Source organism: Pedobacter westerhofensis (assembly GCF_900182595.1).
In the GTDB taxonomy this organism is placed as follows: Bacteria; Bacteroidota; Bacteroidia; order Sphingobacteriales; family Sphingobacteriaceae; genus Pedobacter; species Pedobacter westerhofensis.
Map to the genome: position 1 here is coordinate 346,030 of NZ_FXTN01000001.1, position 57,671 is coordinate 403,700.

The following is a 57,671-nucleotide window of genomic DNA, read 5'->3' on the forward strand; positions in this document are numbered from 1 at the left end:
AATTGCAAACAGCATGGGCATCATATGGAGCAATCGTACTACTTTTCTCATGGCTCTTCAGATTTACCTTCTTTAATTACCGGCGCAGTATATCCTTTTAATGCAGGCCATTCTCCGTTCTCAATTCTTTTCAGCTTTAAACGTTTGGGATCAACCACCACATGCCTGATCTTTTCCCTGCGCCAGGTAAATACAAAATGAAGCAATCCATCGGCTGTCTGGATTACCGAGGGATAGGAGTACTGGCTGATGGGCGAGTCTTCGAGGATCAGCGCGGCATCCCAGATTTTTCCGTCTTTTGAAACAGCCACGTTTAATGGTGTCCTTGCTCCTTTTGCCAGAGTGCCCGGGGGCAGCACATGGTTATACACCAAAATGTCCCTGCCATCCTTCATGGTCATGGCATCCGTGCCGGAATTGTTGTTGGGAAGCGGCATTTTGGTTAAGGGCGACCAGCTTTCGCCATAATCTGCAGAATATGAAGTGATCAATGCCCTGTTCCTGCTCCTGGCAATCAGCTGCAGATTCCCATCGCCGTGATCCAGAATGCTGGGCTGAATAGCCCCAATCTCTTTCCCTGCATCCGGAAGAAAAACTTTCCTCCATGTTTTGCCCTGATCGCCTGTAATTTCGAAATGCAGCTTCCATCCCCCCTCACCTTCGGTACTGGAAGGACAGATAAAATTCCCGTTGCTCAGCAAGACTGGTTTATTCTTTACCGGGCCAATATACCCCTCGGGTAAACGAATGGCCTCTGACCATGTTTTTCCATCATCTGAAGATCTGCGCGCCATGCCCCACCACTCCGCAGGTTTGGGACCAATTTTATAAAACAAAATCAGATCACCACCCGGGATCTGAAAAAGCACGGGGTTCCAGGTTGGGAGCCTCGTACCATCTGGCTGAATGCCATTGGCTACACTGTATGGCGCAGACCACTGCCCTCCAACCTGCCTGCTCACATAAATCTCCACATCAGGATTACGCTCTTTGGTGCCTCCAAAAAACGAGACCACCAGACCGGCCGGTGTTTCGGCGATGGTAGCAGAATGACAGGAAGGAAAACTGGCTTTATCATAGATAAATTCCTCTTTCAACACACCTTCCTGCCATTTTTTCAACTGCGCACTGCTATTAAAAGCGCAGAGGAACAACACAAACACACCAACAATTTTTATCATATTTCCGGTTTTAATTGACCATAAAATTATATTCGCCAGAACCAATCTCCAGCACAGCCCGCTGGCCCTCCATTTTAATGAACCGCAGGCCGCTGGCTTCCTTTATTTTGTTACCACTTTCACTAAGCCTGCCGATATCCTGAACAGGAATATAAACCCTGGCAGAAGTATTGGCAGGCAGGGTAATATGCCATTCAAAATGAGCCCCTTTTTTTGTCCAGTTACTTTTTACTGTACCATAGGCCGACTGATAGCTGGCATCCACATGGGATAAGCCTTCCACAAAATCGGGCTTCATCAGCAGTTCCTTAAAGCCCGGCGCCGCAGCTTTGATACCCGCCAGGTTCTCGTAGTACCAGATCATCAGGTCGCCCAGCAGCATCACATGGTTTTGAGAGTTCATCCCCGGATCGGCTGTATTGCCGTTCCAGAGCTCCCAGATCGTAGTAGCACCATTTTCTGCCATATACCCCCATGAAGGATAGGTTCGATTGGTGGCCAGACGGTAGGCCAGATCGGGACGCCCATTGGCCGAAAGCCCCCTCATCAGCCACTGCGTACCAATCACACCGGTACTGATATGGCTGTTGTTTTCTTTCTCAATCTTGCCGGTCATGTTTTGAAAAACCCGCTCCCTATCCTGATCAGGTACCAGTCCGAAACTGAGGGGCAGTAAATTGGCGGTAACGCTGTTATTGCTGTACTGCTTTGAATCTGCGTTCAGGAACTTTTGATTGAAAGCAGTTTTTATTCTGCCGGCCAGGCTTTCAAACACCGCGGCATCTCCCTGCAGATGCTGCAGCAGGGCAAATTGGCGCATCAGCATCAGCAGTTTATAGTATGTGGCTGTGGCCAGCAATACCCCATCCGTTTTTCGCAGCGGATCTTTGGAAAAAATCAGCTCTTTGGATTCCGGCGGTACGCACCAGTCGCCATATTTGTCTTTTGTGATCAGGTCAGCAGTCATATAGTTTTCCTGCATGTAATCCATCCATTTCTTCATGGAAGGATAATGTTTTACGATCGGGCGCAGATCGCCATATTGCTGATAGATCATATCTGCAACGGTGAGATAGGTAGCAGGCCAGGTTACGTTATCGCTGTAATATCTCCAGAAGGCAGGCGCCACATCCGGAATGCTGCCGTCCTGTCTTTGCGACTGCTGGATATCGTCCAGCCATTTGGTATACAGCCTGCCGTTGTCGAACAAAAAGCTTTCGCCATAGGCACCGGTAGTACGGTCGCCCAGCCAAGGCTGGCGCTCATTGCGCTGCGGACAATCAACAGGCATGCCTTTGTAATTACTTCTGATGGCCCAGTAGGCATTTTTGTAGATGCTGTTTAATGTTTCATTTGAAGAACTGAACTCACCGCTGGTTTGCATCTCGTCATATACTACTCTTCCTTCGAAATCGCTGAGCTGAGGCTTGCCGGGATACCCTGTAATTTCTACATAGCGAAAGCCGTGGTAAACGAAAGAAGGTTCCCATGATTCTCTTCCTGTGCCCTTTAAGATGTATATATCTGTCGATTTTGCATCCCTCAGATTGCGCACAAAAAGTTCAGTGACCACTTGATTTGAGGTAACAGCAGATTGGGATTTTGATTTGCCGGATGTGGCAAGTACTACTGCAGATCCTGATGCTAGGTTTCCTAGCTGGAGCGTTTCTCCAAAGCGAAGCTTAACGGCCTGCCCGCGTTTACCTATCACAGACATCCTGACCCAGCCAGCCATGTTCTGCCCCATATCCATGATATATACTCCCGGCTTAAGCCACCTGATTGAAACCGGTTTAATGGTTTCCATCACTTTCATATTTTCATTCATCTGCGCCACAGGCATCCCGACGGCTTCCTGAACAAAAGTTGCTTTCTGCCAGCCCTGCGCATTGAACCCTGCATCCGCCCATCCCGGCATTTCTTTAGTGGCATCATATTCCTCACCGTCATATTCATTGTTGGTACGGATTGGGCCATTAGCGGTCATCTTCCAGCTGTCATCCGTGCTGATCACCTCCTTTGTGCCATCGGAATATTCTATATCGAGGTTCATCAGCATTTTCGGATAACCAAAAGTCTTGATTTTATAGGGTTTGTAGGCCTGCCGCATCGTGTAGAACCGGCCGTTTCCAAGAACCGTCCCTATCGCGTTCCCACCTGGTTTGAGGTAACCGGTCACATCAAAAGTGTTGTACTTTACAGATTGATTATAATCTGTAGGGCCCGGGGCAAGCACCTGGTCGCCCACTTTTTTCCCATTGACATATAACTCATATAAACCAAGGCCGATGATATAGGCAGTCGCCGATTTCACAATTTTGGAAGTCTTGAATTCCTTACGGAAATAACGCGCAGACAAGCGCGAAAACTGCGTTTCGCTATCACCCTTTGCAGGATAATCCATCCCGATCCAGCGCCCTTTCCAGTCGCCCCCTTTGAGCAGGCCCATACTCCAGAACGCGGGGGCGCTCCATTCGCTGTCGCCTCTGTTATTTCCTATTTTAACTTTCCAGTAGCACTTTGTTCTGCTTTTTAAGGGAACACCCTGATACAGCACGTTGACAGAGGCATCAGATCTGATATTTCCAGAATCCCAGAGATCGCCGGTATTTGCGGCAAGTTTTTCCTGTGAAGAAGCCACCAGCACCTGATAGCTGGTTTGTACTACAGACCTTGACCGGCTATCGATCTTCCAGCTGAGCGAAGGTTTTAGCATATCGATCCCCAGCGGATTTTCCCGCATTTCGCAACGGGGAGCAGTAACCTGCACCTGTGCGAATGCCGCCTGATGAAGCAGCAGGATCCAGAGTAATACAATCCTAATCATGTCCGGCCTCCTTTCGCCCTGTTGTAGTCAGCGTTTGGGCCTCCCCCCGGAAATCAAAATACAACACCAGGTGCTTAGCCCTTCCAGGTTCTTTCTCATAATCATAAAAGATGTTTTTCATCCCCATTGGCCCGGTAGTTTCGGGTTTCTGGGTTTTTGTGCCGATACCTGAAATTGCCTGCATAAACGAGATATCTCCCGAAGGGAAAGTAGGTTGCAGGTTTCCGTACTGGTCGTCAGACTTCTTTGGCGTAAACAGCCTGAAGAACATATCTTCCTGATCGGTTACAACAGTGAAAGGCTGACCGGTGGTATGTACCTGCAGCCAGTACATATTGGAGTGGTAGCCTTTGAACTCCGGATACACTGCCGGATATTCTCCGGTGGCAGCATCGTTATAGGCTTTATTCCAGAAACCAAAAAGATTTCCTTTCATGCGGTTCTTCCATACGCGGTAGGGCCCATTGCCAAGGTAAGTTACCCCCTTCACTTCCTTTTCAGGAAAGGAAAAGTTGACACCCGTAAAATTGGTAAAGTAGGCTCCGGGAAAGTAAACGACTTCCATTTTTACCCAGCCCGAGGGGTAGATCGTCCACTGCAAGGTATTGTATGCACTCTTCCTGTTAAATGCCGAAGCAATCACTACGTTCCCGGCATCCTTCCGGAAGCTGAAATTCGCAAAATTGTTCAGTCCTTCCTGCAATACCGGGCCATTGCTGAGGGGGATAACACCTTTTGCATTGCGCACCTGTACCAGTCTGCCTGAGTCGCGGCTGATCGAAATACGAAGGTCTTTTACCGAGACTTCAAAGCGATTGCTGCTTTCAGTGATTTCTACTTTTGAGCCTCCGTTTTCAGTTACCAATACACGGGCAATTTCTGCCGGGCGTTTTACGGGGAAGCTCCAGGTGAATATCTCCCGGCCATCAGGGTCTTTGATTTTTAAATATAGTACAGTATAAGTATTCCAGTTTTTTGGCAGCGCCAACTGTAACTTCCCTTTTGCAAGGGGCAGGATATCCGGTGCAACTGCAAGGCCAGAATCCGCATGGAGTACTGCAGTTTTACTGCTTGTCCCGGCTATGCCGACCAGCTTTTCCAGCTTCCAGCTGAAGCTGCAGTTCTTCAGGTTTGTGAAAGCAAAACAGTTTTCGAGGTTAAAAGAACCATCAAAATCAGTGCTGAGTTCCCTGTGCTCGATATATACGGGGCTCCAGATTTCCTTGATGGCATAATAACTGCCCTCCTTTTCATGGAAGGGGCCTACAATACCATCGGCAGCATGGTTGCCATCTGTATCTATTCTTCCGTTCTGGTCAGTACGCACCACGCCCTGATCTGCAAAATCCCAAAGGAAGCCACCGGCAGAGAGTGGGTTTAACCACATGGCATTCCAGTAATCTTCCAGTCCGGCACCATGGCCGCCATCATACAGGCCATGCAGAAATTCTGTGGGCATAATGATATTGTGGCCGTGATCGTAATTTCCGATCCCATAGTTATACTCCCGGTAATGCTGCGTATCAAAACCGCCGAACACCATCCAGGGGTGGATAACCGGGCGGTGCTGCAGGTCCTGCTGTACAAATAGGGTGTCCAGTTCCAGGTTATGCCCGCCTTCATTACCGTTAGACCACATGATAATCGAGGGATGATTTTCATCATGGGCAATCATTTCGGGAACCAGTTTTTTGCCGGTAGGAGTATCATAGCGGCCATGCCAGCCCGCCAGTTCATCCATAACGTATAAGCCAAGTGAATCACAGACATCAAGAAAATGAGAATCTGGCGGATAATGCGACATCCGTACCGCATTCATGTTCATATCTTTCATCAGCAGCACATCTGCTACAGATATTTTTTTACTGGTTGTCCTGCCCGATGTAGGCCAGAACGAGTGGCGGTTTACACCTTTGAATTTTATTTTGGCGCCATTAACGTATAACCCGTCACGCTGTTTAACAACGATACTGCGGAAACCTATTTTGTGGCGTACCGTATGCAGCAGCCTTCCCTTATTGTAAAGGCTGATCACCGCAGTGTATAGGAAAGGGGATTCTGAAGTCCATTGTTTAACAGCTGCATACTGGTTTTGAAAAAGCACTTCTGAGCGGCCGGCAACATCAGTTTTAAAACTCCCGCCCAGGCGGGCACCATCAGCACTGTACAAATCAACGACAAGCTGGTCTGCATTGCCCGCAATGGTAACTTTCCCCTTTAATGTGCCATCCGATTTTGCATCCAGTGCAGCCCGTTCGATATGGTCAAGCGGCAGGGCTTCCAGGAAGACCGGCCTGAAGATCCCGCCGAATAACCAGAAATCAGCTTTGCGTTCTGCAGCATTGACCGAAGGGTTGGCAGAATGTTTTGAAACTGTAACTTCCAGCAGGTTGGATTTACCATCAATAAGCAGCTTGCTGATATCATATCTGAAAGCATAAAATGAGCCCTGATGAACTGCACCGGCAGATGTGCCGTTTATTTTTACTTCAGTATCCGTCATGGATCCCTCGAAAACAAGATTGATCTTTCTGCCTTTCCAGCCGGCAGGCACTTTAAATGTCTTTTTATATAAGCCCTGCTCTTTTCCACGCAGACTGTCTGGTTTAAAACCATAATCGTACTTGCCAAAACCCTGCAGCTCCCAGTTGGATGGCACAGCAATTTTAGTCCATTTACCGGAATTGCGCCCTGCTGTACAAAAGAAATCCCATTTTACCGTATCATCGTTTCCTTTTCCCGAGAGAAACAGGGTCTCTGTTTGTGCCGCCCCATCTTTTTGCTGCGCATAACTGAACGGTAGTCCTGTTACGAAAGCACAGGCCAGCAACATCAGCCATACCATTGTACTGCCCCTGCCTGCAGGTAAGAAAAATATAGTTCTGTTCATCGTGCTAAAAAGATTTGAATGATTCGATAGAATAAACTGCTTCAGGATCAGATGCACCGGCGTCCTTCAGGTCAAAATCCTGGTCTGTTTCGGTATCGGCATCCGGAAAACGCCTAACCTCACCAGTTCTGAAGGTTACCCTGGCAATCTCTGATACAGGTGCAAAGAAGATCTTTGTACCTTTTTTGACCCCGTTTACCGTTACATCGTATGAACGTGAAGCTGTATTTAACTCAACTCTGACCGTATATTTTTTATTCTTTTCATATTTCGTGATGCCCGAATAGCGATAGCCGGCTTTGGTTTTAAACAGGCTGTCCCCGTCAAATACCAGCCTTACGGCAGCCTGCCCCCTGCTGTCGGTAAACTCGATATGCAGCACACCATGATCAGCCTGTGCAGGCACAACAGTAAACTCAACAGCAACTTTTTTTGCTGCAGGGATCACCCGTTCGGCTTTGGCATAGTCAAACCTGTCCCTGTCGCGCAGCACCAGCGCTTTCCGGCCATCCGGCGCTTTTTCGATTTGTGCAGTAGCCCAGAGCGGGCTGAATAAATTCCAGTAGCGCAGCTCCGTTCCCGCTTTCATTTCTGCAAAAACCTCATTAACCGGTTCCTTCACTACAGAAATTACAGGTACCGGGATTGCTGCCAGCCAGATATCCTCTTTGTTCATGCTGTACGTTACCCACATGTTTCCATCTGCGGGATCCCCGTCACCTTCCTGTATCCCGCGGACATACTGGGGGCCGTAGGATTTGAAATTCCCTCCGTACCTCATCGTAGTGATCTCGCCGTTCACCAGCAGCAGGTCTTTGTAGTTTAATCCGTCGTCACTGGTGGAAACCGCCAGCGGCCAGCGGAATTCTGAAGGATTGTACACGGTAGCATATCGTCCGTCTGATGTTCTTTGCCCCCATATCTTCGCATTGCTGTTGACAAAGCCCGGTGCCCGCAGCGGATTGAACACCCAGGTTTTGCCATTATCTTTGCTGATTGATGTGAGCGCATTTTTCCATAAGCCTACTACCCTGCCGTCCGCCAGATGATAAAAGCTGAATGCCTTGATTGGTCTTTTTAAGGGGATAATGGGATCATTGCGGTCGGCCTCTTCCACCCATTGCTGCATCATCAGCGGCTGCGCCAGCAGTTCATTGCAGGCAGCAACAAAACCTTTGTCTTTGCTGCTGGTATAAAAAGGGTAAGCCGATTTGGTTTTATCCCAGGAAGCATTGTTCCTGATGAAATATATCGGGCCATATTTTCCGCCTGTCAATACTTCGCGGACTACCCTGCCGATCCCGTTCCCATCGTTGGGGTCATCCTTTGCATCCAGGGCTACACCATAGTAGGCAAGCGCAAGCAGGCGTTTGTTTTTTGTGGTGTAAAAGCCGATACGCTGGTGCATCACGGCGTACAGGTCTTTGGCAACTCCGGGATAATCTTTCTTAGTAAAACCATCAGGCACCTTGTACTCCGGGAATACCGTTTCGGGGGCCGACCAGTGGTAACCATCTTTGGAGGTTATCATCAGGGTTTTTCCGGGCGGGATATGCTCCCCAGCGGGGTTGCTCAGGAATTCCAGGTAAAATGTTTTGTTCCACCAGGCCAGCATGGGCGCATGGTTATACGTCCAGCTGTGGCCCCCGGCCAGTTCGGGATGTTCCCTGCTGGCGCGAAAGGCCTGGATATTATGCACCCCAACTGCCGGGCTGAGCTGCCCGTGGTGATAGTCCACATTCGACAGTGCCGTACCTGTATATCGTACAGTATCCTGTGCCTGAGCATTGTTCTGCAACAGGATAATCAATAGTATAACAATCGTTTCTAATCTGCCTTTCATCTGTTTATTGTCTTTCATTTGCCGGATGGAGCTTTTGATTTGCCTGCTGCTGTAAGCCTTTCAGGATGCGGCGGGACGATTTAAAGACCGTCCCGTGTTTATGTCCTGCCGGGATGTCAATTTCGGCAGAGATATCGGTAAAGGATTTAAAGTCGCGCGTACGGTAGGCCGCATAGCGCTTTTCTCCGTAAGCATCGTAATAGATCAGCCAGTCCTGCCCTACCTGGACCACCGAAGGCCCTTCGGTAAGCTTGCCGCTGAACGGAGCAGAAATATTGGTGTATGGCCCGGTTAATTCAGGGCTGAAAGCTACTTTGAGGTTTCTGTTTGCGCGGGTGTTATCTTTTAATACCAAAACATAGCCGTCTGATCTGCGCCTGGCAATCACTGCATCGATCACACTAAAACCCGGATCAAGGAATAACTTCGCCTCAGAAAAATTCACAAAATCTTTTGTCAGCGTATAATACATGCGGTGGTTATTATTTTCTTCTTCGGTACCTTTTGGAAAACGGTAGGGAACAGTGGAAGCCCAGATAATGATAAACTGCTGTCCCTGTTCATCATAGAAAATCTCGGGTGCCCATACATTGACCACATCTGGTTCATGTGCCATGACATTGATCATTTGTTGTGGCGACCAGTGTACAAGATCTTTAGAAAAAGCATAACCAAATCCTTTGTCGCCCTTCCAGCTGGAAGTCCACACCAGGTGGTACACCCCGTCGGGACCTCTGGCAATGGAAGGGTCGCGCATGACTTTCTGAGCACCCGCTTCCGGCTTGAGGAAAGTGGAGCCCAGGTCTTTCCAGTGATAACCGTCAGTGCTGTATAAAAACCTCAGGCCCTCGTTTGCAGGCTCATGAAAAGAGGTAAAAAGATATACCTCTTTTGTGCAGGAACAGCAGCAGAACAGCAGTATGATCAGCAGGTTTCTCATGTTAAATCCGGTCCAGAATCAGCACCCAGTCATTCCCGTTCTTTTTATCCCCCGGAGGATTAAATTTTGCGGTACCACTATTTAAAATTTCTCCAAAGCCGGTTGTTTTGCCGGTACGCGGATTAAACCAGGAGGCTTTCACCTTTTCACCTGCAATGCTGCCCATGTTTAAAGAAAAATCCCTTCCTGTGTAGGTGTAAGCCATGATATAATCTTTTCCCCGTGTGGCCAATATTTTGTCATACTTCTCAGCGGGAGCCCCTTCATTCTCATTCAGCACAACAAGGCTTTGATCAGGTACACGGTCAAAAAACGAACGCGACAGCATGAGCTGCTTTAAGTAAACCATCTGCGAAGCACCGGGAGCATTGATTGCAGAAGTCCACAGTTCATCAGAACCATAGGCGCTTTCCTTGTCTTCTTTCCGGTGCATCTGCATCACAGAATTCTGTCCGTAGGTATAGCCGAAAGCACCTGCAAAGACTGACCAGTAGCCATATCGCCTTACATCGGCAGCTGTCCAGCGGGGCTGTTTGATATCGTGCAAGCCCTGCGGGATACCTTCGTAAGAGGGTTCTCCATCGATACTGGGCCTGGCAGGTTTCAGCAGGTAATCTGCTTCGATGTATTTCCAGTTGTCTTCTCCGTAATGCAGTTTTTCTTTCTTTGAGGTATCCTGCTCATAGCGCTGATGGCCGGATTGCACCATGTTGAAATCCAGCCATGGGGCCGAGTGAAACCAAAAGGAGGACTGGGACCTGCCCCGCGGGTGGAAGGTGATCAGATGGTTAGGGTCGTTAGCCCTCAGTGTCCGGCCGATGTTTTGCCATACTTTGATCGAATCGCTGCCCTTGATATCCCCGCCGTTCATCCAGATGATATTTGTTTTGCCACGGTACCGTTTTGCCAGGAATGCCGCATATGCTCCGGCCTGCTGCGGGCTTACCTTACCGCTCTTTACCGGAGATCCCCAGACAGGGACCAGCGCCATGTAGATGCCTTTTTTCTCTGCAAGATCTACCATATAATCAAGATGGTCCCAGTAGTCATATTGGACAGAATCTGAATACAGGTTGCCTTTTGTGGTATCGGGTTTACTGACATCCCCCCCTTTGAGGGCCAGCCTGCCATAAATATTTTTTTCCGGGATCGTGTGCAGCACCATGACCTGGATCACATTGAATCCTTTCTTTCTGCGGTCTTCCAGATACTGATCTGCCTCTTTGCGGTCGAGCTTGTTCAGTAACAGCCAGCCCGTATCGCCCAGCCAGAAAAACGGCTTGCCGTCTGCAGTCATCAGGAACCTTTTGTTCTCTGACACCCGCAGTGCCTGCATCCCGGTTTTTTTCTTTTCAACTTTACAGGCGGTTAAGCATAAACCGAAAAATACAACCAATAAAAACTTATTCATCATCATAAACTTATTTCTTTGATATCCATATTACCTGTTCGAGATCCGACTGATTTTGATATTCGAATGTATTATTCCCATTGAGCCGGCGTTCTTTTTTTTCGGTCAGTCCATTTACAGGATTGATCGTCCTGAGCCGGTAACTTCCTGCCGGAAGATCCAGTTTCAATGATTTTCCCGGGAAAAGATAGATCAGGAAAGAGTTGCCCTTGCCGGCCAGTACGTATTGGGCATTTGCAGTACTTTCTGCGGCTGGCACCATCGCAGCAACATCAGCGCCGAACTGTGGATGAGTAATTTTGGGAATGACCGCGAGCGATCCTCCGGCCATCAGCGCCGCCCATCCAAAATGATCAAAATTATCTCCGGAGTAACTCACTGCTTTTTCGGGGAATTTCTGCCGGTATTCCAGAACAGCCCTGTATACCTGCTCAAAAGATGTTTTCTTAGGTTTGTACAACCTTGCCTGCTGCCTTGGCGCCAGGCTTTGTCCGCCGGGAGGAGCATAGGCCTTTCCGTCTGACTGGTAATGCCAGTAGCGGATGTCAATCATATCCACTACCGCAGCACGTTCCGGATCTGCAAGAATCGCATCCTGCACATCTTTGGTGGTACACAGCGCAATCAATGCCTTTTTGCCGGTTTCCTTTTCCCAGGCCCTGATCGTATCGATCCAGAACTGCACAAAGTGCAGCGGGCCGGTAAACTCTGCGCCGATAAACTGGATTACCCCGGAATTGTCTTTAAAGTTATCCAGGCACTGGCGGATATAAGCTTCGTGGATCTTGCGGCGCTGCGGGTTGCTGACATCATAAAACTGATCGGCCATAAAGATCCTTTTATCACCGGCGTAGGGAACAGGTTCCGGAAAACCGGTGTCATTCACATTGTTGGCCGACCGCCAGGGGAAATCGGCATAATGCGCACCGGCTTCGATGATATTGTGCTGAAAATAGTTCTGGTGCAGCAATAACAGTCCCTTCTGATCTGCCAGATCAGCAAACTGTTTTAACCTTGACCAGTACCATTTGTTATATTTTGTTAGATCATACTTGCTGAGCCCATCATAAGCTGTGCCCTGCCCGCTCCTGGCAAAAGGCAATTCATAAAATGGCGGCCATACATCACCATCAATCCTTCTGATCCGCTCATGGTCGTCGCGGCGGCGTTCATACCATAAAGCATAATTATGGTCGATGGCCACTACATGATCAGCTTTCATGCTGTCTGTTACCGCATTCAGATCGTCAGTTAGTCCGGTGCCGGTTTGCCCGGGCACAAAACGGGTAATATGTGCTTTCATCCCGCTCAGTGCGTAGGGCCTGGCACTGCCTGTCCACCATTGTACATCCTGACGGCCGCCGCTTACTATCGCAGCACCGCGGACCAGCCATCCATTCACGACGGTCATTTTTGGAGCTAACACTGTTGCGGAAATTTTATTGAGGCCGATCTGATCTATTGATTTTACACCTTTTGCTTCGGTGGGAATCACTGCCCTTGAGGCAGCCTGATCTATAAATTCTTCCAATGTCAGCGCCGGCCTGGCCGACAATTGCGTAAGCTGTGCCGCCGCTGCTACGGTTGGGCTGCTCGAAGCTTCAGTGGGTGTAGGCATCAGGTACACGGCAAGGGTCTTGCCCAGGCGGTCCTGCAGCTGTGCATAGTATAAACTTCTTGGTTTGATCTGTTCATTGGAGCTGTCCCAGTAACCGTCGCCTGCAAACTGTGCCCAGCTGCCAAAGGACCAGTTCTGTGCACCCGGCGGCTGATAGCAGTCTATCTTTGAGGCAGAGCATTGCCAGAAAACACTGTTTGCTGCAGCCCAGCCGGCACCCATGCCATCCTGTCCGCGGTTCATAAAGCTCAGTGCTGCCTGCCCGTCGATGTTCACGATATCAAACAATACACCCGAAGCCCAGCTGTCTGTAGCTCCGCTAAAACTGTATGGCATGTAGGCTTTACACTCTACAAAAGCGTTAGGGCCGGCGGCGCAAAAGCCGGTTGAAAAATCATGGTAGCCATAGGCAGAGTAGATCCGCTGGAATAAGGTCTGCTGACCGGTAGTGATAAATGTATTTCTTCTTTGTCCGCCAATCTCAGAAACAGGGTCGAGCGACTTGCAATCCTCTACCGTAACCCTTCTGGCTGTCGCCAGCACTTCTACTGCAGAACCGGCAAAGTGTTTAAAGTTTACCTGTCTAACCCAGGCGTCTTTTACATTTTCTATCGTGATGGCCATCCAGCGATGGGCTTCGTCTTTGAGGTTTGCAGGGTCAAAAGCAGAAGCCAGTTCCAGGTTTTCTATACCTGTATCCGCAATCCTGCCCTCCCACTGGTAAGCCGACAAATATCCGCCGCCGTAATTGCTGTCTAAGGCAGTAGTTAAGGGTGCATCAAGTGTAATCAACGACCCTTTAATTTCTTTGATTGTCCTGTCCCAGAATACATCACGTGTCCCGGCTTTCCATCCCAGGGCACTGATCCCTCCGCCAAAATTTGCAGTGCCTGTCTGGTTGATCCAGGCGGCAGTTGAGGGGCGGCGTACCGTGACCTGATCTCCTGCTTTAAAACCTGAGGGATTCAGCACTTTGAAGCTCATCGCATTTACGCCGACATAGGCTTCATCGATTTTCTGCTCTTTGCCCTGTATCTTGTTATTTTTTCCCGCAATAGTGATCAGTGTTTCGCGGCCTGTACCTGTACCCAGCAAGACGGTGCTGCCGGTTCCTGATCCCCGCAAAATCACACCCGAGGTATGGATGTGCAGTGTTCCGCTGATTTCATATAAACCTTTCTGCAGCAGTACCGCACCGCGCAGGCCATCTTTTCCGGGGGCAAGGGAAGATACATAGTCCAGTGCAGACTGCACTGCATTTGTAGCATCGCCTTTTCTTAGGGGCACTACCACTTTGATCTGCGCATCCGGAATAGAAGACGCTCCGGCTTTATACCCGCAAAATGAAAAATCCGGTATCCTGTTGCCAAGGGCATCTGGCGTGTAAACCAGCCTGCCATCCTTGTCCTGGTAAACCGGGGCTTTGGGAATTGCTTTCTTTTGCGCGGAAGCAGTAAGCAGGGCAAAAAAGGTCAGGATAAAACAACTGAAATTGTAGATGTATTTTAACAAATCGTTCGGTTCTAAATTTATACTGGTTAACTGATACTAAAATAACTGTTTTAATCAGCAATACTGGTACTTGTCATTTATGTTACAATCAATAAAGGGGACACCGTGTCCAAGCGGCGCCCCCCATTCACACTGTAACCAAATAATATCTTTATGGCTTTACAATCTTCAGTGGCACAACGCTGTTGAGGTAGACCTCTATGTTTGCATAACCTGATTTTGTAATCGCCGATGCATCAGCGGCATTTTTCGGGTTTAAGCCATTTTTAATTTCATAGGCATCAGGCATACCGTCTTTATCGGTATCCTTATAAGGCGTGCCCTTGTATGCGGGATAACCGCCAACCTGGCTGATATCTGTAATGATGCCCATTGTATAGGAATCTACCGGCATACGGCGGTGCTTGAAATTGGTCTCAGGCAGTTTTACGCCATCTTTTGCATTGATCTTCCCGGTTTTCACCTGCTCAATCACCCGTGTATCTACCGGATCCCTCAGCGGCAGCGTTGCCCCGGCATTGGCCAGCACATAGGTACGCGCTTCCATAGTCGGTATAATCGTTACTGCAGGCATAGGCAAGCGGTCTTTTACGCGCATGGCGGCAAAATACTTTTCAGCCTCAGCTTCTTCGAATACCTTGCCGTCTTTTCCTTCAATCTGTATTCCGCCGTCCCAGTTATTTTTTGTTACCTTTTCATTGCCTTCAACAATATTGCCTTCAACATGGGCACGTCCGAAAACTACATATTTCAGTTTGCTGCGGCCAGACTCAGGTTTCAGGATACGGTACCTGATCGGCTCATCTTTGGGGGTAATTGGCCCGGGCTGGTAATAATTGTTGATGATGTTGTATAATGCTGTATAATCCCCGCCGTCAGTTGAGCGGTTGTACCAGTTGAACACCACGTTGTTTGCGAAATTGAAGATACCGTTCCATCCGATAGAAGGGTTCCTGCCGGCATTATCTGCCCAGAGGTTACGCATAAAAGTACAGTTCTCACCGCCCAGCGTACTGCCAAAGGCATGGTTCCAGGTATCCAGTGCTTCAGAGAAGATAGAGTTCTGTATGGTGATATTTACCGTTCCCAGTTTCTGTTCTGCTTTACCGGTACTGTCATTGAACATATGCCTGTACATCGACATGTTCTCGTCCAGTCCCCAGCTTGCAGAAACATGGTCGATCATAATATTTCCCACCGGGTTGCCGCCAATGGCATCGTCCCTGCGGCCCACATTGGTTTCGCCCCTGCGGAAACGCATAAAGCGCACAATCACATCATGGGTATTGATCCAGACGCTCTCACCGGCTACACAGACCCCATCGCCCGGAGCGGTCTGCCCGGCAATAGTGATATAGGGTGCCCTGATGATCAGAGGACTGTTAATTTTGATGATCCCTGATACATTGAAGACCACGATCCTGGCGCCGCCCTGTTCACAGGCTTCCCGCAATGTTCCGGGGCCACTGTCTGCCAGCGAGCTTACCACGATCACCCTGCCGCCCCTGCCGCCAAAAGAATGTGCACCGCCACCTTCAGCGCCGGGAAAAGCCAGCAATGGTGATTGCGGAAGATCCGTGGGGCGTGCTGCCCAGGGGATATAAGGCTTACCTTCCTTAGATTCTTTTTCGATTTCAGGAACAGCTTTCAGCCATGCAATATCAGATAACCTGAGGGTTTCTTTCATCAATGCATTGCTTTGTTCCTGGATATCTTTCGGGATATCCGGATACTGTGCGTAGGTACTGTTTGAGAACGTCAGTAGAGCGGCTGCGAATAAAAATGGCAAGGTTCGTTTCATGTTTGTATATTTTACTGTGGATGATCGGGGAGGCGCCTTACTTTAATGGATCAAATGGTCCGCCCCAGGTATTATTTTGTGTAATTTTAGGATTGTTGGCAATGCTGGAGTTTGGTATACCAAAGAAATAGTATGCCGGTTTCCAGTTAGGGCTGTAGCGTGTATCCAGGTCTTTGAATTCTACGGTAAAGTAGTTGGCATAGGCCACATCAAGGTTTACCTTATCACGGTAATTAGCGTTATTGGGATCAGCAAACTGAGTTGCCGTAGGTATTCCTGCGCCCACTTTAAGGTTGATGATTACGCCCCTCCTCTTGATACCGTTAATGGTACTTTCAAATTTCTTCCAGCGCCTGAGGTCCCAGAAACGTTTGCCTTCAAAGGCAAATTCAATCTGTCTTTCATAGAGGAATGCAGTAAAAAGATCTGCCCTGCTCATACCGGCGGTTAGTCCGTACAGACCATTGCTCCCCGCTTCGATACCTGCTCTTTTTCTGACAGCAATAATACTGGCATAACCTTCGTCTGCAGTACCTGTTCTGTTAATGCCCACGGCACTTTCTCCGAGATTGAGCAGTACCTCTGCGTAACGGATCTCCATCCAGTCGGTGCCCGAAAACTGCACATCGCTGGTAAGTACAGTTGGATTAACCGCCTTGCGGGTATAGAAACCTGTATTCGAAGCTTTTACTTCTGTGGTTTTACCTCCGGCAAAGTAAGTCCACAGGCGGTAGGTAGTATTGTTGTTGATAGGATACAGAGAACCGTTATAGCCGATTGTCTGGTCGAACCTCGGGTCCCTGTTTTTATAAAATGTCTGGTCAGCATAAGTGTACACCGTTGAGGTACCAGGTCTTTTACCGTCTTTCATTGGGTATGATTTTACCAGATCCCATGAAGGTTGATTGGATCCTCCGGCGGTACCTGTGTAAGATGGCCTGGTGGCGTTATCATAACCGTTATTCTTTTTGGTCTGATCACCTGTTGCCGTATTAAAGCCCGTGATCATCACGGCTTCGGGATTGTTCACTTCCGTAAACCACATATCTCCGTATGAAGCATTGAGTCCAAAGCCTGCAGCGGTTAAAAGATCGCGGGCCTGTACGTTGGCATTGTACGCAGCCTGCCAGCGGTCCTGAAGATCGTCAGGATTAAACTGCGGACTTGCATAGGTCAGCAGTACCCTTCCTTTGAGCGCAGCAGCAGCCCCGCGGGTAATCCTGCCCCAGTCGGCAGAGCCCGGCCATCTGCCCGGAAGATATTTGATCGCCGTATCCAGGTCGCTCGTGATCTGTTTGATACACTCCGAAGTCGTATTTCTTGGCAGCAGGGCCAGATCTTTAGCCTCCTGTCCAACACCATCAAGCGGAGTAAGCACCAGGGGAACGCCCCCGTAGGTACGCACCAGCTCAAAATACCTCCATGCCCTGAAGAAATATACCTGCGCTTTCAACCTGTTTTTGGTAGCCAGTGGCAGGGTTCCGCCATCTACATCGGTCATCATCATATTGATGGTGCGGATCTTGCCATAGTTGTTGGTGGCGTTCAGTGTAGTTCCAAAATCAGTAACATCACTTTCTGTCAGCGTTCCTTCAAGGAATTTACTCTCCCCATAGGATTCATCTGTGAGCGTGCCCCCGGCCGTTACGGCAGTGAGTGTATTTACCCCCGAGTTGCCGCCCCAGCTGGGCAGGTTCTGGTCATAGATATAACCTACATTGAGGTTCACCAGAGTAGAGTCATTGTACACCAGATCGGTAGGGATACTGCCAAGATCACCTTTGTCCAGTACTTTTTTACAGCTTGCCAGCGCAGCGATGCTGCATAAGGCGATGAGTAAGTTTATGTTCAGTTTCATCTTTTTCATGTTATAAACCAATATTTAAACCGAGTGAGAACGTCCTTAGCTGCGGATAGACATCAAAGGCACTGGTATTGTCTTTGTATCCGTAAGGGTTATAAAAATTGATCGGGTTAGTGCCCACGATAAATACCTTCGCTGATTTTAGTCCTGCCTTTGTGGCCCATTGTTCAGGCAGCCCGTATGAAATATTGAAATTTGTCATTCTGAAGGTAAAGGAGTTCACGAACCAGAAATCCGTTGTCCGGTCGTAATTGTTGTTATAGTACGGGTTAGGATATCTGGCATCCGTATTTTCCGGTGTCCAGTGATCGGCCCAGAAATCAGGCCTGTTGGAAGTTGCGGTACCCCTTTTGACGGCAGCACTTTCAATAGTAGACTGTCCTCCCCATGAAAGGCCCATCACTACAGAGAGGCTGATTGTTTTGTAGTTTCCGCCGAAGTTAAAGCCAAGGCCATAGTGGTTGCTGGATTTGGGCGTAAGGTATTCGTAATCTACATTTTCTGTGATTACCCCATCTGGTGCCGTGAAGTTACCATTGGCATCCTTTGGCCCTCTGATATCCTGGTACTTGATCATACCTGGTTTGGGCACCTCACCAAACGCCTTATAGTTTGGATTTTTGGCCAGGAAGTCGTCTACTTCTGCCTGGGTTTTAAAAATACCTAAACTTTTATAGCCGAGGATACCCCTGTCACTGGATAATCCTGCGTTATCAAGGAAAGTGCCGATATTGCCCACCGGCTGGTCAAGGCGGATCAGTTTGTTGTCGCTCCAGGAAAGGAAAGTGTTTACATTGTAACCCCAGTTCTTACCGATTTTATCTTTCCAGGCCAGGGACAGTTCATATCCGAAGTTATTGGCGATACCGAAATTCTCAGTCGGGATTGCAGCACCAATCAGCAATGAAACCGAGGAGCTCAGCGTAGTCAGCTGGTTATACCTGTGATCCAGGAAGCCGTCAGCGGTGAAAGACAGCCTGCTTTTGAGAAACTGGGCATCAATACCGATATTGTATTTGGTATCATCATCCCATTTCGCATTGCTGTTTGCCAGGGCGATGTTAGGATTGATGGACAGGGGGCGGTCTGAGTTGCCGCCAAATACAGCGCCCTTTCCTGTAGAGAGGGAGAAATTCCTGTTGTACTGAAAGTTCTTCGTGTTGTCTATTCCCAGCAAACCTACCGACGCGCGGAACTTCAGATAATCCACAACTTTAACATTGTTCTTAAAGAAGGGCTCCTCAGAGATAACCCAGCCTAATGACAGCGAAGGGAAATATCCCCATCTGTTGCCCGGGGCAAAGTAAACACTGGCGTCGCCCCGGTAAGAAAACTCTGCCAGGTATTTATCGGCATAGCTATAGTTTACCCTGGCAGCCCAGGCCAGGCGGCCAAATTCAGTTTGCGTTTCATCAGATAAATTTGTTCCTGTAGCATACTGCTGGTTGGGCAGGCCGCCGAGCAATACACCTTCCCTGGAAGCGTTCACCAGATCACTTTCACTTTCTACCTGTTCATATACACCCAGAACAGAGATTTCATGCTTGCCAAACTTACGCGCATAATTCAGGGTTCCGTTTAATTGATAGCTGTCGCGATAGGAAGGACTGATCCTTACCTTGTCGCCATTGGTGATGCTAACAGTCTTGATCACGTCGCCGCCATAGATGTGTTTTTTATCGCCCAGCATGCTGAACTGATACACATTATACCGGGTACCAAACTGCTTGCCGAAGGTATTGTCAAGGTTTTTACTGTAGTTTAATCCCGCTTTCAGTCCTTTGATAAAAGGGACTTCATAATTTAAGGTAGCCTGTACGTTCAAACCGTTGGAGCGCGTATCGGTAAAGTTATTGAGCCGCTGCACCTCAAAGAAATGCGTTCCGTCGATTGTTCCGGTATTTCCTGTGGTGAGCAGCACCGGCAGGCCGTTCACATAATATGGTGTAAACTGCGGCGTACCGATCAGTGATCTTACATCATTATCCGCACTTTCAGATCCCTGCTTAAACCAGAACCTTTCATTCTTGCTCAGGTCGCCGCTCAGTGAAAATCCTAGTGTGAGGCCTTTGTTCAATTTCACATCAGAACTGGCCCTGAAGGTCCATTTTTTGGTATTGATCCCATCAAAGTTTGAACTCTGATCAATATAGGAAGCCCCAGCAAAGTAGGTTGCCCTTTCACTACCGCCGCTCACATTGAGCGTATGGCGAACGGTATAAGCAGTCTGCCAGGCTTTTTTAAGCCAATCGGTACTGTTATTTTTAAAATACTCCAGTTCATCGGGTGAGTACCAGGCGGCATCTGCCAGATAACCGCTGTTGCCATCGGCCACATAATTTTTAGAAGCACGGGTGATATCGTTGAGATAGGTAGCCTGCTCAATTCCGGTCATCACCTTTGGCAGCATGGTAGCATCTGCAGCACCTACGGAGACACCGTAATTGATACGCGGTGCGCCTGCCTTACCGCGTTTTGTTCTTACGACCACCACCCCGTTTGATCCCTGGATACCATAGATTGCCGCGGCAGCATCTTTCAGGATGGAGATGTTCTCTACTTCCGAAGCATCGAGGGTATTGAAATCATCCGAAGTCCTGAAGATATCATCGATAATATACAATGGTTCGGTTCTTCCGCCATCCTTAACTGCAAATGTGGGGTTCCTTACCGTAAGCACGGCATTATCGCCCGGCCGGGCATAACCACCTGAGATACCTACTCCCGGGATCTGTCCCCGCAATGCAGCGGTCAAGCTACCCACAGGAATATCTTCAATAGCCTTTACATCAATGGTAGCGATAGAACCGGTGAGGTGTTTTCTCTCCTGGGTTCCATAACCCACTACCACCACTTCTGTAAGGTCTGAGGATGATTCCAGCAGCTGTACCTGGATCTGGCTCTGGCCGTTCACTGCAATTTCCTGGGTTTTATATCCAAGGTAGCTGATGACCAGGGTTTCGTTGCCAACCGGCAGATTGAGGCGGAATACACCCTGGGTATCTGTGGATGTTGCGGTATTTGTTCCTTTTATTTTGACGACAACCCCCGGCAGGGGTTTGCCCTGCGCATCTTTTACCGTTCCAGTGATATTTTTCCTGGAAGACATTACCTTTAACGCTTTAGTTGATTCCTTCGGCGAATCTTCTGCAAAAGCAGCAGAGCCCGTTAAAGTCAAAGCGATGATTAAATGGGTGCAGGCGATTTTCGGCCATTTACCCAAATAATTTTGCGTTTGTAAATGTGACTTCATATGTTATACTTAATTTATATTTGGCATTTTTGGGAAAGCTATACTCATGGAGTAGCTTTTATTATCTTAAATGAATATCCTAACTTTCAGGTTTTCGGGGCACGTGCTTTAATCCGCTCCTGCCACGCCTCACCTTCCTTTTTCATATCAATCCCGGCGGCAGAGAGGTAATTATTTATTCTTCCTTTATATTTTTTAAACCAGCCATGCTTTTTTTCGGATGATTCTGCATCCATTGCTTTTTCGCGTGCTTCGGTGAGCCAGATCATGATCTGTTTTTTCTGGGGATCAGTTAGTTGAGGAAGCATATCCTGGTAGGCTGCATAGGTAATAGGGAGCACTCCATAGGTAAGACCATCTTTGATCTGCTCTACCTGACCTGGGTTAAGATAGGTAGACAGTTGATTTAAAAAAGGTTGATGTAGCTGGTTTACAGCAGAATCCGCGAGAGCGGGACTGAGTTTAGCGCTGTCTCTGCGGGTATAGATCTGATTCAGGTCTTCATAATGACGTGCAACCAGAGTACTTACTTTGCGGGCTGCATTGGTATCCGGAAGGTTGAGTTTGTGTACAATCTTCCAGGCCCGGCCATCGATCATCTGATGATAGGCAGCTGATTGTCCCTGCGTTTGTGCAGATGCAGAAAATGAGCTTACAGCAATGCCGGCAATCAGCAAAAAGGTTTGTATTTGGTTCATATCAAATGATAACATGGTATATATCCACACAAATATGTACAATACTCTCACATGATTGTTACCAATTATTATCAACTTTTTATATCATGTTATCTTCACATTTTGTATTATTGCGGAGCTTAACACGCTAAAAACCAAATATAATTCGAGTAAACTAATGAGCAGGATATGAAACCACTCTTTCATAAAGTCCCGATCAATATTCAAAGTTCCTTCGGGATCAAACACAATATTGAATCTAATTTCGGCAAGATATGGCATTACCACCCTGAACTTGAGCTGCATTATGTAGTCCGCGGCGAAGGGGTGAGATTTATTGGAGACAACATCAGCAATTTTTCTTCAGGAGAGATTATTCTACTGGGAGAAAACCTGCCCCATACGTTCAGGTGCAGCGACGAATATTACCTGAATTCAAATGAATTGGAGGTAGAAGCGATCGTGATACAGTTTCTGCCCGACTGCCTCGGGAGAGAGCTCTTCAATTTACCGGAAGCCTATCTGATCCCCAAACTATTTGAAAAAGCAAAAAAAGGAATGGTGATCTCCGGTGAAACAAGAGATAAGTTGGCGGTCCTGATGAAACAGGCAACAGTTGCCTCGCAGATGGAAAAGCTGATCCTTTTTCTTTCCATCCTCAACCTGCTGGCAGAAACTGATGAGTATGAACCGATCACTTCGGCTTATGCCTTCTACAGGTCCAATGAATCGGATACGATCCGTTTGAACAAGATCTATTCCTATACACTAACAAATTACAAAAAAGAGATCAGCCTGGAAGAAATATCTTCGATCAGCCACCTGAGCATTACTTCATTCTGCCGGTATTTCAAACTGATGACCAAAAAAACGTATTACGACTTCCTGATCGAAATCCGTATCAGCCATGCCTGCCGGCTGCTGGTAGAAGATAAAATCCCTACCGAGGTGATCTGTTTTGACTGTGGGTTTAACAATGTATCCAATTTTTACAGGCACTTTAAAAAGATCGCCGGAATGACCCCCATGGATTATAAACGGAAGTATTTACTAAATTAAATGCCTATACGCTGCTGCAGCCTGCTGTAATCAGCGTATAGCTGTTCAATACCTTTTGCATTGGCAGAAGAAAAATGGCCTACATCCCTGCGGGTATAGGTAGAAATGTTCAATCCCTGTTTCTGCAGTGCATATTTTGCAGCATAGGGATACACATCATGCATGACATCCATATGCAGGATCAGAAATTCCTGCAGGGCCGCAAGATCTTCTTCCAGGGCAGGGTTATTGTAATTTTCGCAGAGCCAGACGATCAGTTCAGGGAAGAAATTGCCCTGGATGCAGGAAAGCCCGGCAGAACCGGCCCTGAGCGAGGCCAGGGCATGTACCATATACGCATCATACAAACCAAATCCCTCACGCTGAGTTGCCACAAGTTTCGCTTTTACCTGCTGAATATCCAGGCTTGTATCTTTATGGTAGGTAACTCTGCCGGTAGCAACAAAAGTTCCCAGCTGCTCCGCGGTAAGCAATCTTTTGAAAGGCAGGGGGCATTCGTAAAAACCGACAGGAACGGAGGGCGTAAGATCCAGCAGTTGCATCACTTTTTCATCAAACACTTCCGCGGCATCGTTTTCCTCCGCGATGAGGCTGGTGATGAGGATCACTGCATCGATACCGGTATCATAAATCCTTTTAACAAACTCTGCCTGCTGCGTAATGGACCCGCCAAAAGTACCCGTAGCCACCACTGGAACAGTACCATCTGCAATTTCCACCACTTTCGCCGTAAGCGAAATCCGCTCCTCGTTGCTGAGCTCAAACATCTCGCTCGAAAGGCAGTTGGCAAACAAACCCTTTACCCCGGCCCCCAGATAATGCGCAGTTAGCTGCTCCAATGCGTAATAGTCTATTTTTCCATCGTCACTAAAAGGCGTAAGCATGACCGGGATAAAACCTTTTTCTGATTTTTCCATTGTATTGTTCTCTGATATATTGGTTAAATAAAACTATTCAGTTGCCATTCTCCCCCTGAAAGCGCTGAGGATTAATCCTGATAAAAATATCGTCAGTGTGCCGGTTACCACAATCATATTGCTGTGCAGCATGTTTCTTAAAAAACCGTAATCTTCTGGCAGGGCGGCAGAAAAGGTCATCCACAAAATGACCAGCACGCCTATGCAGGTGGCCGTCAGTGCCTCGGCGTTTCCGGTTCTCCTGCTGATCATGCCCAGCAGGAACAATCCGAGCATCCCGCCTGAGAATATGCCCGATAACTGCCACCAGATATCCAGGATACTTTTGATCCCGATCATCAGAATGCCGGTGGCCATGCCCATCAGCCCGAAGACCGCGGTGGTGATGTACAATAAACGCATCAGCTGCTGCTCATTCATTTCGGGGTTAATGTATCTTTTGTAGATATCTATAGAAAATACTGTGGCAGAAGCGTTCATTCCCGAGCTGATGGTACTCATTGCGGCCGACATGATAGCGGAGATAATCAGTCCCACGAGGCCTGTCGGGATTTCGGTAACCATAAAATGCGGCATGATCTTGTCCCCATAATCTGAGGGCAGCAGGGCATCCATCGTTGCTTTTACCATGGTTGCACTGGCATGCAGCGGCAGGCGCTCCAGCGCTGCCTGGTGTTTTACACTTGCGATCAGCTCCGGGTTTACCTGGTAATAGGCATAAAGCGAAGATCCTATCATAAAAAACAGGAAGGATACCGGAACATAGCAGGCTACACAGATCCAGAGCGAGCGCGATGCCTGCCTGGAATTTGTCGCCGTATGGTACCGCTGTACATAATTCTGATCGATACCGAAATTATTGAGGTTGATAAAGAAACCATAAAAGAGGACCACCCAGAAGGTAGATTCCTTCAGATTTGGAGAGAGGCTGCCCAGGCTAAACTTGTGATCGGCTTTTCCAATTTCGATGATCCTGCCGGCTCCGCCGGGTATGTTCTTCACAATCAGATAGAGGATCAGAAAGGCCCCCAGTGTTTTCACGATAGCCTGCACCACTTCTGTCCAGATCACTGCCTCGATTCCTCCAAGTACGGTATAGATAATGATACAGGTGCCTACAACAACCATGATCGACTGCATGCTGTATCCTGTAAGTGCCTGAAGGCTCAATGCAATTCCAAAAAAAATAGAGCCCATGCGGGCCAGCTGCGTGAGCAGGAAACAGGCTACGGCGTAAGTGCGCGCCCATGGCCCAAACCTTTTCTCCAGGTGGGTATAGGCCGACACCTCCCCCGTCCTTCTGTAAAAAGGTACAAAATATTTAGAGGCGATCCAGGCTGCCAGAGGCATAGCCAGGCTAAAGACAAAGTTGTTCCAGTTGCTGCCAAAGGCCTTTCCCGGAACACCCAGAAAGGTATTGCTACTGAGAAATGTAGCATAGATAGAAAGTCCGATGGCCCAGCCGGGTATAGCACCTGCAGCTTTGGTAAACTGATCAGAGTTCCTGTTCTTTCTTGAAAAATAGAATCCCACCAGGATCATACTGATCAAATAAATCACAATCACTGCCAGATCCAATACAGGTAAACTTTTCATATTTGGCATTTTAAACAACGCATTGCAAATCTATCCGGCCGGGCACATCTTTCCTTATATCATTTTCTCTTCATGTTATATGATTTTGCCCTGAGGCAGTTTTTACTTCGCAGACATTCTCAGGATCGCCTGTTCCAGTCCGCGCAGTTCTGCCAGCCCTTTGAGCCTTCCGATACCAGAATATCCCGGGTTTACTTTTTTCTTCAGGTCGTCCAGCATCCTGTGCCCGTGATCCGGGCGCATAGGAATGCTCAGCTTCCGCTCCTGCTGGATCTCCACAAGTTTTTGTACTACAGCAAACATATCCACATCGCCTTCAAGATGGTTATCTTCAAAGAAGTCGCCAAATTCATTTCTCTTTGTGCTGCGCAGGTGCACAAAATTGACCCTGTCTTTAAATTGTTCCAGGATCGCGACCAGATCGTTGTCTGCCCTTACGCCCAGGGAACCTGTGCAATAGCACAGCCCGTTAGACAGGGATGGCACTTTGGTAAACAGCTTTTCCAGCTGGGCGGCAGTACTTACAATCCGCGGCAAACCAAATATGGCATAAGGCGGATCATCCGGATGGATCACCATCTTTATTCCATTTGCTTCGGCTACCGGCATCACCTCTGCGAGGAATGTAGTGAGGTTGGCAAATAACTGTTCTTCATCAATTCCGTCGTACGCCGCAAGTGCATTCAGGAATTCTGCCAGCCCAAAGCTCTCCTCGCTTCCCGGCAATCCGGCAATGATATTACGTTCTATTTTCAGTTTTTCACTGTCGGTAAGCCCTTTAAAGTAGAGCTCTCCACGCTGCAGTTCTTCAGCAGTGTATTCAGCGGCAGCCCCGCTGCGTTTAAGTATGAATACATCAAAGGCAACCAGTGCCGCTTTATTAAATAACAGGGCTTCTGCACCATTTGGTAATTTATAGTCGAGATGCGTCCTGGTCCAGTCCAGCACAGGCATAAAGTTATACGTGATCACAGTGATGCCGCAGCTGGCTAAATTTGCCAGGGAGACTTTATAGTTATCTATGTAATGTGCATAACTGCCTTTCCGCACTTTGATATCCTCATGAACCGGCAGGCTTTCTACTACCGACCATTCCAGGCCGGCATCGCTGATCAGCTGCTGGTGGTTTTTAATATCTTCAACGCTCCATACTTTCCCATTTGGAACCTGGTGCAGCGCAGAAACAACGCCGCTGCAACCGGCTTGTAAAATATCAGATAAACTAACGGGATCATTGGGACCATACCAGCGCATGGTTTGTACTAATTTGTTCATACGGCTCTATACTAATTTGAGGACGGGAATTTAAGGATTAAAAAGAAGATAGCAACTTGTTTTCAGGATAAGTTAGTTTGGAGCTCTTTCTGTTGCCGTTAAAGGTGACGTGAAAGATGTTGATCTGGTCGTCAAAAAGGTCGTAAAGCACCGTACTGGTAGTTTCCATCTTGCGGAGGCCGGTAACTCTGGCCGATTCCAGGTAAATGATTACTGCCTCCTTATCATTTTCAAAGCCCATATAGCTGAGGCGTAAAGGCCTTCCGTTTGCAGCGATACTCAGATGCGAGGCCATGTACCTGCCCACCAGCACTTCCATCTCTTTATGTCTTGCAGCAGAGGAGAGATCGGGCTTCACTTTATAGTTTTTTGCCAGCAGGTCTTCAAAGTCATCTGTAAAGATCCGGCAGCTGATTTCTACCGTATTAGTTTTGGGGTTGCAATTCAGTTCTGTGGAACTCAGATGTAAAGGATGCCTGCCTGCACTTTCTTCCAGAATAGGGCCTGATGGTTTTACAGCCCCGAGAATTAAGTAACAAATTAATAGAGATTGGTGTAAGAATGGCATCATAATGATCATTTATTTTTTCAGTACAAAAAAACGTTTTAAATTTAGAGTTGCAATAAAAAAAGTTTCAAATGAATAAAGCTCTCCCTATCTTAATGCTGCTGGGCTCCGCCATGCAGTTTTCTTACGCTCAAAACATCCAGAACAATCCCGGGAGCAATCACGGAAATAAGTTTGAGCAGTTAGGAACTATTCTGACTACCCCGAATGAACAAAGAACGGCAAGCGGGGCGCCGGGTGTAAAATACTGGCAGCAGCGCGCTGATTACGACATCAAGTGCAGTCTTGACGAGCAAAGCCAGCTGCTTACCGGTGCTGAAAAGGTGACGTATTTTAATAACTCACCTGATGTGCTTACCTATATCTGGTTACAGCTGGATGAAAATGAACATAATAACCTGAAGAATGCAGGTTACCAAAGCAGCACTACTCTTCCTGAGATTGCGACAACCAATTCTATCGACAGAGCTGTGATCAGTGATACGGATAATGGTAACGGGGTCAAAATATTAAAAATCACTGATGCGCTCGGCAAAGAGTTGAAATATACAGTGAACAAGACCATGATGCGTGTAGAGATGCCAGTACCATTAAAAGCTGGTCAGCAGTTCATTTTTAACGTAAACTGGAAATACCAGATCACAGACCGCTTAAAAGAAGGGGGTCGCGGAGGTTATGAATACTTCCCTGAGGACGGCAATTACCTGTTTACAATGGCGCAGTGGTATCCCCGTTTATGCGTATACAGCGATTTCCAGGGCTGGCAAAATCATCAGTTTACAGGCAGGGGCGAGTTTGCCCTGACCTTTGGAAACTTTAAGGTACAGATGACAGTTCCTGCTGACCACGTTGTAGGTTCAACGGGAGAATGTATCAACTACAGCGCAGTACTATCCCCAGCTGCTCTTGCAAAATATAACCAGGCAAAAACATCGTCCGAGCCTGTAGAAATTGTAACGCTGGATGAGGCAAAAAAGGCTGAAACCGAAAAAAGCAAGGCCACAAAAACCTGGGTGTTCCAGGCCAATAATGTGCGCGACTTTGCCTGGACTTCTTCAAGAAAATTCATCTGGGACGCCATGGGCCAGAAGATTGAAGGCAAAACGGTCATGTGTATGAGTTTTTATGGTAAAGAAGCCTATAACCTGTACAGGAATTACTCTACCAAGGCTGTAGCACATACGATTAAAACGTATTCACATTTTACCATTCCTTACCCCTATCCTGTAGCGCAAAGTATCGAAGCCTCAAACGGAATGGAATACCCGATGATCTGTTTTAACTACGGACGGACGGAAAAAGACGGAACTTATACAGAGACTTCAAAAAACGGGATGCTGGGCGTAATTATCCACGAGGTGGGCCATAACTTCTTCCCGATGATCGTGAACAGCGACGAACGCCAGTGGACCTGGATGGACGAGGGCTTAAACTCTTTTGTAGAATACCTGACAGAAGAACTCTGGGACAATAAATTCCCTACAAAAAGAGGCGCTGCATACTCTATTGTGGACTATATGAAACTGCCCAAGGATGAGCTGGAGCCGATCATGACCAACTCTGAGAACATCGAGCGCTTTGGCCCTAATGCCTATGCAAAACCGGCTGTAGGACTGAACATTCTCAGGGAAACGATCATGGGCCGCGAGCTGTTCGACTATGCATTTAAAGAATATGCGAGAAGATGGGCCTTCAGACACCCTACTCCTGCGGATCTTTTCAGGACACTGGAAGACGCCAGCGGTGAGGATCTGGACTGGTTCTGGAGAGGCTGGTTCTACAGCACTGACCCCTGCGATATCTCTCTGGATGCTGTAAAATATGCTAAGGCAGATGTAGATTCTAAAGTTCCTGCATCTAAGGTGAAAATGACTAAAATGGATCCGCCACTGGTAAATGCTTTTGATGATATATCAAAGGTGAGGAACAGGGATGATAAAAACATCCAGTTCTATACGGATAAGGATAAGGCTACACAGGATTTCTACTGGAGATATGACCGTGGAATAGAGAAATATGATGATACAGAGCGTAAACAGGAGATCAAAGCCCCGTATGAAACTTTATCATCAGAAGACCAGTCAAAATATGCCAACAAATTCTTTTATGAATTGTCATTCAGCAATAAGGGCGGACTGGTGATGCCGATCATTGTTGAGTTTACCTATACTGACGGAACCAGGGCTATCGACAGGATACCTGCGCAAATCTGGAGGCATAATGAGCAGCACGTAACCAAATTTTATGTTCAGGATAAAGAAGTTGCTTCCATTAAACTTGACCCGATGCGCGAAACGGCTGATATCGACGAAAGCAACAACACCTGGGGCGGTAAAGCACAGGCCAGTAAGTTCCAGTTGTTCAAACAGAAAAACAATGTGATCCGCGGACAGTCTGCCGGCGGCAATCCAATGCAGAATGCTAAAACAACTAAATAATTTATAACAAATTATATAATTTAAGAGAAGAGGATGTAGCACCAGGTGCCGCATCCTCTTTTTTTATTTTAGGGGGCTACACTCATTTGTATGCTAAATTGATATATCACAGCACCTCTTAGTGATTTGTAAATGTTTATAAAGTCATCCAGATATCAAATTAACCCCGATATTGCCCCTCAGAACTCCATTATTCCACTTTTCATTTATTCAGATGTACATTTGGACAAATTGAATGAGATACGGGGGGTTATATGGCTGAAAATTTGTTATTTTGAACCGTCATATATTTGAAGTAATGCTCATAAAAAACAAAACATGTCAAGCGTAGCAAAAAAAGAAGAAAGCACCAATATCCTATCAATTGATATAGGCGGAACAAGTATCAAGGCTTGTATCTTAACAGAAAAAGGTGATTTATTCTCCGAATACACAAAGCTCCCTACGCCAAAACACTCTACCCCTGAAGCCGTAATCAGTGTAATAAACGAACTTGTTGCCCCTATGGCTCCCTACGGCAAAGTTGCCATGGGCTTTCCCGGTTATGTAAAATGCGGTATCGTAGAAACGGCGCCTAACCTGGCAAAGAATAAATGGGCCGGTTTTCCACTGGCACAACAGGTGAGCGACCTGCTGCAGAAACCCGTAAGGCTGATCAATGATGCCGATCAGCAGGCATTGGGCATCATCAGCGGCACAGGCTTCGAGATCGTGCTTACCCTGGGCACAGGCTTTGGCACAGCGCTTACTTTTGACGGCGAGCTGCTGCCCCACCTGGAACTGTCACACCTTCCTGTAACCAAAAACAAGGATTACGACGACTATGTTGGTGACAGGGCCTACATCAAGGAAGGAAAAAAAGACTGGAACGAACGTGTTCAGCGCGTGATCCAGATTTACAAGACGGTTTTTAACTACGATACGCTTTATCTTGGCGGCGGTAATGCCAAGCAAATAGATTTTGAATTAGATCATAATATACACATTGTCTCAAACAGGGATGGAATAAAAGGTGGTGCCAAATTATGGGCCGCCAAGGAAAAATATCACGTTTTCACAACCTATCCAAAATTAAATTCATCAAATGGAAAGTAAATACACTTTAGGAATGATAGGCCTCGGTACAATGGGGCGAAATTTATTGTTGAACATGGCTGACAACGGCTTCGCCGTTACTGGTTACGACAAAGACCCAAAAATGATCGAGAAACTGAAGGAAGACGGTGCCAAGCACAGTCTGACAGCTTATTCCTCTTTAGAAGATTTCGTAGCAAGCCTGGAATTGCCAAGAAGAATTATGCTTCTGGTACCTGCAGGTCCAATCGTAGACAGCGTAATCAAAGAATTGCAGCCCTTGCTTGAAAAAGGTGATATGATCATTGACAGCGGTAATTCACACTTTACAGATACCAGCAGAAGGGCCATAGAACTTTCTGACCTCGGCATCCATTTCTTTGGAATGGGAATCTCAGGCGGAGAAGAAGGTGCACGTTTCGGACCGAGCATCATGCCGGGCGGCGACAAAACGGCATACGGCAACATGAAGGAAATCCTTGAAGCTGTTTCGGCTAAAGTGAACGGAGATCCATGTGTGGCTTATATTGGTCCCGGAGCTTCAGGCCACTTTGTGAAAATGGTGCATAACGGAATTGAATATTCAATGATGCAGTTACTGGCTGAAAGTTATGACATCATGAAAAATGCACTGGACTATTCTAACGAAGAAATCTACAGTGTTTTTGAAAAATGGAACAACGGACGCCTGCAGTCTTTCCTTCTGGAGGTTACAAGAGATATTTTCAAGGTGAAAGATGATCAGACCGGCAATTTCCTGCTGGATATGATCAAGGACGAAGCAAAATCAAAAGGTACCGGAAAATGGACTTCACAGGTTTCTATGGACCTGCAATTGCCTATCCCTACCATCAACGAAGCCGTAAGCACCAGGGATCTGTCAAAATACAAATCACTGCGTGTAGCTTTATCAAAAGCTTTTGGCGAACACAACACCCTGGCAGAAAATAAAGAACAGTTTATAATTGAATTAGAGCAGGCTTTATATTTCTCGGTGATCACTTCATATGCACAGGGCCTTCACCTGTTATGGCAGGCATCTATCTCTTATGAGTATGAGCTGCAATTGCACGAGATCGCACAGATCTGGCGTGGTGGCTGTATCATCAGGGCCGAATTCCTTGAAGATATTTACCAGGCTTACAAAAAACAACCTGATCTGGAGCATTTGTATGCTGATGCCGGCGTTCAGGAGAAAATGAAAGAAATCCTGCCGGGAATGAGATCAGTAGTGTCACATGCACTGCAAAGCGGTTTAGCTATTCCTGCTTTTGCTTCTGCTCTTACTTATTTCGATTCACTGAGGACAGAAAGAATGCCTTCTAACTTAATTCAGGCACAAAGAGATTTCTTTGGCGCACACAGATTTGAACGTACAGATGCTGAGGGAACTTTCCATGCGATCTGGAATCCTATAAATGCTAAATAATCAAAAGATGAAAACAAGTAAATGCCTCAACCCAACCATATTTGTCATCTTTGGCGGTACTGGTGACCTTAATTTGCGCAAACTTGCGCCAGCGATATACAATTTATATTCTGATGGCTTTATGTCTAAGGAATATGCTATTATTGGGACAGCAAGAAAAAAATTGACGGATGAGGATTTCCGTACTACGATCATGGACGGGGTGAACTCTTTCTCCCGCTCAGGAAAAGTAAAAAAGGAAAAATGGGACGAATTTGCCAAAAATGTATATTACAATTCGGTAGATGTATCTGCACCTGAAACCTTTGCCGTACTCAAAGAAAATATTGAAAAATTAAGGACAGACTTTGGGCCGAAAACACAGGTAATCTATTATCTGGCAGTAGCTCCAAACCTGTTTCCGCTAATTGCGCAATGCCTCGCTACCTATGACCTGGTAGGAAATGAAGACAATTGCCGTATTGTTATCGAGAAACCATTTGGACATGATCTTGAAACCGCTAAAGAGCTGAATAAGTTACTTACCGGCATCTTTACTGAAAAGCAAATCTACAGAATTGACCATTACCTGGGCAAGGAAACTGTTCAGAACATCATGGCTTTTCGCTTTGCAAACTCATTCCTGGAACCGCTCTGGAACCGTACCTATATCGACCATGTACAGATCTCTGTAACGGAGCAGCTGGGTGTGGGCGACCGTGGCGGTTACTATGATGGCTCGGGTGCACTGAGAGATATGATCCAGAACCACATCCTGCAGTTGTTATGCCTGATCGGAATGGAAACACCAATCAACTTTGATGCTGATGAGATCAGGAATAAAAAGGTAGACGTGCTCAAATCGATCCGTCCTTTCTCTCCTGAAGATATCCGCCTGAGCACTGTCCGCGGGCAGTATTCAAAAGGATGGGTAGAAGGTAAAGAAGTTCCGGGCTACAGAACTGAAAAAGATGTAGATCCTGCATCGAATACAGAAACTTTTGCTGCCGCTAAATTCTTTGTAGACAACTGGCGCTGGCAGGGAATTCCTTTCTATGTTCGTACAGGAAAGAGATTATTCCAGACTTCATCACTGATTACGATACAGTTTAAAGATGTACCTCACCAGGTATTTCCTGCAGGCGTAACAGAACACTGGCAGCAAAACAGGCTGATCATCAGTATCCAGCCTGAAATGAGTATCCGTTTACAGGTACAGGCGAAAAGACCGGGACTGGATATGGTGCTTAATCCGGTGGATATGGTTTTTGATTACAAAGGCACGTACAATGCTCAGGCTCCGGAAGCTTATGAAACATTGTTGCTGGATGTAATGATCGCTGATCAGACACAGTTTATGCGTGCAGACCAGGTAGAAAGTGCATGGGAATTGTTAATGCCGGTGATCAACGCCTGGGAAAGCAAAACTTCACTGAGCTTCCCTAATTACCCTGCAGATTCATGGGGCCCTGAAGATGCCGAAGCGCTGATTGCAAGGGATGGTTTCCACTGGTTTACACTACCTTTAAAAAACAAGGATTAACATGAACTTACTTATCTATAAAACAAAGGCTGAACTGCTGAAAGACCTGGCAGAGTATGTTATTACCATTGGCGAGAAGGCAATTGCCGAAAACGGATGTTTTAATTTTGTACTTACCGGCGGCAATTCTCCAAAAGACTTGTACACCATGCTGGCTATGGATTACAGGGAGAAACTGGACTGGACTAAAGTTTATTTCTTTATGGGCGATGAACGCAATGTTCCTCCCGGACATGAAAGCTATAATGGTTTGATGGCGAGAAAATCAATTATCGATCCATTGAATATAGCTGCTGATCACGTCTTTTTTGTAGATACTACACAAGCTCCGGAAAAAGCAGCGATAGAATATGCCAAAGAAATCTCCACACATTTTAAAGGCGCAGATCTGTCATTCGACCTGATCTTACTGGGAATGGGCGATGATGCGCATACCGCTTCCCTTTTCCCGGGAACTGAAGTTCTTGGCAATAAAGATGTTACTGTAGATTCTGTTTTTGTAGAGAAACTAGATACCTACAGGATCACTTTCACTGCACCGCTGATCAACAAAGCCAAAAATGTAGCTTTCCTTGTTTTTGGTGAAGCTAAAGCTGAAGCAATCAAACATGTGATTGAAGATCAAACCAAAAATACGCAACTTTACCCTTCACAACTGATTGATCCGATAGACGGAAGCCTTACTTTCTTTTTAGATAGCGAAGCTGCCAAGTTGCTGGATAACTAGTTAAAAGGCCTAAAATTTACAGTCCTGTTCTGAGTAAAACGGAACAGGGCTTTTTATTGGTTGCCAGACCTGGTTTTAAAGCCGATCATCGTTCTCGGAACTTCATCTTTTTCTTTAAATTTTCTCAAATAACGGATTAAAGATCCAATTTTTTCATCCTGTTTACCCAGCCTTTTTTCAATCTGTTCCACTAACAGTGAAACATCTTTGTGCAAAAGCATGGTTTCCCTCAGCTTTACAAACAGCTCGATAATGCGTATACTCATCGCTATGGCCCTTTCGCTCCTCAAAACATTGGATAATTGGAGTATTCCATGCTCGGTAAACGCATAGGGCAATGTACCCCCAAGCTGTTGTTTCGAAGGTATCGCATTTTGCGATACCATGTTTAAAGCCTCTTCAGGCGTTAATTGAAACATAAAGTTCAGCGGAAATCTCTCAGGATTACGCTTTACCTGCTCCCTTAAACGGATGGGCTTAACATCATAAAGTTCCGCGAGATCTTTGTCAAGCATGACCTTCTGATCCCTGATTTTATAGATCCTGTTCAACAGAATTTCATCTGGAATATTTTGTTTTCTGACATCTTTATCTTTTAAGATTCTAACTTGATACCATTATTCAAATTAAAAAAATTTACTCACAGTTTATGCTAAACAATTTTTAATTTGCCGATGTTATAACATTATAGCCCTGGGATTTCAAATGATGCATACTGAGACAGAAGTTTTAATTATTGGGGGCGGACTGGCCGGGCTAACGGCTGCCCTGCATTTGCATCGCGCAGGAATCGGGGTGATGATTGTTGAAAAAGCCAGCTATCCGCATCATAAAGTATGTGGCGAATATATTTCAAATGAAGTGCTGCCCTACCTGCAATGGCTGGATGCCGATCCCCGTGTGCTGGGCGCAACAGAAATCACTACCCTTCAGTTTTCGGTTCTTTCCGGAAAAAGTATACATACCACATTACCAATGGGTGGATTTGGGATCAGCAGGTTTATCCTCGACAACTTCCTTTACGAGCAATTTAAAAGCAGAGGCGGAACTGTTGCCCGGGATACAGTAAGCGAAGTACGCTTTGAAAACGATCAATTTAAGATCAGCACACTGTCCGGAAAAAATATTTCTGCCCGGCAGGTAATAGGGGCATATGGTAAACGTTCTGCAATGGACCTTAAATTAAAAAGAACTTTCATACAGGAAAAATCGCCGTATCTGGCAGTAAAAGCTCATTATTCCGGAACATTCCCCAGCCATCTGGTAGGGCTGCACAATTTCCGCGGCGGCTATTGCGGGGTATCTAAGGTTGAAGAGCAAAAGATCAATATCTGCTACCTGGCCGATTACCGTAGTTTTAAAGCATATAAAAACATCAACAGCTATCAGCAGCAGGTGCTTGGTGAAAATAAACACCTGAGAAATATCTTTGAGCAGGCCGAACCGTTATTTGAACCATTAACGGTCAGTCAGCTCGCTTTCGGGGCAAAGGAAGCGGTTAACGATCATATCCTGATGATTGGAGACACCGCAGGATTGATTCATCCGCTTTGCGGGAATGGAATGGCTATGGCCATTAACAGTGCAAAGATCTGTGCCGAACTGCTGACTGCATTTTTAGGGAATAAGATTGCCGGCAGATCTGTGCTCGAGAAACTGTATATTTCTTCCTGGGATAAGCAATTCAGATCGAGATTACGGATGGGCAGTATCCTTTCTTATATATTGGGGAAAGAAAGCTTAGCGGATATGATACTGAAAGGGATGATCAGTATCCCGCCACTACTGCCGCTGATCATCAGAAAAACCCATGGCGAAATTTTAACCGTAGACCAATAGATGTTTGTAGATACAACGCAAAGAAGTACCGCTCCGGAGATCATGGACGATTTTCAGATGGAAGGAGAAATATTAAGAGATGCACTGGATAAAATAGCCAGTATTAACCAGCTGCTGGGAGGCAATAAGGTTACTCTGGAAGGAATTACCGCACTGATCAGGGAGCAACCAAAACAGAAGGTTATCCGTATTGTTGATATTGGATGTGGAAATGGAGATATGCTGAGGGCCCTCGCTGATTATGCGCTTAAGAATGATTTAAACTTTATACTGAAGGGCATTGATGCCAATGCGTTTACAGTAAATCATGCAGGCAGATTATCATCGTCTTATTCAAATATCAGTTATAAATGTACGGATATTTTTGACACGCAGAAGGAAATCGAAAACTGCGACATCATCCTCTGCACGCTTACCCTGCATCATTTTACCGACGGTCAGATTATGGCCTTGCTGCAAAGGTTTGGGAAATCTGCCACACTGGGCTATGTCATCAATGATTTGCAGCGCAGTGCCATCGCCTATCATCTTTTTGAGGCCCTGTGTTTTGTATTCCGTTTAAATTATATGTCGCGCCAGGACGGCCTGGTATCTATCCTCAGGGGTTTTAAGAAAGCAGACCTGCTCTCCTACGCACAAAAACTAAATCTAAAAAATTCTCTTATCCGGTGGAAATGGGCATTCCGCTATCAATGGATCGTAAAATTATGAGTGTAAAAATAAAGGCCGTGAACAAAACCCTGCCCAATTATTCAAGGAATACAAGTGAAATTATGCCCTTTCTTGACATGTGGCTGCATGGACAGGAAGACCGTTTCATCAGAAAAGTGAAAAAGATTTTTGAAAATGCCATGGTAGACCGCAGATACTCTATTATGTCGCCTGAGGAAGTTTTCAGTGATCTCAGCTTTGAGGAAAGAAACGAAATTTATATCAGGGAAGGAATTAAACTGGGTGCTAAATGCCTACAAGGCGCGATTGATAAAGCAGGATGGCGGAGCAAGGATATTGATTTTTTAATTACAGTGAGCTGTACCGGAATTATGATCCCTTCACTGGATGCCTACCTGATCAACATGCTGGGACTGCGCCAGGATATTGTAAGGCTGCCGGTAACTGAAATGGGCTGTGTTGCAGGGGTGTCAGGAATGATTTACGCGAAGAATTTCCTGAAAGCCAATCCCGGAAAACGCGCGGCGGTTGTTTCCGTGGAATCGCCGACGGCCACCTTCCAGCTCAATGACTATTCAATGGCCAACATTGTGAGTGCTGCCATTTTTGGTGACGGGGCAGCCTGTGCGCTGCTTTCTTCCCATCCGGAGGACGAGGGTCCCGAGGTGCTGAATGAACAAATGTACCACTTCTATGATGCGGAAGGCCTGATGGGCTTTAAACCCACCAATACGGGCCTGCAAATGGTGCTGGATATAGGTGTGCCGGATGCCATTGAAAAACATTTTCCGGACATACTCCACCCCTTTCTTGCGCAGAGTGGCCTGGAAATCGGGGATATGGATTACCTGATCTTTCATCCCGGCGGAAAAAAGATCATCATGCTGGTAGAAGCTCTGTTTAGTGATCTGGGCAAAAACATTGATGAGACCAAAGAGGTTTTAAGATTGTATGGCAACATGTCAAGCGCCACAGTATTGTATGTACTGGAACGCATCATGGACAGCAAACCGGAAAGCGGCAGCTACGGACTGATGCTTAGCTTTGGCCCCGGTTTTACAGCACAGCGACTTTTATTGCGCTGGTAAAAGATTTTTGTGTTTACTTTACAAAAAATGATTTTTTAATTTAATAATACAAATGACAGCACAGGAGATAGTAGCAAAATTACCTTACAGCAAGCCCTTTCTTTTTGTAGATGAGCTTTTACAAATCGATGAAAACGGAGCAGTTGGAACATTCACCTACGATAAAGACCTTGATTTTTACAAAGGCCACTTTAAAGACTCACCGGTTACTCCGGGGGTAATCATGACAGAAACGATGGCTCAGATCGGCCTGGTTTGTTTGGGCATCTACCTTTATGGCGACAGCAATGCAGATATGAAAGCACATGTGATGCTGACTTCAGTTGCAGTAGATTTTATGAAGCCCGTATTCCCGGGAGAGAAAGTTACCGTAAAGGCAGAAAAAGTTTATTTCCGCTTTAAGAAACTGAACTGCAATGTGGTAATGACCAACGAAGCCGGAGAAACCGTGTGCAAAGGAAACATTTCGGGTATGGTAACTGCCAAACTGCAATCCTAACACTGCATGGATAAGCGCGTTGTGATCACCGGATTAGGAGTTGTTTCACCCAACGGGACAGATCTTGCACAGTTCAGGCATGCCATCAGAAATGGTATCTCCGGGATCAGACATGATCCCCAGCTGGAGAAACTGCTCTTTTCCTGCCAGATTGCAGGAAAACCTGTGATTGACGATGAGCGTTTACAGCAATACTTTAGCCCGCTGGAACTGCGGGGCCTGCAGAGTACAGGCATTGTTTATGGCGTGATCGCTGGCATGGATGCCTGGAAGAATGCAGGATTGGAACCGGCAGCGCCGGATGGTACGCCCTACTGGGAATGTGGTTCTGTATTTGGCACCGGCACATCGGGGATAGATAAATTCCGGGAAGCTATCTATAAGGTGGATGATTTACAGATCCGTAAACTGGGCAGTACCGTAGTAGCACAAACCATGAACAGTGGCGTGAGCGCTTATCTTTCCGGAAAACTGGGACTGGGCAACCAGATATCTACCAATTCATCCGCCTGTGCTACTGGCGTGGAAAGCATTTTAATGGCATATGAGCGTATAAAGAGCGGCAAGGCTACCCTAATGCTGGCCGGCAGTACAAGTGACAGCGGGGCTTATATCTGGGGCGGATTTGATGCTATGAAGATATGCCCGTACCAGTACAATGACCAGCCTGAAAAAGGCTGCAGGCCAATGAGTGCTTCGGCCAGGGGATTTGTGCCCGGAAGTGGTGCCGGCGCAGTGGTCCTGGAAACATTGGAAAGCGCCCTGGGCAGAGGGGCCCGCATTTATGCAGAAGTGCTCGGCGGGCATGTAAACTCTGGCGGACAGCGCGGTTCCGGAACAATGACTGCCCCGAATAATGAGGGCGTACAGCGCTGCATCACCATGGCAATTAAGGAAGCGGGCATCGGCAGTGGGGATATTGATGTGATCAACGGACATCTTACCGCTACCTCAAAAGACGTTACAGAGATCAGGAACTGGGCCGCTGCCATGGCCCGCCAGGGAGGCGCATTCCCGTATATCAATTCGCTCAAGGGAATGATTGGTCACTGTATCAGCGCCGCGGGAAGTATAGAAAGCGTAGCTTCAGTATTACAGCTTTCGGAGGGCTTTATCTCTCCCAATATCAATTGTGAAGACCTGCATCCCGCCATTGCACAGCTGGTTGATCCCAAACGCATTCCAACAGCATGCATGGAACATGATTTTAACATTCTTGCCAAGGCCAGTTTTGGCTTTGGAGATATAAATGCCTGTATCATTTTTAAAAAATATCAACATGGATAAAGAAGAATTCATTTCAGAACTGAAAACCATTGTCACACCCTACACTCAGGAGCCGGAAGCGCTTGATCACATCAGTGAGGATACAGATTTTATTAAAGATCTGAAAATCAATTCGGCCAATCTGGTAGATGTAGTACTGGATGTTGAAGAAAAGTTTGGGATAGAAATTGATAATGATGCTATGGCACGCATGCTCACTGTAAGGGCAGCAATAGAAATCATTGAAGATAAACTTGCCGCAAGTGGCAGGGAATGACCTGGTAGACCTGAAACAGGCTGCCAGGGACAGCAACTGGCAGAGAAAAGGATATCTGCAAAAGATTTGCACCGCTGAGGAAGAGCAGCTGATTTTATCGGCAGCTGATCCGCATACCATGCTATGGCTGATCTGGACAATGAAGGAAGCGAGCTACAAGGTGGTCAACAGATTATCCGGTATGCGCAGCTATGCTCCGCGATCTTTCGTATGCAGCGGCCTGCATATGCAGGGAAGCAGCGTAAGGGCATCTGTCGCTTTTTATGAGTTCAGCTTATTCATCAACGCTGAAGTGAGTACGGAGATGGTCCACACTGTGGCGGTCCTCCGCGAAGAAGAACTGGGACAACTGCAAACTCATTACCTGAATTATACTCCCGGATATGTGTCTGATTTTAATCAGTCACACCCGGGATATATTCTTTCAAAAAACGGAGCAGGTTTGCCCCAGGTAAGGCAGCTCCCAGGCCCGCAGATACTGGAGGCTTCAGTGAGCCATCACGGCAGGTATGCTGCTATTGTGTTTTCTGCTCCTCTTTATGCAGGTTCTCCTCAATGAGCAGATTGATGATCCCGTCGGCCATACCCACTCTTGGCACATAAACCTGTTTGATTCCTGTCCATTTCATCAGGGTAATAAATATCTCCGCAGCCGGGATAATCACATCTGCGCGGTCTGGATTTAAGCCAAAAACCTGGATCCTTTCCTTTAAAGAATGACTGTTAAGCTGGTTAAATAACGATTTAAGCTTTAAAAAGGTGAGCGGCATCCCTTCTTTCTCATTCGCCATGCGATAAAGCTTATTGATATTTCCGCCTGTACCGATTCCGGCGAGGTTCTTATGATATTTGGTTTGTTCTTTTACCCAGAGTTTCATTTCTTCCCATGTCTCCTCTTTATCCTGGTTATCCAGAATACGGATGGTCCCGATATCGAACGACTTTGAAGCAACAGGCACTTTATTTACAAAAACTGACAGCTCGGTACTACCCCCGCCCACATCTATGTACAGATAATTTTTCCTGATGTCCAGGCTGTCTTCAATATGATTAGCATAAATAATGTTTGCTTCCCTCTGGCCTTCAATAATTTCCAGATCGACCCCTGCACGCTCGCTGATCAGTTTAATAATTTCCTGCCCGTTACCTGCCTCACGCATAGACGAGGTGGCACAGGCGAGATATTTTGATACCTGGTAAACGTCCATCAGGTTTTTAAAAGCCGACATGGTTTTCAGCAGGTCTTCAATCTTGCGCTCAGAAATTTTATGATCTAAAAAGGCATCATCTCCCAACCGTAGCGGAACCCTTACCAATGTGTTTTTTTTAAAACTAAAACCATTGTCACTTTGGGTGATATCTGCAATAAGCAGTCTAACAGCATTGGAGCCAACGTCAATTGCAGCGTATCTGAGCATAATTGTTATTGATGTTTATTTTTTAAGTAATTATAAGTCTGAACTTGTGCCCTCACTTTCGTGCTGATACGGTTTTTATGGTATTTGTTATTGTTCATCCGGGTGATGTCCCTGGCTTTCACATTATCCTGCAACTGGAAATCGATGATGTCCCTGATCTCCTGTTTTACCTCGGGATCAAGCACCGGAAAGCCCACCTCAACGCGGTGTTCAAAGTTCCTGCTCATCAGATCGGCAGAAGAAAGGTAGATCTCTTCCTTACCGTTATTTCCAAAAACAAATACACGGGCATGTTCCAGGAATTTGTCAATGATGCTGATCACGGTAATATTTTCACTAAAACCTTTCACACCGGGTATTAAACAGCAAATCCCCCGTACGATCAGTTTCACCCGCACGCCTGCATTACTGGCATCATATAATTTCTCTACAATACCTTCGTCGGCAAGACTGTTTACCTTGAAAATCAGGTAAGCTGGTTTTCCTGATTTGGCGATTTTGATTTCACGGTCTATCAGTTGATAGAACCTGTTCCTGGTATCCAGCGGCGACACAATCAGGTGTTTGAATCCTGTAGCTACGGTTTTTTTGTTCAACGCAGCAAAAAGTTTGATCAGATCGTGTGTAATCTCTTTCTTCGCCGTAAAAATACTATGGTCGCAATAAAGCCTCGCGGTTTTCTCATTGAAGTTGCCTGTGGCAAGATTCGCATAATACACTGGCCTGCCTTTTTCTATACGTGTAACCAGGCAGATCTTGGAGTGAACTTTATAATCTGTCAGTCCGTAATTTACCTGAACACCTTCTTCCTCCAGCCTGTTTGTCCAGAAGATATTGGCCTGCTCATCAAAGCGGGCCTTGAGCTCAACCAGGCAGTTTACCTTTTTACCGTTCTTGGCGGCATTGATTAAAGCATTAATTACCCTTGAATCTTCTGCAAGCCTGTACAGCGTAATATTGATCGCCGTCACTTTGGGATCAATTGCAGCCTCACGCAGAAACAGGATGATATAATCGTACGACTGATAAGGCAGGTTGATCAGGTAATCCCTTTCTGCAATCTTATCAAAAATACTTTGGGTACGGTGCAGCCCATGAACTTTTAATGGAACCGTAGGTGCATATTCAAGGCTTTTGTCGCCCACATTAGGGAAGCGGATAAAATCTCCAAAGCGGTGGTACCTGTTTCCGGGGATCAGGCTTTCTGCTTCGATCTTCATTTTGGCCACCAGCACGCCCAGCATATCAAAGGGCATTGCCGTATCATACAACAAACGCATGGGCTTGCCCTTTTTGCGCTTATCCAGACTGGTTTTGAGCTCATCAATAAACTTTTCGCTCACGTTTTTATCGATGTCGAGCTCCGCATCCCGTGTAAGCTGAATGGAAAAAGCATCCATCTCATCATACTTAAACACATAAAAGATATCATCAAGGCAATATTTGATGATGTCTTCTGCAAGGATGATAAACTTCAGACCATTGGTTTCTGGCAGTACCAAAAACCTGGGAAGGTTGGGTGGCAATTCGATCAGTGCATATTTCTCATCCTTTTTGCCGGTTTTCTTTTTGAGCCGCACAAAAAAGTAGAGATAGCGGTCTTTGAGCTCCGGAAATGGTTTCTCAAGGTCAACCATAATCGGTACCAGGTTGGACAGGATTTTGTCCCGGAAATGCTCTCTTACAAATTCTCCCCGGGCAACGTTGAGCTGTGTATCATTGAGAATAAATATGCGGTTCTGAGCCAGTTCATTGATCAGCGTTGCCTGGAAAAGCTGCTCAAATTTACGTTCCTGCCGAACAACAATATTTTTTATCTCATTGAGGATCTTTTTTGGATTGAACCCTAAAAGCTCCTTTGTTTTGTCGTTTAAATTGGACAGGCGCATCATTGTTGCTACCCTCACCCGGTAAAACTCTTCGAGGTTGGATGAAAATATCGAGAGGAATTTTATTCTTTCAATAAGGGGTACAGTTTCATCCGCCGCTTCCTGCAAAACCCGTTCATTAAAATATAACCAGCTAATCTCTCTATTTAAAAATGGTACCTTCTTTTTAGTCATGGATCAGAATCAAAATTCCCTGCGGGGAGCGGATGTTCAAAACTGCATATTCTATTGTTAAATCCATGTTAATTATTCAGGGCTTAACCATAGGAAAACCGCATTTTATTTACTGTCATCATTAGCCTGATCTGCAGCTGCGCCAGTAGATTTTGCCGGAGCAGAAGTTGTGGCAGAAGCTGTAGTTTGGGCAGCCGGTGTTTTTCTTGCAGCGGGTCTTCCTGCTTTTCTGGCTGCCGGAGTTTTTGTATCATCTGATGCTGCTGCAGGTTTAACTGCGGCAGGAGTTTTTGCACTGCGGGGTCTAGCGGCGGGTGTTTTTGTCGCGGGCGTTTTTGAAGCTGGTGTTTTTAAAGCTGGTGTTTTTGTAGTGCTGACAGGAGCATCAACAGGCTTCGCAGGCGTTGTAACTGGTTTAGTCACTGCAGCAGCAGATTCAGTTTTGGCCGCTGTAGTTTTGATCGCACGCTTTGCTCTTTGAACAGGTGCGGCAGTTTCTGCTTTTGCCTGTACAGTTGCTGCCTTAACAGGTTTGGCTATGGCACTTGCTGCTTTCTCTGCTGTTTCAATGGCAGGCACTTTGATACTGCTTACCACCGGCTTTGCTTTAGAGATCGCTTTTTCTACTTCCTTTTTGGCTTTTTCAGATCCCTTTACTGCGGATTTCTTAGCCTTTACAGCTTTAGTGCTGATTTCTTGTTCGGTGGACTTAAATTTCTTCGCCAGTTTAGCTGCAACAGTTTTAGCCGCCTTTGCTACATCATCGCCAATTTTTTCAGCATCATGTCCGAGGTGAGTGATTGCCTCAAGGAATTTTTGTGCAAGACTTAATTCTAATTCTTTTTTAACTGCTTTTTTAGCGAGTTTTTTTTGCACTTTTGGTTTTCTGGTTTTCATAAAATATTTTTTAGCCTGAACGTTAAAAGATTAATATTTAAATCTAATATATTTTTTATTCTAAAGCTATAATCATGCCCACTTTCGATATCGTAAGTAAAGTAGATGCGCAAACATTGGATAATGCAATGAACAACGCAAAAAAGGAAATCCTTAACCGTTATGATTTCTCCACCTCCCAAAGCACAATTGACCACGATAAAAAAACCAACGTAATCACCGTGGTTACTGAAGATGACATGCGACTGAAAGCAATTGAGGATTCGATCATTTCAAGAATGGTGAAGCAAAATCTGGATCCCAAAAGCCTTGATTTCGGGAAAGAGCAGTATGCCTCGGGGAACATGATCAGGAAAGAAATTTCGATCAAGGAAGGAATTGACAAAGAAGTAGCCAAGAAAATTGTAGCCAAGATCAAAGCCAGCGGGCTTAAAGTTCAGCCTTCGATGATGGACGATCAGGTAAGGGTACAAAGCAAAAACATAGACGACCTGCAGAAAGTGATTGCATTGTGCAAAAGTGAAGACTTTGGCCAGCCTTTACAATTCATCAATATGCGTAACTAATGGAAATTGCGGAGAACGGATTTATCTTTTCTGACGACAAAAACCTGGTTGATGTTACCGCGGTACATCATTACCTGAGCACGCAGTCATACTGGGCCCGGGAAATCCCAAAGGAGATTGTAGCAAAATCGATTGCCAACTCCCTTTGCTTTGGTATTTACAGGGACGGCCGCCAGGCAGGGTTTGCCCGCTGGATCACCGATGGCGCAACGTTCGGATATCTGGCAGATGTGTACGTGGAAGATGAATTCCGCGGACTTGGTTTATCTAAGAAGTTAATGACGATCATGCTTTTCCATGAGGAACTGCAGGGCCTCAGAAGATATATGCTGGCTACGCGGGATGCACATGCCCTGTACAGTCAGTTTGGCTTTGAAGCCCTAGAAAACCCGGACAGCATCATGGCAATTATCATCCAGAATGCCTATCTGAAACACAAAGATTAGTCTAATCTTTGTGCTTTCACTCCTTCTTTGGTAATCACCACAGGTTTGATCAGGCCATCCTTATCAAAGGACATCACATCGATACAGGTTTCCCTGTGGTTACCGTTTGTTTCTGTTAATGGCCGGCGGTGATAAACAATGTACCAGAGGTCTTTCTTCTTGTTGTGAATTACAGAATGGTGCCCGGCACCGGTCGCTATTTTCGGGTCCTGTTTAAGGATCTTTCCTATTCTTTTAAAAGGGCCCATCGGAGAATCGGCTATGGCATATGCTACTGAATAATCAGGGCCTGTCCAGCCACCCTCAGACCACATGAAATAGTATTTTCCGTTTCTGACGAACATATACGGGCCTTCTACGTAACCCTCAGGAGTAATTTCCTTATAAGTAGTCCCATCTTTAAAAGGCACAAGTGTTTTAAAATCATTGCTCAGCCTTGCAACATTGCAATGCTGCCACCCACCGTAAATGATATAATACTGCCCGTCTTTATCCTTAAATACAAACTGGTCTATTGGTTGTGCACCATTATGAAAGCTGTCAATCAGCGGCTTGCCGATATGATCTTTGTAAGGCCCTTCAGGACGATCAGCCACTGCCACTCCTATCCCGCCGCTTTCCTTGTCGCTCTGAATATCGTTTGCCCCGAAAAACAGGAAATATCTTTTATCTTTTTCAACAATTGCAGGGGCCCAGATTGCTTTTTTAGCCCATTTTACCGCGGCTGTATCCAGTACATGCGGATGTTTTTCCCAGCTGACCAGGTCTTTGGAACTGAACGCATCCAGAAATACCTGTTCTTTATAAGGAGCAGAGTAAGTGGGATAAACCCAGTACTGTTTGTTGAAGACAGCAGATTCAGGATCTGCATACCAGCCTTTAAAAATGGGGTTGCCCGAAGTAGTGGCTTGCTGCGCAAAAGCGCCCGAAATGCCGGTAAGCAAAACTAGTAAAAGAGAATTTAGAGATTTCATATTGGCTTTTTACTGGATATGGTCAAAAATACAGGATCAGACAGTTTTCACATCAGTTTCACTGTAGTCCTTAATGTCCGTAATATATCCATTCAAAATCAAAAAATCAAAAAGTGGCTTTGCATCAGGTGTAACGGGCATATTTGCCGTCGTAATTACCTGGTTTGTTTTTTTATCCAGAAAGGGATAGGCAAACAGCTTCACATTTTTGGTAAACATATCACTTACATAACTAAGCAGCTGACTGGAATAATTGCCGCCGAAATTACTGGAGTTGAATACAAATTTCAGGTTATTGATATTGGTAGATATCCCTACGCTCTTGGGTTTGCACCTGTCCAGGTACTTGGCAAGTTTATTATGTCTTGCAAAGTTGGAAACAATGACCAGGTTGCCCGTTTTAAACATTTCTTCGGCACGCTTTGCTACGGCATCGAGATCAATATCTTCAGGAACTTCATCGTTAGCGGTGAGCACATTGGACATCAGCACCTCGATCAGCACACTGAGATTCTCTTTGTTCACATTCTCCGTTCGCCTGAACTGGTCCACAGCATTGTTGAACATGCTGAAATTGGGCAGTGATTTCTGCGCATATTTTGTTCTGAGGATCATGATGTCCTTTTTGTACAGCAGGTCCTTGGCCAGGCAGGGGTTGCCCAGTGAATCAAATATTGCAGCATCGGAGAAGTCCTTCACTACAAGGTATAAATTGAGCAGCACATTGTTGATGCTCTTAAAAGCAGGGCCATTGACCGAGATCAGGTCGATCTCCACCGAGCCAACAGTGAGATTTTCTACCAGGGATTCGATCATCCTTTTGGGATCATCATTGTAATAGAAAGCCGCATAAACAAGGTTTACGCCGATGATCCCCAGCACATTTTGCTGCAGGGCAGCATCAGTATCCAGCAAGCGAACATGAAAAAAGATCTCATTGGGCTCGCCTCCGGGCTCGATCTGGAACTTCACCCCGATCCAGCCGTGGGGGTCATTGGATTTGTTATAATTTAAGGTGGTTACCGTATCTGCAAAAGCGAAAAATGTCCTGCAGTCATATTTTTCTCCGCAGAGTCTTTCAGTAAGCAGGTCGAACTCATGATTGAGCATTTTTTTTAAGCGCGACTGGCTTACATATCTTCCTGTTTCTTCCGCCCCGTAGATGGCGTCACTGAAGGTCATGTCGTAAGCCGACATGGTTTTTGCTACCGTTCCTGAAGCAGCGCCTGCCGTAAAAAAATTACGGGCTACTTCCTGTCCTGCCCCGATCTCAGCAAAAGTTCCGTAAATATCAGGGTTTAGGTTAATATTCAGGGCTTTACGCTTGGTATCAAGAATTTCTCTTTCCATTCCGCAAAAATAGCCAAAAACCCGGAATTTGAGGGATAATTTTAGCTATATTGGTCTTCAGATGTTAAATGTAATCGATCTAAATATTCAGTTCTATAACCAGGAAGAGCGCTCCTGGGTTACAGCCGTTAAGAAAATCAGTTTCCGCGCAGAAAAGGGAAAAGTATTGGGAATCGTTGGTGAATCCGGCTCCGGGAAATCAGTGACCTCCTTTTCTATTATGCGCTTACACGATCCAAAATATGCGAGGATCGGCGGCGACATCATCTTTAATGAGGTGAGCCTGCCGCAGCTGTCAGACGAGGAGATGAATTGTTACCGCGGCAACAGGATAGCGATGATCTTTCAGGAACCAATGACCTCGCTCAACCCGGTCTTTACCTGCGGCTACCAGGTACAGGAGGCAATTATCCTGCACCAGTCGCTCTCAAAGGATGAAGCGCGCGAAAGGACGATTGCGCTTTTCAAAGAGGTGCAGCTCCCCCGTCCGGAACAAATGTTCGAGTCTTATCCTCACCAGCTTTCGGGGGGACAAAAACAAAGGGTGATGATTGCGATGGCGCTGAGCTGCAATCCCGAACTGCTGATCGCCGATGAACCTACCACTGCGCTGGATGTAACCGTCCAGAAGACAATCCTGCAACTGCTGTTAAAAATCAAAACAGAAAGGAACATGGGGATGATCTTTATTTCGCATGACCTGGGCGTGATCAGTGAGATTGCAGACGAAGTTGCCGTGATGTACAAAGGGGAGATTGTTGAACAGGGAACAGTGGATGCACTTTTTCATCATCCGCAGCATCCATATACCAAAGGATTACTGGCCTGCAGGCCCTCTCCGCAGCACCGTTTAAAAAAATTACCGGTAGTGGCAGATTTTATTGGCGCTACTGCCGACCGGCCTGTCGCGCATCTGCTGGCCGGCAACAGCTATTCGCAGGAAGAGATTGACAGCCGGAGGAAAAAATTATACAGCGCCCCGCCCCTGCTCGAAATCAAAAATCTCTGCACCTGGTTCCCCATCAAAAAGGGACTCTTTGGCCAGGCAACAGAGGTGGTAAAAGCAGTAGATGATGTAAGCTTTAAACTTCATCCCGGCGAAACCCTCGGACTGGTTGGCGAGTCTGGCTGTGGCAAAACTACGCTGGGGAGAACTATTCTCAGGCTCACAGAGCCCACATCGGGATCTATCACCTTTGAAGGGCAGGACATCACTCACCTGAAAAGCACTGAACTGAGAAAACTGCGCAGGGAGATCCAGCTGATTTTCCAGGACCCTTATTCTTCCCTTAATCCAAGATTAACCGTAGGGAATGCGCTGATGGAACCCCTGCAGGTGCACCGCGTATTTAACTCTGCCACCCAGCGGCTAAACCATGTACAGCACCTCCTTGAACTGGTAGGCCTGAAACCCGAACACCTGAACAGGTACCCGCACGAGTTTTCCGGCGGCCAGCGCCAGCGTATCGTGATTGCCCGCGCATTAGCTTTACAGCCGAGGCTGATCATCTGCGATGAATCTGTTTCTGCACTCGATGTATCTGTACAGGCGCAGGTGCTTAACCTTTTGCGGTCACTGCAGCAGGAACTCGGGCTCAGCTATATCTTTATCTCGCACGATCTGGCGGTAGTTAAACATTTATCAGACCGTATGATCGTGATGAACAAAGGAAAAATCGAAGAGGAAAACTTTCCGGAAATCATTTACAATGATCCGCAGACAGCGTATACCAAGAAGCTGATTGCTGCAATACCGGGAAGAAGATTCCCTGAATAATTTATAGAATCAGTGCCGGGAAGCATATTAAAAACTTTGCATCCGTGCCTCCGGGAGTTGTTAAAAGCTGAACCTATCTGGCAGGCTGATCAGGCGCAGACAATTGCAGCACAGCGGTGTTCAGTGCCCGCCTGATCTCTCTTTCCTTCAGCTTGTCGTAATTATTCAGCAATACCTGGACTTTGAACCGCGCTACATCCTTACTGATGGCCAGTGTTTTGATGGTTAAGCCGCCAGACGTGATATAATTAGCAAAGCCCTGAACAGATTCATTCAGATAGATTTCGAGTTCCCCCGGAGCGAAACCAAGGCTCAGAGACAGCTCAAACTCAATACTTAGTTTTTTGATGTTTTGTTTCGACTGGTTGATGATCACTGAACTGAACACCACAGAATTAGGAACAATCACCATGTCATTGTCTTCGTTTTGAAGGATCACGTTAATCAAAGTAATATCCAGGATTTTACCTTCGGTATCATGCAATTTGATATGATCGCCGAGGGAGAGGCGATCTGAGAACATGATGATCAGTCCATTGATCATGTTAGTGATATAATCTTTAAATGTGACAGCAATAGCCGCTGCGACGATAGTAATGCTGGTTAAGAATTCCAGGGGGGATTTCCCCATGAAGATCATAAAAGCGATGACCCCAAAAGCCGTATTTAATATAGAGACGATCCTGTTGATCCCCAGAATGAAATTATCTTTGATATTTGGTTTTAAGCGGTGCTTACGGATATACCAATAAATGATAATCAAACGCAGAAAGGAAACAGCGGTACTTGGCCCAAGGAATACAATCAGTGCGGAGTTAGTATTCTCGATCCAGCGATACTTTATAAAAAGATCTGGCTCACTGAATTTAGCATAAACCATCAGCATAAACAGCACGGTCTTTACCAAAATCATAAATATTTCACTTTTAATCTTTCTTTGTTTTTCCTCGATCATTTTTAGCAGGATATATCTTTATCGTTTATTTAAGGGGTCTTTTTTCTGCCAGGTTAAAGCAAACCATCCACCCTGATTATCACTATGCAAAGCTCAGCGGATCATTGTACAAATATACACTAGCTTCTTTTTACCCCATAAATCATTTCAAAGTGTTACCTTCGGAATATTGACAAATATACTATGGCAAAAAAGAAATCTTCTCAAATAAAACTCGTAATAACACAGTTGATCAGTGACGTTTTAGAGAAAAGCAATAATGAGGCCCTGAATTACAAACAAGTCTCAGCCAAATTGAACATAACAGATAACGAATCCCGGGAAACCATCCTGGAAATCCTTAAAGAACAAGCCCAGAAGGGTGTCTTTGCTGAGCCTGAGAAAGGCAAATTCAAATTAAAAGACCTGAAGACCTTTATCACAGGCAAGGTAGATATGACTGCAGACGGAGCGGCTTTTATCATTCCGGATGATGAATTTGAAAAGGATGTTTTTGTATCAGCCCGCAAACTGCACAATGCACTGCATGGCGATAAGGTAAAAGTGTACATCTACGCCAAAAAAAGCGGCAGGAAAAACGAAGGTGAAGTTGTAGAAATCATCCAGCGCCTGAAAACCGACTTTATAGGCGTGATCAAAATATCAGAACGCTTTGCTTTTGTGACCATCGACGATAAAAAGATGCTGTACAATATTTTTGTGCCCCTGACAGACCTGGCCGGTGCAAAAAACGGACAAAAGGTACAGGTGGCCATTACAGACTGGCCTGAAGGTGCAAAAAACCCGATTGGAAAGATCATCAATATTCTGGGCACGCAGGGCGAAAACGACACGGAAATGAACGCCATTCTGGCACAATACGGTTTCCCGCTATCCTTTCCGCCGGAGGTTGAAAAAGAAGCCAATGAAATCCCGGAGCAGATTACTGAGGATGACATGAAAGACCGCAGGGATTTCAGGCAGACAACAACTTTTACCATTGACCCGGCAGATGCGAAGGATTTTGATGATGCCATCTCTTTTAAAACGCTCGAAAACGGAAACTATGAAATCGGTGTACATATCGCTGATGTATCTCACTACGTTCAGCCCAAAAGCTGGCTGGACAAAGAGGCTTATTCCAGAGCTACATCCGTGTACCTGGTGGACAGGGTAATTCCCATGCTGCCCGAAAGACTGAGCAACGGGGTATGTTCATTGCGGCCCCATGAAGACAAGCTCTGCTTTGCGGCAGTATTTGAACTGGATAATGAAGCCAACATCAAAAATGAATGGTTCGGAAGAACGGCAATTCATTCCGACAGGCGCTTCAGCTATGAAGAAGCACAGGAAGTGATAGAAAATAAAACGGGCGATTACGCGGCTGAACTTGCGAAGCTCAACGAGCTTGCTTATATCCTGCGCGACAGGAAGTTTAAAAACGGCGCCATCAGCTTTGAAAGTACGGAAGTAAAATTCCAGCTCGATGAAAAAGGAAAACCAATCGGGGTTTATGTAAAAGAGCGGAAAGACGCACACAAACTGATTGAGGATTTCATGCTGCTTGCCAATAAAAAAGTAGCAGAGTTTATCGCAAAAAAAGGTAAGGGAAAACAGAAGTATACTTTTGTGTACCGCTCACATGATTCTCCAAATCTCGAAAACCTGGGCAACTTTGCACTGTTTGCCGCACGTTTTGGTTATAAGATCAATATGAAATCTGACAAGGATATTGCTAAATCGCTAAACTTCCTGATGGAAGACGTAGAGGGCAAAAAAGAACAGAACGTACTGACCCAGCTGGCGATCCGCTCGATGGCAAAAGCAGTTTATACTACTAAAAAGACAAGCCATTACGGACTTGCATTTGATCATTACACGCATTTCACCTCTCCTATCCGCCGTTATCCGGATGTGATGGTACACCGCCTGCTCGCAGCCTATCTGAATGGTGAACGATCGGCAAACGAAGACGAATATGAAACCGCAGCTTCCCATTCATCGGCCATGGAAAAACGTGCTGCCGATGCAGAACGCGCTTCCATCAAATACAAACAGGTAGAATACCTTGAAGAAAATGTAGGCAAGATGTTTATGGGCATCATTTCAGGCGTTACCGAATGGGGCATGTATGTAGAACTGATTGAGAATAAATGTGAGGGAATGATCAGATTAAAGGATATAGCAGACGACTTCTACGTACTGGACGAAAAAAATTACTGCATCGTGGGCCAGCGCAAGAAAAAGAAATATCAGCTGGGCGATGAAGTAAAAGTGAAAGTAAAAAAAGTAGATCTGTCGAAAAGACAGATCGATTTCTCACTGGTACAGGATTAACCGTCAGGTAACAGATCAGGGAGCAATTAATTTAGAAAAAGACCACAAAATAAATAATGCATTCCATAGTTGAATTACAAGATATCGTAGAACAAGCGATTAAAAACGTTCAGTATCCCAGCCAGCCCGCAAAATTGTACGAACCTATCAGTTATATCATGAGCCTGGGCGGTAAAAGAATCAGGCCTGTGCTGCTGCTGCTCTCCAGTGAATTATTTAATGATGATGTTGCTATTGCGGTTGAAGGCGCTCTTGCAATTGAGACCTTCCACAACTTTACACTGATCCACGACGATATTATGGACAATGCCCCTATACGCAGGGGAAAGGATACCGTACACGTGAAGTGGGGCGTTAACAATGCTATTCTCAGTGGCGATGCCATGATGGTAGAAGCCAACAGGCACATGACCAGGCTTGATACATCTGTACTAAAGGATGTTCTTACCTGTTTTAATGATACTGCAAGCGGGGTCTGTGAAGGCCAGCAGCTGGATATGGAGTTTGAACAGCGGACTGATGTCAGTATCGAAGAATATATCAATATGATCCGTCTTAAAACTGCGGTCCTGGTTGGCGGGTGTATGAAGATCGGCGCCATCATTGGCGGTGCAGGAACAGAAGACGCAAACCTGCTGTATGATTTTGGCGTAAACTTCGGGCTTGCATTTCAGCTGCAGGATGATATCCTGGATGTGTATGGCGACCCTGTAAAATTTGGCAAACAGGTTGGCGGAGACATCATTTCCAATAAGCAGACCTTTTTGCTGCTTAAGCTTAAGGAACTTGCAGCGGCAGAAGATCTGGCCGCTCTGAAAAGCCTTTCGGGGGCCACCGATTATGCACATAAGGTTAAAACGGTGACCAGGCTGTACAACAAATACAAGATCAGGGACCTTGCCACTGCCGAAATGGAACGAAGGGCCGATATCGCTTTTACATCACTGGACAAAGTAAATATTAGGGACAACAGAAAAGCAGAGCTGAACATGCTGGCGAGATCGCTGATCAACAGAGAGCATTAAGATCCTCCGGGAAAGCCATATCATCAGTTATCTACCAGATGCTTGATCTTATCATAAGTTAAAGGCTTTGTTAGGAAGTCTTTAACTGATTTAAAAGACTGCGCTCTGCTGCGTTCAGCCGGATCAATCGTAGATGAGATGATCACCACATCGATTTTTATATTGCGTTCCTCCAGCGCCCTTAAAAAGGCCCAGCCGTCCATCTCCGGCATATTCAGGTCAAGCAGGATCAGATCGGGATGATTCTCCTTCAGATAGTTGAGCGCAAGCAGCGGCCGGTCAAACTGCACTACCCTTTTATTCTTATTGTGCTTGGTAATGATCATGTGGTGCAGCTTGTTCGTTAGCGAATCATCGTCTACCAGCATAATATGCTTGGAATCAATTACTGTGGCTTCGCCGGCAAATTCTTTAGTGGCTTCACCTTTATTGATCAGCCTGTTGAGCATTTTGATGATATCATCCAGCTTCTCTGCCTGAAAATTGATATCCGTGAGCAATTCCCTGATTTTACTGGTATCAAGTGAATCCATTTCAGGATAATTGAGCATACTGGACAAGCTGAGGATATTTGTAATAGGCGCCCGCAGGTCGTGCGAGGCCAGGTGCGAATATTCATCCAGCAGTTTCATCTGATTGGTTTTCCTGTTGCTGTCAATAATTGTACAGGCTACAAACTCCTGATCAGGGCCGGTAAATACTGGCGTGAGGACTACCTGCATCAGTACATCTTCCTTATCCTGGACCTTTAACCGGTTTTCAATATTAAAAGATTTGCCTTCAAAACACTCCGCTACCAGATCAGAAAATGATTTCACATACTTCTGTGAAATGAATTCCACAAATGGTTCCCCAATCACAGGATTCTTGTCTAAAAAATACCCTAGTTTTTCAGTGGAGTGAATCCTGAAAGAAATGATTTGATTTTTTTTATTGAAAAGGAAGTATGAGTTATCGGCATAACAATCACAATGAGCACTAAGCTTCATAGCTGATTTCCATTAATATGACACAAATACAAGCATTCATTTTATTTTTCTTAAACATTTAATCATTTTTTAACATCCAAAACCCACCAACAAACGTAACTGTACCGGGCAGAGATCGCTATAATGGTTCGATAATTGCCTTTTTACACCCATAGAATAAAGAGACAAACCAACAAAAAAAATATTATTTATGCAAGAAATTCTGTCAAAGAAAATACTGGGGGAAAGAATTAAGTCGTTAAGACTGGAAAAGTCTTACGCTCAGGCTTATGTAGCCGATTTTTTAAACTTGTCCAGAAGTAACTATTCTCAAATTGAACTAGGCAACCAATATCCAACGTTTAACACGCTAAACGCAATATCAAGGCATTACAACAGAAGCTATGAGTGGCTGCTGCACGGAGAAGAAGAAAAACAGATTATCGAGATCAGGCAGTTGAACCTTTCTTTTGTTTCGATTGCAAAAGAGCTGGAGTCTAATCTTAAAAACTTTTCAAGCTCACTTAAACAGTTGAAAGAAGAACTGGAACATCTGAAAAAAGAGATCATGGTATCCTAAAAAAAGGACAACCTATAAAAAAGGGCCACAGCGAATAATCGTTGCGGCCCTTTTTGTATGTGGAGAAAATTATTCTGCCGGAGCAGCTTCAGTTTCTGTAGCAGTCTCAGCTGTTTCAGCTTTAGCAGCTTTTTTAGCTGGTGCTTTTTTTGCTGGCGCCTCAGCTGCAGGAGCTTCGATTTCAACTTCAGCTTGTGCTGATTGAGCAAGAGGTTTAATTTCTTCTGTAACAGGTGCAGTTACAGCAAGAGGCAGGATAGAAACATAAGATTTGTTATCCTGTTTCTTTCTGAAGATCACTGTACCGTCTACAAGAGCAAATAAAGTATGATCTTTACCAATACCAACTCCTTTATCAGGGTGGTGTTTAGTTCCGCGCTGACGTACTAAGATGTTTCCTGCAATAGCTTCCTGACCACCAAAAATTTTGATACCTAAGCGTTTACTATGAGACTCACGTCCGTTTCTCGAACTACCGGCTCCTTTTTTATGTGCCATTTTGTTTTATATTTTATGAATAAACAGCCTGAGCTGCCTATCTAATGTTTAACAACTAATTATAAACTGATACCAGAAATCTGGATTTTTGTGAAATACTGGCGGTGGCCATTTTTCTTTTTGTAACCTTTTCTACGTTTCTTTTTGAAAACGATTACTTTATCGCCTTTTAAATGAGACACGATTTTAGCTGAAACGACTGCGCCTGCAAGTGAAGGGGCACCAACAGAGATAGTACCTCCGTCTTCAACCAACAATACATTGTCAAATTCAATACTAGCGCCTTCATCTCCTTGCAAACGGTGTACAAAAAGGTGCTGGTCTTTTGCAACTTTGAATTGCTGTCCTGCTATATTTACTATTGCGTACATTGTTAAATAATTAGTATTTTAAATTGTTTATTTTTTATCGAGGTGCAAATATAGAATTTATATTTATAAAATCATAACGATTTCTATTTCTTGCTATATCTTTCTTCGGCATCATTGATAGTTTGCTCTACAAGTGTCTTCATCTGCCCCGCAACGGTAGCCAGTTTTGGGATATCACTGTAATCGGTAAGGTAAATTACCTTCTTTGTTTTACGCTTATAGTTAAATGTAAATACATACCGCAGCACTTTTGATTTGTTCAGATCTGTCTCCGCATTGGCAATCAGGTCGGGAAAATTCCAGTAGCCCAGTTCGTTCATTTTGTTGTGCAGATAGATGATATCGTTCTGTCTTAATTTCACGTTGGTTTTCACCAGTGAGTCTTTTTTATCCAGGTACTGATAATTACCGGTAGCAGAATCGTAAATGTTTGGCATGTCGTTGCCGGCTCCCCACTGAAACTGAAAAGACACAAACTCGTCTGATCTGAAAGGGGCATTCCTGATGATTGGCGTGTAGTAAATGATACAATAGCCGAGAAAAGGAACGACTATCGTTAGAAATAAGAATATTTGTTTTGCTCTGGTACTCATTATATATAGTTAGTAATATTTAATCCTGGGCTTCTGAAAGCTCTCCCTCCCACTTGCTCACTACTGCTGTGGCAATACTATTCCCGATCACGTTGGTAGCAGACCTTCCCATATCCAGCAGGGGATCAATACCGATCAGCAGTGCCAGTCCTGCCTCAGGAATGTTGAATGTGGCTATCGTACCAGCAATCACCACCAGTGAAGCCCTGGGAACGCCCGCAATCCCCTTGCTGGTCAGCATCAGGATGAGCATCATGGTAATCTGCTGCTCAAAGGACAAATGTATGCCATAAGACTGTGCGATGAACAATGACGCAAAGGTCATGTATAACATCGATCCATCCAAATTAAAAGAATAACCCAGCGGCAGTACAAAACTGACAATTTTATCTTTACAGCCGAACCTTTCCAGCTGGAGCAGTGTTCTTGGATAGGCGGCCTCGCTGCTGGCGGTACTAAAGGCTACCAGTACAGGCTCTTTCATCCTGTTCATCAGGTTAAACACCCGTCCCTTGAGGATCAGGTAGCCGATCATGATCAGTAAGATCCACAGCAGGAACATGCTGGAATAAAACTCTCCGATAAACAGGGCGTAGGTAGACAAGACGCTCAGGCCCTGTTTGGCCACAATAGCGGCCATAGCACCAAATACCGCAAAGGGGGCAAAGTTCATTACGTAACCCGTAATTTTGAGGATCACATGGGCTACGGAATCAAAAAATTCTATGATGATCTTTCCTTTTTCTCCTATGGCAGCCGTGGCCACACCAAAGAACAGGGAGAAAACAACAATCTGCAGGATTTCATTGGT

Annotated in this window: 47 protein-coding genes (2 of these 47 only partly in view); 19 read left to right on the top strand and 28 right to left on the bottom strand. The window is 45.8% G+C overall.

All coding sequences use genetic code 11. The annotated features are described in order from the left end of the window. From FN831_RS01400 to FN831_RS01455, 12 genes are all read right to left on the bottom strand, one after another. Window positions 1-51: the 5' end (the start) of a glucuronyl esterase domain-containing protein gene (locus FN831_RS01400; protein WP_246101278.1), read on the bottom strand. It extends 1,356 nt beyond the left edge of the window; only the first 51 of its 1,407 coding nucleotides appear in the window; its start codon is at window positions 49-51; the stop codon falls past the left edge of the window. Next, on the bottom strand, window positions 48-1,181 hold the full coding sequence (locus FN831_RS01405) for a sialidase family protein (RefSeq protein ID WP_142526405.1): 1,134 nt from the start codon (window positions 1,179-1,181) through the stop codon (window positions 48-50). Before FN831_RS01405 ends, FN831_RS01400 begins: the two co-directional genes overlap by 4 nt. A gap of 10 nt (window positions 1,182-1,191) precedes the next feature. After that, window positions 1,192-4,008, bottom strand: a complete 2,817-nt coding sequence (locus FN831_RS01410) for a glycoside hydrolase family 78 protein (RefSeq protein WP_142526406.1) — start codon at window positions 4,006-4,008, stop codon at window positions 1,192-1,194. Beyond that, window positions 4,001-6,898 carry a glycoside hydrolase family 2 TIM barrel-domain containing protein gene (locus FN831_RS01415; RefSeq protein ID WP_246101280.1) on the bottom strand — a complete coding sequence of 966 codons (2,898 nt, stop codon included), beginning with the start codon at window positions 6,896-6,898 and terminating at the stop codon, window positions 4,001-4,003. The genes FN831_RS01410 and FN831_RS01415 overlap by 8 nt, the downstream gene beginning before the upstream one ends. A gap of 4 nt (window positions 6,899-6,902) precedes the next feature. Then, the gene (locus FN831_RS01420; protein ID WP_246101282.1) at window positions 6,903-8,759 is read right to left on the bottom strand and encodes an exo-alpha-sialidase; all 1,857 of its coding nucleotides are present in this window, start codon (window positions 8,757-8,759) and stop codon (window positions 6,903-6,905) included. Beyond that, a complete protein-coding gene (locus FN831_RS01425) occupies window positions 8,746-9,681 on the bottom strand; it encodes a glycoside hydrolase family 43 protein (protein ID WP_142526407.1) in 936 nt (311 codons plus the stop codon). The genes FN831_RS01420 and FN831_RS01425 overlap by 14 nt, the downstream gene beginning before the upstream one ends. Before the next feature lies 1 nt (window position 9,682). Beyond that, complete coding sequence (locus FN831_RS01430; protein WP_246101284.1) at window positions 9,683-11,098, bottom strand: glycoside hydrolase family 140 protein; 1,416 nt, start codon at window positions 11,096-11,098, stop codon at window positions 9,683-9,685. Between the two features lie 4 nt (window positions 11,099-11,102). Next, entirely contained in the window at window positions 11,103-14,222 is a 3,120-nt protein-coding gene (locus FN831_RS01435; protein ID WP_246101285.1) for a DUF6298 domain-containing protein, read from the bottom strand. Between the two features lie 151 nt (window positions 14,223-14,373). Then, a complete protein-coding gene (locus tag FN831_RS01440) occupies window positions 14,374-16,023 on the bottom strand; it encodes a pectate lyase family protein (protein ID WP_142526408.1) in 1,650 nt (549 codons plus the stop codon). Between the two features lie 37 nt (window positions 16,024-16,060). Next, window positions 16,061-17,881 carry a RagB/SusD family nutrient uptake outer membrane protein gene (locus FN831_RS01445; protein ID WP_221931233.1) on the bottom strand — a complete coding sequence of 607 codons (1,821 nt, stop codon included), beginning with the start codon at window positions 17,879-17,881 and terminating at the stop codon, window positions 16,061-16,063. A 10-nt stretch (window positions 17,882-17,891) separates the two neighbouring features. Further along, window positions 17,892-21,140, bottom strand: a complete 3,249-nt coding sequence (locus FN831_RS01450; RefSeq protein ID WP_142526410.1) for a SusC/RagA family TonB-linked outer membrane protein — start codon at window positions 21,138-21,140, stop codon at window positions 17,892-17,894. An 86-nt stretch (window positions 21,141-21,226) separates the two neighbouring features. Beyond that, window positions 21,227-21,838: a DUF3826 domain-containing protein gene (locus FN831_RS01455; RefSeq protein ID WP_142526411.1), complete on the bottom strand. Its 612-nt coding sequence runs from the start codon at window positions 21,836-21,838 to the stop codon at window positions 21,227-21,229. Window positions 21,839-22,006: 168 nt separating this feature from the next. Here FN831_RS01455 and FN831_RS01460 point away from each other — a divergent pair, with 168 nt between their 5' ends. After that, the gene (locus FN831_RS01460; RefSeq protein WP_142526412.1) at window positions 22,007-22,876 is read left to right on the top strand and encodes an AraC family transcriptional regulator; all 870 of its coding nucleotides are present in this window, start codon (window positions 22,007-22,009) and stop codon (window positions 22,874-22,876) included. On the opposite strand, the gene FN831_RS01465 is transcribed toward FN831_RS01460, so the two are convergent. The 4 genes from FN831_RS01465 to FN831_RS01480 form a co-directional block, all read right to left on the bottom strand. Continuing rightward, window positions 22,873-23,793 carry a dihydrodipicolinate synthase family protein gene (locus tag FN831_RS01465; RefSeq protein ID WP_142526413.1) on the bottom strand — a complete coding sequence of 307 codons (921 nt, stop codon included), beginning with the start codon at window positions 23,791-23,793 and terminating at the stop codon, window positions 22,873-22,875. The genes FN831_RS01460 and FN831_RS01465 overlap by 4 nt on opposite strands. 33 nt (window positions 23,794-23,826) lie before the next feature. Next, window positions 23,827-25,389 carry a sodium:solute symporter gene (locus FN831_RS01470; protein WP_142526414.1) on the bottom strand — a complete coding sequence of 521 codons (1,563 nt, stop codon included), beginning with the start codon at window positions 25,387-25,389 and terminating at the stop codon, window positions 23,827-23,829. A gap of 102 nt (window positions 25,390-25,491) precedes the next feature. Beyond that, entirely contained in the window at window positions 25,492-26,664 is a 1,173-nt protein-coding gene (uxuA, locus tag FN831_RS01475) for a mannonate dehydratase (protein ID WP_246101287.1), read from the bottom strand. A 37-nt stretch (window positions 26,665-26,701) separates the two neighbouring features. After that, the gene (locus tag FN831_RS01480; RefSeq protein WP_142526415.1) at window positions 26,702-27,235 is read right to left on the bottom strand and encodes a DUF6702 family protein; all 534 of its coding nucleotides are present in this window, start codon (window positions 27,233-27,235) and stop codon (window positions 26,702-26,704) included. A 68-nt stretch (window positions 27,236-27,303) separates the two neighbouring features. Here FN831_RS01480 and FN831_RS01485 point away from each other — a divergent pair, with 68 nt between their 5' ends. The 5 genes from FN831_RS01485 to pgl all read left to right on the top strand — a co-directional run bounded on the left by FN831_RS01485 (window position 27,304) and on the right by pgl (window position 34,422). After that, a complete protein-coding gene (locus FN831_RS01485; RefSeq protein WP_221931235.1) occupies window positions 27,304-29,670 on the top strand; it encodes a M1 family metallopeptidase in 2,367 nt (788 codons plus the stop codon). Between the two features lie 318 nt (window positions 29,671-29,988). Continuing rightward, complete coding sequence (locus FN831_RS01490; protein WP_142526416.1) at window positions 29,989-30,765, top strand: ROK family protein; 777 nt, start codon at window positions 29,989-29,991, stop codon at window positions 30,763-30,765. Further along, on the top strand, window positions 30,755-32,173 hold the full coding sequence (gndA, locus tag FN831_RS01495) for an NADP-dependent phosphogluconate dehydrogenase (RefSeq protein WP_142526417.1): 1,419 nt from the start codon (window positions 30,755-30,757) through the stop codon (window positions 32,171-32,173). The genes FN831_RS01490 and gndA overlap by 11 nt, the downstream gene beginning before the upstream one ends. Window positions 32,174-32,180: 7 nt before the next feature. Then, window positions 32,181-33,695 (top strand): glucose-6-phosphate dehydrogenase, encoded by a 1,515-nt coding sequence (gene zwf / locus FN831_RS01500; RefSeq protein ID WP_142526418.1) that lies wholly within the window; start codon window positions 32,181-32,183, stop codon window positions 33,693-33,695. A 1-nt stretch (window position 33,696) separates the two neighbouring features. Next, entirely contained in the window at window positions 33,697-34,422 is a 726-nt protein-coding gene (gene pgl / locus FN831_RS01505) for a 6-phosphogluconolactonase (protein WP_142526419.1), read from the top strand. 53 nt (window positions 34,423-34,475) lie between these two features. On the opposite strand, the gene FN831_RS01510 is transcribed toward pgl, so the two are convergent. Further along, the gene (locus tag FN831_RS01510; RefSeq protein WP_142526420.1) at window positions 34,476-34,973 is read right to left on the bottom strand and encodes an ORF6N domain-containing protein; all 498 of its coding nucleotides are present in this window, start codon (window positions 34,971-34,973) and stop codon (window positions 34,476-34,478) included. Between the two features lie 154 nt (window positions 34,974-35,127). Here FN831_RS01510 and FN831_RS01515 point away from each other — a divergent pair, with 154 nt between their 5' ends. The 7 genes from FN831_RS01515 to FN831_RS01545 are packed head-to-tail and all read left to right on the top strand — an operon-like array spanning window position 35,128 to window position 40,622. After that, window positions 35,128-36,261 carry an NAD(P)/FAD-dependent oxidoreductase gene (locus FN831_RS01515; RefSeq protein WP_221931236.1) on the top strand — a complete coding sequence of 378 codons (1,134 nt, stop codon included), beginning with the start codon at window positions 35,128-35,130 and terminating at the stop codon, window positions 36,259-36,261. Continuing rightward, window positions 36,262-36,972, top strand: a complete 711-nt coding sequence (locus tag FN831_RS01520) for a methyltransferase domain-containing protein (RefSeq protein WP_142526421.1) — start codon at window positions 36,262-36,264, stop codon at window positions 36,970-36,972. Then, entirely contained in the window at window positions 36,969-38,021 is a 1,053-nt protein-coding gene (locus FN831_RS01525; RefSeq protein ID WP_142526422.1) for a type III polyketide synthase, read from the top strand. The genes FN831_RS01520 and FN831_RS01525 overlap by 4 nt, the downstream gene beginning before the upstream one ends. A gap of 52 nt (window positions 38,022-38,073) precedes the next feature. Further along, window positions 38,074-38,520, top strand: coding sequence for a 3-hydroxyacyl-ACP dehydratase FabZ family protein (locus FN831_RS01530; RefSeq protein WP_142526423.1), 447 nt, complete (start codon window positions 38,074-38,076; stop codon window positions 38,518-38,520). Between the two features lie 6 nt (window positions 38,521-38,526). Then, window positions 38,527-39,807: a beta-ketoacyl-[acyl-carrier-protein] synthase family protein gene (locus FN831_RS01535; protein WP_142526424.1), complete on the top strand. Its 1,281-nt coding sequence runs from the start codon at window positions 38,527-38,529 to the stop codon at window positions 39,805-39,807. Then, entirely contained in the window at window positions 39,800-40,063 is a 264-nt protein-coding gene (locus FN831_RS01540; RefSeq protein WP_142526425.1) for an acyl carrier protein, read from the top strand. The genes FN831_RS01535 and FN831_RS01540 overlap by 8 nt, the downstream gene beginning before the upstream one ends. Then, window positions 40,050-40,622, top strand: a complete 573-nt coding sequence (locus FN831_RS01545; RefSeq protein ID WP_185960346.1) for a 4'-phosphopantetheinyl transferase family protein — start codon at window positions 40,050-40,052, stop codon at window positions 40,620-40,622. Before FN831_RS01540 ends, FN831_RS01545 begins: the two co-directional genes overlap by 14 nt. Here FN831_RS01545 and FN831_RS01550 read toward each other — a convergent pair. The 3 genes from FN831_RS01550 to FN831_RS01560 all read right to left on the bottom strand — a co-directional run bounded on the left by FN831_RS01550 (window position 40,579) and on the right by FN831_RS01560 (window position 44,441). Further along, entirely contained in the window at window positions 40,579-41,481 is a 903-nt protein-coding gene (locus tag FN831_RS01550) for a Ppx/GppA phosphatase family protein (protein ID WP_142526427.1), read from the bottom strand. The genes FN831_RS01545 and FN831_RS01550 overlap by 44 nt on opposite strands. Before the next feature lie 5 nt (window positions 41,482-41,486). Then, window positions 41,487-43,544, bottom strand: a complete 2,058-nt coding sequence (ppk1, locus tag FN831_RS01555; RefSeq protein ID WP_142526428.1) for a polyphosphate kinase 1 — start codon at window positions 43,542-43,544, stop codon at window positions 41,487-41,489. Window positions 43,545-43,649: 105 nt separating this feature from the next. Beyond that, window positions 43,650-44,441, bottom strand: coding sequence for a hypothetical protein (locus FN831_RS01560; RefSeq protein WP_142526429.1), 792 nt, complete (start codon window positions 44,439-44,441; stop codon window positions 43,650-43,652). A gap of 74 nt (window positions 44,442-44,515) precedes the next feature. On the opposite strand from FN831_RS01560, the gene FN831_RS01565 reads away from it, so the two are divergent. Beyond that, the gene (locus FN831_RS01565) at window positions 44,516-45,007 is read left to right on the top strand and encodes a YajQ family cyclic di-GMP-binding protein (protein ID WP_142526430.1); all 492 of its coding nucleotides are present in this window, start codon (window positions 44,516-44,518) and stop codon (window positions 45,005-45,007) included. Beyond that, window positions 45,007-45,453, top strand: coding sequence for a GNAT family N-acetyltransferase (locus tag FN831_RS01570; protein ID WP_142526431.1), 447 nt, complete (start codon window positions 45,007-45,009; stop codon window positions 45,451-45,453). The genes FN831_RS01565 and FN831_RS01570 overlap by 1 nt, the downstream gene beginning before the upstream one ends. On the opposite strand, the gene FN831_RS01575 is transcribed toward FN831_RS01570, so the two are convergent. Continuing rightward, window positions 45,450-46,427 (bottom strand): glycoside hydrolase family 43 protein, encoded by a 978-nt coding sequence (locus tag FN831_RS01575; RefSeq protein WP_142526432.1) that lies wholly within the window; start codon window positions 46,425-46,427, stop codon window positions 45,450-45,452. The two genes, FN831_RS01570 and FN831_RS01575, sit on opposite strands and share 4 nt — an antisense overlap. 36 nt (window positions 46,428-46,463) lie before the next feature. Continuing rightward, window positions 46,464-47,777 (bottom strand): nicotinamide mononucleotide adenylyltransferase, encoded by a 1,314-nt coding sequence (locus tag FN831_RS01580; RefSeq protein WP_142526433.1) that lies wholly within the window; start codon window positions 47,775-47,777, stop codon window positions 46,464-46,466. A 61-nt stretch (window positions 47,778-47,838) separates the two neighbouring features. Between FN831_RS01580 and FN831_RS01585 the strand changes: the two genes are divergently transcribed. Beyond that, a complete protein-coding gene (locus FN831_RS01585; protein ID WP_142526434.1) occupies window positions 47,839-49,554 on the top strand; it encodes an ABC transporter ATP-binding protein in 1,716 nt (571 codons plus the stop codon). Between the two features lie 73 nt (window positions 49,555-49,627). On the opposite strand, the gene FN831_RS01590 is transcribed toward FN831_RS01585, so the two are convergent. Next, window positions 49,628-50,467: a mechanosensitive ion channel family protein gene (locus FN831_RS01590; RefSeq protein WP_246101289.1), complete on the bottom strand. Its 840-nt coding sequence runs from the start codon at window positions 50,465-50,467 to the stop codon at window positions 49,628-49,630. A 225-nt stretch (window positions 50,468-50,692) separates the two neighbouring features. Between FN831_RS01590 and rnr the strand changes: the two genes are divergently transcribed. Beyond that, window positions 50,693-52,825: a ribonuclease R gene (gene rnr / locus FN831_RS01595; RefSeq protein ID WP_142526436.1), complete on the top strand. Its 2,133-nt coding sequence runs from the start codon at window positions 50,693-50,695 to the stop codon at window positions 52,823-52,825. Window positions 52,826-52,881: 56 nt separating this feature from the next. Then, window positions 52,882-53,850 (top strand): polyprenyl synthetase family protein, encoded by a 969-nt coding sequence (locus FN831_RS01600; RefSeq protein ID WP_142526437.1) that lies wholly within the window; start codon window positions 52,882-52,884, stop codon window positions 53,848-53,850. A 23-nt stretch (window positions 53,851-53,873) separates the two neighbouring features. Here FN831_RS01600 and FN831_RS01605 read toward each other — a convergent pair whose 3' ends face one another. Next, on the bottom strand, window positions 53,874-54,839 hold the full coding sequence (locus FN831_RS01605) for an ATP-binding response regulator (RefSeq protein WP_142526438.1): 966 nt from the start codon (window positions 54,837-54,839) through the stop codon (window positions 53,874-53,876). A 190-nt stretch (window positions 54,840-55,029) separates the two neighbouring features. Here FN831_RS01605 and FN831_RS01610 point away from each other — a divergent pair, with 190 nt between their 5' ends. After that, window positions 55,030-55,398, top strand: a complete 369-nt coding sequence (locus FN831_RS01610) for a helix-turn-helix domain-containing protein (protein ID WP_142526439.1) — start codon at window positions 55,030-55,032, stop codon at window positions 55,396-55,398. 69 nt (window positions 55,399-55,467) lie between these two features. Here FN831_RS01610 and rpmA read toward each other — a convergent pair whose 3' ends face one another. From rpmA to FN831_RS01630, 4 genes are all read right to left on the bottom strand, one after another. Further along, a complete protein-coding gene (rpmA, locus tag FN831_RS01615; protein WP_142526440.1) occupies window positions 55,468-55,896 on the bottom strand; it encodes a 50S ribosomal protein L27 in 429 nt (142 codons plus the stop codon). 59 nt (window positions 55,897-55,955) lie between these two features. Beyond that, the gene (gene rplU, locus FN831_RS01620) at window positions 55,956-56,267 is read right to left on the bottom strand and encodes a 50S ribosomal protein L21 (protein ID WP_142526441.1); all 312 of its coding nucleotides are present in this window, start codon (window positions 56,265-56,267) and stop codon (window positions 55,956-55,958) included. An 83-nt stretch (window positions 56,268-56,350) separates the two neighbouring features. Then, window positions 56,351-56,860: a hypothetical protein gene (locus tag FN831_RS01625; protein WP_142526442.1), complete on the bottom strand. Its 510-nt coding sequence runs from the start codon at window positions 56,858-56,860 to the stop codon at window positions 56,351-56,353. 19 nt (window positions 56,861-56,879) lie between these two features. Next, window positions 56,880-57,671, bottom strand: partial view of a dicarboxylate/amino acid:cation symporter gene (locus FN831_RS01630; RefSeq protein WP_142526443.1) — the 3' portion only. Its footprint extends 594 nt past the window's final position; only the last 792 of its 1,386 coding nucleotides appear in the window; the start codon falls outside the window, past its right edge — the gene reads right to left on this strand; its stop codon occupies window positions 56,880-56,882.

What these genes read in the sequence shown, in the direction of transcription:
- FN831_RS01585 (WP_142526434.1), top strand. Translation starts at nt 47,839, where the DNA reads ATGTTAAATGTAATCGATCTAAATATTCAGTTCTATAACCAGGAAGAG.
- FN831_RS01420 (WP_246101282.1), bottom strand. Translation starts at nt 8,759, where the DNA reads ATGAAAGACAATAAACAGATGAAAGGCAGATTAGAAACGATTGTTATA.
- rnr (WP_142526436.1), top strand. Translation starts at nt 50,693, where the DNA reads ATGGCAAAAAAGAAATCTTCTCAAATAAAACTCGTAATAACACAGTTG.
- FN831_RS01430 (WP_246101284.1), bottom strand. Translation starts at nt 11,098, where the DNA reads ATGATGATGAATAAGTTTTTATTGGTTGTATTTTTCGGTTTATGCTTA.
- rpmA (WP_142526440.1), bottom strand. Translation starts at nt 55,896, where the DNA reads ATGGCACATAAAAAAGGAGCCGGTAGTTCGAGAAACGGACGTGAGTCT.
- FN831_RS01470 (WP_142526414.1), bottom strand. Translation starts at nt 25,389, where the DNA reads ATGAAAAGTTTACCTGTATTGGATCTGGCAGTGATTGTGATTTATTTG.
- FN831_RS01570 (WP_142526431.1), top strand. Translation starts at nt 45,007, where the DNA reads ATGGAAATTGCGGAGAACGGATTTATCTTTTCTGACGACAAAAACCTG.
- pgl (WP_142526419.1), top strand. Translation starts at nt 33,697, where the DNA reads ATGAACTTACTTATCTATAAAACAAAGGCTGAACTGCTGAAAGACCTG.
- FN831_RS01480 (WP_142526415.1), bottom strand. Translation starts at nt 27,235, where the DNA reads ATGATGCCATTCTTACACCAATCTCTATTAATTTGTTACTTAATTCTC.
- FN831_RS01560 (WP_142526429.1), bottom strand. Translation starts at nt 44,441, where the DNA reads ATGAAAACCAGAAAACCAAAAGTGCAAAAAAAACTCGCTAAAAAAGCA.
- FN831_RS01530 (WP_142526423.1), top strand. Translation starts at nt 38,074, where the DNA reads ATGACAGCACAGGAGATAGTAGCAAAATTACCTTACAGCAAGCCCTTT.
- gndA (WP_142526417.1), top strand. Translation starts at nt 30,755, where the DNA reads ATGGAAAGTAAATACACTTTAGGAATGATAGGCCTCGGTACAATGGGG.
- FN831_RS01445 (WP_221931233.1), bottom strand. Translation starts at nt 17,881, where the DNA reads ATGAAACTGAACATAAACTTACTCATCGCCTTATGCAGCATCGCTGCG.
- FN831_RS01625 (WP_142526442.1), bottom strand. Translation starts at nt 56,860, where the DNA reads ATGAGTACCAGAGCAAAACAAATATTCTTATTTCTAACGATAGTCGTT.
- FN831_RS01590 (WP_246101289.1), bottom strand. Translation starts at nt 50,467, where the DNA reads ATGATTTTGGTAAAGACCGTGCTGTTTATGCTGATGGTTTATGCTAAA.
- FN831_RS01565 (WP_142526430.1), top strand. Translation starts at nt 44,516, where the DNA reads ATGCCCACTTTCGATATCGTAAGTAAAGTAGATGCGCAAACATTGGAT.
- FN831_RS01520 (WP_142526421.1), top strand. Translation starts at nt 36,262, where the DNA reads ATGTTTGTAGATACAACGCAAAGAAGTACCGCTCCGGAGATCATGGAC.
- rplU (WP_142526441.1), bottom strand. Translation starts at nt 56,267, where the DNA reads ATGTACGCAATAGTAAATATAGCAGGACAGCAATTCAAAGTTGCAAAA.
- FN831_RS01465 (WP_142526413.1), bottom strand. Translation starts at nt 23,793, where the DNA reads ATGGAAAAATCAGAAAAAGGTTTTATCCCGGTCATGCTTACGCCTTTT.
- FN831_RS01525 (WP_142526422.1), top strand. Translation starts at nt 36,969, where the DNA reads ATGAGTGTAAAAATAAAGGCCGTGAACAAAACCCTGCCCAATTATTCA.
- FN831_RS01600 (WP_142526437.1), top strand. Translation starts at nt 52,882, where the DNA reads ATGCATTCCATAGTTGAATTACAAGATATCGTAGAACAAGCGATTAAA.
- FN831_RS01610 (WP_142526439.1), top strand. Translation starts at nt 55,030, where the DNA reads ATGCAAGAAATTCTGTCAAAGAAAATACTGGGGGAAAGAATTAAGTCG.
- FN831_RS01490 (WP_142526416.1), top strand. Translation starts at nt 29,989, where the DNA reads ATGTCAAGCGTAGCAAAAAAAGAAGAAAGCACCAATATCCTATCAATT.
- FN831_RS01575 (WP_142526432.1), bottom strand. Translation starts at nt 46,427, where the DNA reads ATGAAATCTCTAAATTCTCTTTTACTAGTTTTGCTTACCGGCATTTCG.
- FN831_RS01515 (WP_221931236.1), top strand. Translation starts at nt 35,128, where the DNA reads ATGATGCATACTGAGACAGAAGTTTTAATTATTGGGGGCGGACTGGCC.
- FN831_RS01580 (WP_142526433.1), bottom strand. Translation starts at nt 47,777, where the DNA reads ATGGAAAGAGAAATTCTTGATACCAAGCGTAAAGCCCTGAATATTAAC.
- FN831_RS01550 (WP_142526427.1), bottom strand. Translation starts at nt 41,481, where the DNA reads ATGCTCAGATACGCTGCAATTGACGTTGGCTCCAATGCTGTTAGACTG.
- zwf (WP_142526418.1), top strand. Translation starts at nt 32,181, where the DNA reads ATGAAAACAAGTAAATGCCTCAACCCAACCATATTTGTCATCTTTGGC.
- uxuA (WP_246101287.1), bottom strand. Translation starts at nt 26,664, where the DNA reads ATGAACAAATTAGTACAAACCATGCGCTGGTATGGTCCCAATGATCCC.
- FN831_RS01440 (WP_142526408.1), bottom strand. Translation starts at nt 16,023, where the DNA reads ATGAAACGAACCTTGCCATTTTTATTCGCAGCCGCTCTACTGACGTTC.
- FN831_RS01450 (WP_142526410.1), bottom strand. Translation starts at nt 21,140, where the DNA reads ATGAAGTCACATTTACAAACGCAAAATTATTTGGGTAAATGGCCGAAA.
- FN831_RS01405 (WP_142526405.1), bottom strand. Translation starts at nt 1,181, where the DNA reads ATGATAAAAATTGTTGGTGTGTTTGTGTTGTTCCTCTGCGCTTTTAAT.
- FN831_RS01535 (WP_142526424.1), top strand. Translation starts at nt 38,527, where the DNA reads ATGGATAAGCGCGTTGTGATCACCGGATTAGGAGTTGTTTCACCCAAC.
- FN831_RS01425 (WP_142526407.1), bottom strand. Translation starts at nt 9,681, where the DNA reads ATGAGAAACCTGCTGATCATACTGCTGTTCTGCTGCTGTTCCTGCACA.
- FN831_RS01460 (WP_142526412.1), top strand. Translation starts at nt 22,007, where the DNA reads ATGAAACCACTCTTTCATAAAGTCCCGATCAATATTCAAAGTTCCTTC.
- FN831_RS01485 (WP_221931235.1), top strand. Translation starts at nt 27,304, where the DNA reads ATGAATAAAGCTCTCCCTATCTTAATGCTGCTGGGCTCCGCCATGCAG.
- ppk1 (WP_142526428.1), bottom strand. Translation starts at nt 43,544, where the DNA reads ATGACTAAAAAGAAGGTACCATTTTTAAATAGAGAGATTAGCTGGTTA.
- FN831_RS01415 (WP_246101280.1), bottom strand. Translation starts at nt 6,898, where the DNA reads ATGAACAGAACTATATTTTTCTTACCTGCAGGCAGGGGCAGTACAATG.
- FN831_RS01605 (WP_142526438.1), bottom strand. Translation starts at nt 54,839, where the DNA reads ATGAAGCTTAGTGCTCATTGTGATTGTTATGCCGATAACTCATACTTC.
- FN831_RS01410 (WP_142526406.1), bottom strand. Translation starts at nt 4,008, where the DNA reads ATGATTAGGATTGTATTACTCTGGATCCTGCTGCTTCATCAGGCGGCA.
- FN831_RS01455 (WP_142526411.1), bottom strand. Translation starts at nt 21,838, where the DNA reads ATGAACCAAATACAAACCTTTTTGCTGATTGCCGGCATTGCTGTAAGC.
- FN831_RS01540 (WP_142526425.1), top strand. Translation starts at nt 39,800, where the DNA reads ATGGATAAAGAAGAATTCATTTCAGAACTGAAAACCATTGTCACACCC.